This window comes from Roseovarius confluentis (genome assembly GCF_002917925.1).
GTDB classification, from domain to species: Bacteria; Pseudomonadota; Alphaproteobacteria; order Rhodobacterales; family Rhodobacteraceae; genus Roseovarius; species Roseovarius confluentis.
Window position 1 is genome coordinate 1 of sequence record NZ_PPFE01000011.1, and the last position, 55,968, is coordinate 55,968.

Sequence of the window (55,968 nt, forward strand, 5' to 3'; positions counted from 1 at the left end):
GTGACTTGTGACAGTGGATCGCCCAGTCACCCAGATGGTCCGCGACGAACTCATAGGCGCGCATCGCGCCCACGGGGATGTCGATGCTCACCTCTGGCCATTGCGCTTCAGGCGACACCCAGCCGCCATCCGTGCAGGTGACCTTAAAGTCATAGCCGTGCATGTGGATGGGATGGTTTGTCATCGTCAGGTTGCCGACGCGCACACGCACCCGGTCTCCCTTGTTGACTACCAGAGGATCGATGTCGGGGAAGATCCGGCTGTTCCAGGTCCACAAGTTAAAGTCGGTCATGGTCATGATGCGCGGCACGTAGGTGCCGGGATCAATGTCAAAGGCGTTGAGCATGATCAGGAAATCACGATCCACCGGCATGAACGTGGGGTCCTTGGGATGGACCACGAACATGCCCATCATCCCCATCGCCATCTGCACCATTTCATCGCCATGCGGGTGATACATGAAGGTGCCGGATTTGATCAGGTCAAACTCGTAGACGTAGGTCTTGCCCGCCGGGATGCCGGGATGGCTCAGTCCGCTGACCCCGTCCATGCCGGAAGGCAGGATCATCCCGTGCCAATGAATCGTCGTCGCCTCGGGGAGCTTGTTGGTGACGTAGATGCGGACCCGGTCACCTTCGACCGCTTCGATCGTTGGACCCGTGGACTGGCCGTTATAGCCCCACAAATGCGCGATCATTCCATCAGCGAGTTCGCGCTCGACCGGTTCGGCGACGAGGTGGAATTCCTTCACGCCGCCATTCATGCGGTGGGGCAGGGTCCAGCCGTTGAGCGTCACGACGGGATTGTAATCTGGCCCGGAAGAGGGCCGCGGAGTAATCGCCGTCGCGGCAGTGTCCATTTGGGCCGCTTCTGGCAAGCCCATGTTTGTGGTCTTGCCCCAAGCTTGAGAGGAGACGAGCGCCGCTCCTGCGGCGCCGGCCCCAAGTAATTGACGTCTATTGATCATGTCATATTCCTTTCAGTGCCCTGCGCCGCCACCGGCGGCAAGTGATACGCCCTCTCCATCGCCCATTCCGCCTGCGCCACCGCCGTATATGGCGGCAGTCAAGTTCGCTTGGGCCAAGTAGAAGTCACGCTTGGCATTGGCCGCCTCGAGCGAGGAACCAAGTTTTTCGCGCACATCCGTGAGCAATTCGAAGGTGTTGGTAATCATGCCGTTATAGGACAGCAGGCCTTCTTCCTCGATGGTCTTGCGCAGCGGCACAAGAACGTCGCGGTAGTGACGCGCAATCTTGTAAGATGCGTGATAAGCGGTCTCAGCAGAACGTGCTTCGGACCGCACATTGACCGCGCGCTCAGCCAGAACATTTGCCGCTTGAAGATACATCAGCTCGGCTTTGCGCATCCGCGCCTTGCCGGTGTCGTAAATCGGGATGGCGAACTCCAGCTCAATCTGCGGGGTAGTTTCAGTTTCAAGGTTACCGTCCTCTCTTTCCCGCTCTGCTTCGAAACCAGCGATGAGCTCGAGATCGGTCACAAGCCGCGTTTGATCGGTCAGCCCGAATGCAGCCGCCTGCGCTTCAAGCCCGAGTTTAGCGACCCGCAGGTCGAACCGGTTTCGAAGGGCTTTAGCTTCCAGGTTGGTGATTGGCCCAACCGACCTCGGGAGCGCTGGCAAAGCATCGGGCACGTAGTAATTCACTTCGGTGCCCCACAGCCCCATTAACCGCGTCAGATCTTCTTTGGCTTGGGTTGCATTCAGTCGGGCCTGTGCCAGCTGTCCAGCCAGCTCGGCATTGAACGCTTGTTCCCGCGCCTGACCGGCCTTGTTCAGCGCGCCGGTCTCGCCCAGCCGGGCCGCAAGTTCTGACCCGGCGTCGGAAGTGGCCTTGGCACGCTTGAGATACGTTACAGTTTCAAACGCAGCCACGGCGTTGATCCACGCCATTCGCGTCTGGTTGGCAAGCGCAAGCGTGTCATTCACCGCATTCATCTGTGCGGCCCGAAAATTCGCATCTGCCAGCAGAACACGTTGCTTCCGCGTTTGCGCGTCAAGGATGTTCGCTCGAAACAACCCTTCTATCGCCCGGTAAGCGCCCAATTCCGCAGCTCCGATGCCAAGCACTCCGATTGCAACGATCGGATTCTCCGGCGTTGATTCCTGCCAAGCCTCTGCAGCCGAAAGTCCGACATTGGCATAGGAGGCTTGCAGCCCCTTGTTGTTCAAGAGCGCGACCTGCACCGCCGTGTCTGCCGAGATCGTTCGTTGATGGACCATTGCGTGAACTTGTTTTTTCAATTCCGCGTTCTCGGCTTGGGTCTGCGCAAAAGCTGTTCTTTTGCCGATGGCCGCCGCGGTCTGGGTTGACACAATCGAAAACCCGGCTTTCTGGTCCGTGTAGGCATCTGGAACCGCCGTCGCGCATGCTGCCAGTGTCATTGGCAGACCAAGCGCAAGTAAAGGTCTCGTCAAAATCATCAGTTTGCCTCCGATTGCTCTTCGTTGACCTCGCGCCAGTCGCGCGGTCCAGTTGGGCCGCGAAACGTGTACCCGGCCAGGGGGTTTTTGTAAGACAAGGGGGATGAGACTGTACCATTGAACGTAGCCTCTTGGCTGGCAACGCTCGGAAGCGGCGTGGGCTCTGACGTGCATGCCCCAAGCACGAGCGCAGATGCGCCCAGAAGTATAGCAATTTTCATTAGTTTAGACCTGACTTATTGAGAAATTCGAGAACGCTTTGCAGGCGCACTCAGAAGATCCACATACCGGATCGGCGGCTAAGTCAGACTCGTGGTGGGCGTTGCGGGCTGTCCGGTTCGAACGATACGATCAGGCGGTCGACAGCCACGTGACGCGCGCTTGGCTCGTCGCGCGACCGGATCACGTTTCTTTCATCGAGAACAACCGAAAAGCAGAAGCCGTTGCAGCATTGAATCCCGTCATGTTCGTCATCCGCGTTTGCAACGTGTTCGCTTTCTCCGCAATGAGTTGCGGTGGAATGGCCGTGACCACTATCGTTTAATTCAGACATCGTTTCGGCGCTATGATCTGTGCCAACCGGCTCGCCATGTCCGCCCATCTGAGCATGTAGAGCAGACGACGGAACTGTAGCCAAAGCAAGCACACAGATGATACCAAGCATCATCTGACGCAATCTTGAAATGGTGAGAGCGATCCTCATAGTAAGTTAAATGTATCATGGAGAGCATTTTGTCAACGTTTCCATCCTTTGAAAACTGTGACCTGAGCCCCGACTCCCCTCCAACCATTTGGAGAATCCGCAGGTTACGGCAAGATCTATCGCTTCGGAGAGGCCTTCGCGGGTATCCTCATGGTCGCCGGAGCGCTCACCTGGCTTTCGGCACCCGTGGCCTTGTTCATCGGCACCGTAGGTGCGGTATCGGTATTCAAGGCGGTCTACATCGACAAGCGCGAGTTGAAATGCGCCTGCGTCGGCGGTGACAGCAACGTGCCGCTGGGGTTCGTCTCGCTCACCGAAAACGTCATGATGGTGGTGATGGGGATCTGGATGCCGATCCGGGTCTACCTGATCGGCTGACGGCCCCGCGACCTCTACAGGGGCGCGGCGTGTACGACCTATTTGAGTGGTGGAGATGATCCCCACTTACCAACCATCACGCCAAGAGCTGGTTCGAGGTTCGTCAGCCGATTGTCGCGAGAAAGGGAAACGTCCCCAGCAGCCAATAGGCAAACCGTGACAATTGCCCGGTCATGATGGCAACTCCCATGATGATCATGGCAATACCCGCGCCCTTGTAGAGCCAGCGGCCGGCCTTGCCGATCTGCCTTACCCGCGCGGCGATGGCGTCGGTGAAGAGCGCCGCCAGCAGGAAGGGCACCCCTAGACCAGCGGAATAGATCGACAGCAGCCAGATGCCGTCCGCCATGCCGCCGGAGGTCGAACTGAGTGTCAGGATCGCGCCGAGGATCGGTCCGATGCAAGGTGTCCAGCCAAAGGCGAAGGCCAGTCCCAGCACGTATGCCCCGAGCGGGCGACCGCCGGGAATGTCGAGATTGAAACGGGTATCGCGCGAGAACGCATTGAGACGAAAGACACCCAGCATGACCAGTCCGAACAGAATGATGATCGCGCCGCCGAGATAGTTCAGCTCGGTGCGCCATGTCAGCAGCAGGGATCCGAGCGCACTGGCCCCAGCCCCGAGTGCGACGAAGACTGTCGAAAAGCCCAAGACAAAGCAGGCGCTCAACCCGAGCGCCCCGGCGCGCGCCCGCAGGCCGACCGAACGCGTCGTGCGCAAATCCGGCTGGCCCGCAATATAGGAGACATAGCCCGGCACCAGCGGCAGGACGCAGGGCGACAGGAACGAAATGGCCCCCGCCAGAAAGGCCGCGAAAATGCCGATGCCGGAGATATCCGTCATTTTTCACGATCGGTGTTGAAGGGCCGCAGGGCCCACCAGAACGCGGTCAGCGGGATCACGATCCATTGCAGCACAGGTGACAGGCCCGCATCAAGGATCGGAATGATCGGCATCAGGTCCGAATAGGCCCAGGCCGCGCGGATCACAATGTTGAGCCATTCACTGAACAGCGTGTATCCCAGCCCGAATACCACCGTCAGGACAGTCACAGACCGCCGCGTGGAGGCAACCAGGGGCCAGCCCCGGCCCGACAGCATGAGCGCAAGCATCAGCGTGCTCATGGCGATCAGGATATCGCCACCCGTGCAATGGACGGCTGCGAAGACAATCTCCCCCCAAGTGCCCTCTTTCCAGATCGTGTAGAGCGGCATATGTGCGAACTCCCAGATCAGATTGGCCGGGATTATTACCGAAAAATACCGACGCAGAGCTGTCAGGGAGATTCCGTCTGTCGAGGACAGCCTGACGCCAGTCGCGACGACACTCATTGAAACACACCTGTCAGCCGGTCCCACCAGCTGGGCTCCCGGCGTCGATGTTGGTCGTTGTTGATCAACTCGCTGACGTAGAGGATCAGGTTCACGTTCTTGAAGTCCATGCCATGGAATTTTGCGGCGAACCGTCCGCCGATGTCCACGACATGGGTGACCGCTCCGTGCATCATCGTGTCGCTGTCGGCAGTCATCGTGAACTCCATCCCATATTCCCGCGCGAGAAGGCGCGTTACGTCATCAGATTGATGAGGCTGCTTGGTCAAAATGACCCAGTTGCTCGTGTCGAGTCCATGCCGATCCGCGTAATCGCGCAGCAGGTCCGGCGTGTCATTCACCGGATCGGTCGTGATCGAGATGAACTGTACCAAATCTTTCATCGGCCCGTCGTTGATCGAGGCCTGAATGGCCCCGATCTTTTGGGAGTGGAGCGGGCAGATATCCGGGCAATTGGCGTAGATGAAGTGCAGGATGACCACCTTGTCGCCGAAGTCCGACAAGCGCACAGTATTCCCCTCGGAATCCCGCAACTCGAAATCCGGAGCCTGCGCTGCATCGATGGCTTGGAAGTAGGGTTCCATCTCGAACATACGTGCATCCAGGTTTTCACCCGGATGATTGGCGAAGGCCGGAGACGAAATCGTGGTCGCAAGTATCGCCAAGGCTGCGCGACGGGTCAGAAAACTGTTCAAGTGTCGCCTCTTTCAGTTTGAATGGGATTGGCTGTTTTCGCATCCTTACATTGTCCGCCGGACCCGCCCTTCATGCATAAACCGAGACCGCACATCGCAGCGCAGGGGGCCAGCGAGACCAGAACAGGCGCGAGCCCGATCGCGGTGAGCCATCCCCAGTTCAGCGCCATGCCACCCCCCATGACCGTTGCCGCACCGACGAAAAGCAATCGCCTGCGCGTCAACAACGGGGGCCTGTTGCCAGCACTGGAAATGCCTGAAGTGGCTGCGTCGCTGGACGGTATTACGTCGGTCATCCGAAAAATCCTTTCTATGTTAGTGAGATAGTCATTCCGGTAACTGGAAGGTCAAGGGTGAGGGAACGTCTTCTGGGGAACTCATTCGATAAATCCGCGCAGAAAGGACACCATTTCGGGGTCGTCCCATTCGGCTGGTCCGACCAGTCGCCCGAGCTCCCGCCCCTGCGCGTCGATCAGGATCGTCGTCGGCAGGCCAACGGTGCGCAGCGCGGTCATCGAAAGCATGGTCTGGTCGACATACATATTGAGATTGGTGACACCGATCTCGTCGTAGAAACGCCGAACGATTTGTGATCCGGCCCGGTCGATGGAAAGGGCAACCACTTCGAAGTCGTCGCCGCCAAGTTCCGCCTGGAGCGCATCCAGCGTCGGCATCTCTTCGCGGCAGGGGACGCACCAGGTTGCCCAGACGTTCACGAGGATCACCTTGCCGCGAAAGTCCTCCATGTCCCCACGGCTGCCGTCTTCTTTCTCGTAGCGCACATTGGCGACGGGCTGCGGGGTATCGTGCAGGGCGAACCCCTGCGGTCCGGCAAACGCCGTGCCGACGGACAGTGCCCAAGCGATCAGCGCCGGTTTCAGATGTTTCATGGCGTTGTCTCCTTGGCGGATTGGGTGTTCAGATCACGGACGATCGGCAATAGGGTTTCTTCCAGGATTGACCGCGTAATCGGACCGACATGGCGGTAGGCGATGGTGCCATCGGCGATGACGTAGGTTTCGGGCACGCCATAGACGCCCCATTCGATACCGGCGCGTCCGTTGATATCGGCCCCAATGCGCGCGTAGGGATCGCCCAATTCGTCGAGCCAGGCGCGCGCCTGATCGGGCGGGTCCTTGTAGTTGATTCCGTAGAGCGGCACCTCACCGGTTGCGTTCAACTCCATGAACAGCGGATGTTCGGCACGGCAGGGCACACACCACGAGGCAAAGACGTTCACCAGTGACACGTGTCCGATCAGGTCCTGCGTCGAAAGACCTTCTTCTCGGCCAAGCACCGGGGGCAGCGCGAAGTCGGGCACGGGTTTGCCGAGAAGTGCCGACGGCAAGTCGTCGCCACCCTTGAAAAGCCCCCAACTGAACAGGACCATGAGGGCAAAAGCTATCAGCGGCACCAGCACGAACCTGGAGATACTGCGCCGCGACACAGGGTCGGCATTTCCCTCGACCTCTTCCGTCATGGCTGCGCCTGCTCATCGGCAAGGGATCGGCTTTCCTGCGACGCGCGGATCCGGTCGGGCCATGTGCTCTTGATGTAGTCAATGATCCCCGTGATCTCATTGTCTGTCAGCACATCCTCATATCCGGGCATGTCGCTTTCGTACCCGTTCCCGACAATCGCCGCCGGCCCGCGTTTCACGATGTCGAGCAATACGCGGTCGGGGTGATGCCAGGTATGGCCGGAGGCGTCGTGCGGCGGGGCAGGCAACTTGCCGTTCGGCAATCGTGTGCGCCAATCTGGTTGCCCCTCCAGGTTCGCCCCATGGCAACTGGCACAATTTTCTTGATAAAGGCGCTCGCCCATGAGCACGTCGCTCTGCGCCGCTACTGGCAAAACCGTTGTGGCGAGCAAGACCGCAGCGAGCCTAATGGTGTTTTTCACGGCACTTCCGCATTCTTGTTACGAACCACATACAGAGAATGAAAAGTGCCGCCAGCAACGACAGGACAAGCAGGACGCAAAGCGCCCAGGCCAATCCCATCGACAACAGGCTGTCGCCACTGCTGGCATCCTCAATCCGCATTCTGGCACATTTCTATTTCCCGCTGTCCGAGCGGATGTATTTGACCAAGGCGATCGCCGCGAGCACCAGCACACCCACGATCAGCAACCAGACGAGGCCCATCGCAATCATCATGCCGCCGCCCATCATTCCACCGTCCATCATCATGCATTCCATCCTTTGCTTTCCCTTGAAGCCGGTCTGGCACGGGTTCGCACCAGACCGCGCGATAGATCATTCGACCGCATATACGGTCGGGCTCACACCTTCCTCGACGGTGTAAATCTTGAAGGGCTCCTGTTTCGCACCGCCCATACCCGGCGACCCCAATGGCATGCCGGGAAGAGTCACACCGGCAATTTCCGGGCGCTCTTCCAGCAGCCTGTTGACGACATTGATCGGCACGTGGCCGCTGACAACGTATTCGTCCAAAGAGGCTGCATGGCAGCCTTGGAAGTCATCCGGGATGCCCGCATCGCGGCTAATCTGCGCCAGATCGTGGGTCGGCTTCACCTCCACCGTGAAACCGTTCTCGCGCAGATAGTCCGCGTAACTCTCGCAACATCCGCATTGTGGGTTCTTGTAGAGCGTGACCTCCTGCGCCGCGGCAGGCGCGGCATTCAGGCTCATCGCAAGGACGGCGACGGTACCTGCCGTGCCGAGGCTGGCAAATCCAAGTATCTTCTTCATCGGTTCATTCATTTTCATGGTCCTAAGTGTGTGAGTTTCAAGTTTTGGTCGTGCCGGGTTCGACACGGATGACGCCCATCATGCCCGCCGCCTGGTGTTCCAGAATGTGGCAATGGAACATCCAGTCACCGGGATTGTCCGCGGCGAAGGCGATCTCGACCCGTTCTTCGGGTGCCATCAGGACGGTGTCCTGCCATTCGCGATACCGAGTCGGTTGTCCGTTGCGGGCAATCACACGGAACGAATGCCCATGAAAATGGATCGGATGGTGCCAGGCGGTGCGATTATCCATCTCGAACATGTGCGACGTGCCCTGCGGCAGGACCAGCAAGGGGTCCATCATATGACCCGTCGCGGCTTCTCCATTGATGAACCACATGTTGCCCTCGCGCATCTGGTCCATCATCGACCCCATGCCGCCGCCCATCATCATCTGCCCCATCATTCCGCCGTTGAAGACGATCCGGTGCCGCGCGGCCGACGCCATGACCGGTTCGGCCAGCGGGTTGGGCGGCAGCTCCATCGACCAATCCGGCACCGTGTCCCGCAGCCTGTCCGGCGCGTAGGCAAGATCAACCAGACGGTATTCAAGTCCCTCGTAGAAGGCATCGATGACGGTCACGGCATCTCCGGGCTTGCCGGTCAAGTCGATGACCAGATCGACACGCATCGCCGGGCCGATCACCACGACCCCGCCGTCAGGGGCATGGGGCGTCACGGGTTGACCGTCCAGCGCGACCACGACGGGGGCAAGACCCCCGAAATCCAGCCCGAATATCCGCGCGTTCGCCGCGTTGACTAGCCGCAAGCGGATGCGCTCACCGGATTGCACCGAGATGCGTTCGGGGATCTGACCGTTGATGGTCACGGAATTGCCAATACGACCGCCGTGCATCGCGTCATGGCGGTTGCCGAAGTCATCCGCAATCTGTCCGTCCCGGGTCATGCGCCAGTCGTCCAACATCCAGGTCACGTCGCGATCGACGCGGATCGGGTCCGCCTCCTCCACGATCAGCGGCCCGTAAAGCCCGCGTCCGACCTGTTCCGAACTGCGCTGGTGCGGGTGATACCAGAACGTGCCCGCATCCAGCGCATCGAATTCGTACAGGAATTCGCCATCGAAGGGGATCGGGTCCTGCGTGAGGAACGGCACCCCGTCCATCGCATTGGGCGTGCGGATGCCATGCCAGTGGATTGTGGTCCCTTCATCCAACCCATTTCGAGCCAGAACCCGCACGCGGTCGCCCTGCCGGACCCTGATTTCAGGACCGGGGACGGATCCGTCATAGCTCCAGACATTAGTCGGGCCGTATGGTGACGGGCGCAGGGCGGCCTGTCCGGATGCCGCGCGTAAGACAAATGGGTCCCCAGTTGGATCGGCCATCGCCATTCGTGCAGGTGACAGAGCGGATAGGGCTGTGAATGCAGCACCTGTGCGAAGCACGTGCCTTCGTGAAATCGGTCTGTGGAGGATCATCGCAATTGCCTTGATTTGAAAGGGTCGCACACAGCCAGCTTCGGCCAAGGCAACAATCAGGCCTCGCAGCAGGCGAGGCCGGTTTCAGGTTCAGACAGGCAGTTTGGGCGGGAATGGATCGAGTGAAGGATTGATGCCGAGCGGCATTAGAGGTTCGGCACCCCGGACGGCAATACCAAAGGGCATGGCGAGCTGCGCTAACGAAACCTTGGCGATGATGCCGGCCGTTCCACTGGAGCCGCAAGGAACAGGACACCCGCCCTCGCAGGGCACCGCGTCAGAAAATCCTGCGGGGACGCATCCGTAGCAAAGCTGATCTTGGCTCTCGGCGGTGTCTATCTGCGTAATGGCCGCGTCCGACATACTGGCCGACACCCCATCCGGTGCAATCACGGCACCGAAGCTGAAAGCCAGAATCAAAATGAGGCGGAAAGCGCGGATCATGCAATTCTTATGCAAGCTTCCAGTAGGGGGAAGTCAAGAACTATCCTGTAACATCGGCGTGACATTGGTACTCGCCGATTGGCCAACGAATGCCGGCGGATGGTTTCAGAGGAAAATTCGAGGCGAGACTGCATATTTACCCAAGGTCTGTTTCGAAGCCAGCAGCCATCCGCTTACTTTCATGCGGATGGCTGCCCTTGTGTCAACTTGCGTCTTTGAATTTGGTGTATTCGCCGCGCACCTGGATCGTCACGGTCGCGGGCTCGCTGTCTCGATTTCGCCAGAACCAGCCGTGTTCGCCGTCGAATGCCGCAATGATCTCGCCCTCGTCGCCCGTCGAACCGCGGCCCTTTTCATAGGTCACCGAATTGCCGCCGCCGTGGCCGTGCATGTCGAAATTCACCCGACCGCCTTCGACCAGCATCCGGTATTCCACCGTTTGGCACTCTTCCATGACCAGCTTCCACTCGGCACTGTCACCGGGTGCCAGCGTGAAGGTGGTTTCGTCGCGCCAGATCTCGGCTTCCTGCGCGTGGGCTGTGCCGACAAAGAGCCCGAAGATGTCGTTCATCAGGCTTGACTGCTCCTCAGCTTCAAGCTCTAACAGCCTGTCGGCCTCGGCCTCTTCCCCGAGCTGGGTTTTGATCTCTCCCATTTCGGCCAGACCGATCGCGCCGCCGATCCCGGTCGGGTCGATGCCGTATTCGGCGGGCAGGACGACGGTGACGAGGATCACGACCGCCGAGACCGCCGCGATGACGGTGGAGCGGATCAGTTGAGCAGAGCTTGGAAGCTCGTCGAGGCTGGGTTTTTCTGCGTTGAACATCTGTTTGTCTCCTTATGCGGCCTCGAAATAGCCGGTGATTTGCAGTCCCATGAGGATGAATCCCATGGACATCATGACGACGTTGGCGGTGTAGGCCTGGCGGAAGAAGTTCGGGGACTTCCGCCAGTAGCCCATGACGATGAGGATCACGGCGAGCGCCATGATCTGGCCGAGCTCGACACCGACGTTGAAGGCCAGAAGATTGGCCAGCAGTCCGTCCGAAGCGATCTCGTAGTTGAGAATCTTGGTGGCGAGGCCGGTGCCGTGAAAGAAGCCGAAAATCAGCGTCGCGGCCTTGGTGTTGGGCTGGAACCCGAACCAGCGCTGGTAAGCCCCCAGATTGTCGAGCGCCTTGTAGACGACCGAGAGGCCGATGATGGCGTCAATGATGTAGGCGTTGATGCCCCACCCGAACCAGACACCGGCGAGCATCGTGGTCGAGTGCCCGAGGGCGAAGAGGCTCACGTAGATGCCGACGTCCTTCATCCTGTAGAGGAAGAAGACGACGCCGAACAAGAACAGGATGTGATCGTAGCCGGTCACCATGTGTTTGGCACCGAGATACATGAAGGGGATGATGTTTACCCCCAGATTTCCTGGATATAGCCTGCGTCACCTTCGGTCACGGCATGGGCAAGTGCTTGTCCCGCATTCAGAATGAGCGCTGACAGCATAATGGAGGACAGGATCACGGTCCGGCGAATGCCGAGATCGGTCGAGCCCCGATGGACTGTAGTCATGGATTTAACTCCGCATATGTGTTGATGATCGAATGCAACGCGCCGATGGCGCGGCCGATCAGACGCGCGGAGGGCGTTCGATCTGGTTTATCCGTAACGTGTTCGACGTGGCCGAACTCAGCCGCCATGCGGTTCTGTAGATATCAAGCGGCTGCGACGACAGATCGAGACCGGGCACGACCGCTTGACTGTGATCGTGATCGATACTGTCATGGCTATGGCCGTGCATGGCCCAGAGAATATCTTCTTCGAAACCATGTGAATGACCATGTTCCGCGATCATTTCCGAATGCTCTTGGATCACATCGAGGACATTAGGTACATGAGAGGTCGTGGGTAGCACTGACCAGACCAGCAGGGCCATGCAGAGAAGTGTGGCGAAGGCGGCTTGTCCGATTGTCCGTAAGGTTGTCATCATCTCTGCCTGCCTGCCTGCCTGCCCGCTCGTCGCTCGCGTGGTGCGTCGCGGCACCATCTTGTTCTATCCCCCAGGGGAGGATAAGCCTTCCTTATGAGAAATCCCCCGGTTCATGCAACCCATCCCGCTGTCACAGTACCCTAATAAATCAGATTCTGCGGATTCAGGGCATTTTGGAGCACTTTTGTACCCTTAATTGCAATATATCCACAGGCTCCGCGCCTCAGGATTTGACACCAACTGAGCCTTTCCAGATTGCATCGGCGCGCGTCAGAAGCGCTTGGCGATTTGCGTCTGCTCCAAGCTCGGATATGGCCTGACGAGCTGCCTGCAGAGCGCTCTCGGATGCACTTGGGCGGCTCGTTCCATGCGTTTTCTGCCCGGTCGGATGCTCTGATTCCCACCGCCCCGGAAGCCGCTGGCCGAGGTCTCGCGACAACCCACGGGCCCGCTCAATCACCCGACGATGTTGAGGAAAGGCGCGACGCAACTCAAGGACCATCCGTTCATTTCCACGTAGAATGATGGCAGCACCCAAAATGGGACGAGTCACGCTTATACCGATCCCGGCAAGCGCCATTAACCTTTCGCGCTCACTCCCCGAAGTGGGCGCCCAAAGATGCCCGATCTCCATCACTGCCATGAGATGCAAGGTCAAATCCACCCGGCGCAACCGCGCGAGATTGTTCATAGCGACAGCCGTCTTAAGAGCTTTCGCGCCGCCTAAAGCTCGAGCCCGAAGTCTGCCTGACACATCTTTGGCTGGATACTTGGTTGCCAGAGACTCACCGCAGGTTTCGCAGATCATCGACCATGCAAAGCGCCAATGACGAAGAGTGAGACCGGGCGTATGCTCCGCGCACCCCGGGCAATGCTGGAAGTCATGCTGCGACACGATACGCAGCGAATGATGCGTCGCGTCCGGAAGGCACATGGCGGCGATTTCATCCGGGGACCGCTGAACCGCACCGCATAGCCTGGCCCAGTTCACCGCCCGCAGGTCGTTCGCACATTCCGGCACCCTGCCCTGCCCCAAACCCAGATAACCACAAAGCTCTTCAACCGAACAATGATTGGCTTTCGCCAGTCGCCCGATCCAGCTGGACAGAAGCTCATCGCGCGCCGGCGGTGGCCGGAACGGTAACGGTCTGACGGTCATCTGTCAACGGCGGAGTAAAAACCGGCCACGCGGCGGTGTAAAACCAGGCCAGTGGCAGGGTGCCAAGCGCCATGGCGCGCGCGCTCTCCAGATAGCTGGCGCGTGCCATGGCGCATTGGTCCGCAGGGCCAATTCTGTGACGGTTGATCAGGTGCCGGCTTCTTTCCGGGCGCGGCTTTGGGCAAGTCTGTAACTCTCACCGTTCATTTCGAGGATGCTGACGTGATGGGTCAGGCGGTCGAGGAGAGCGCCGGTCAGCCGTTCGGTGCCGAAGATTTCGGTCCATTCGTCGAACGGCAGGTTGCTGGTGATCAGCGTGGCGCCGCGCTCATAGCGCTGCGAGATCAGCTCGAACAAGAGCTCCGCACCGGTCTTGGAGAGCGGCACGAAGCCCAGCTCGTCAATGATGAGCAGCTTGACGCTGGCCAACTGCTTTTGCAGCCGCAGCAGGCGACGTTCGTCGCGGGCCTCCATCAGTTCACTGACCAGCGTGGCGGCGGTGATGAAGCGGACGGGCAACCCCTTCTGGCAGGCCTCCAGCCCGAGGCCGAGAGCAACATGGGTCTTGCCCGTGCCGCTCGGGCCAAGGGCGATGACGTTCTCCCGCCGCTCGATCCAGTCGCAGCGGGCAAGTTCCAGCACCTGCATTTTGTTCAGCTTGGGGATCGCCTTGAAGTCGAAGCTGTCGAGGCTCTTGGTGGCCGGGAACTTCGCCGCCTTGATGCGCCGCTCGATCATCCGCCGCTCCCGGTCGATCAGTTCCAACTCGACCAGGCGGGTCAGGAACTGGACGTGGTCCTGACCTTCGGCGGCGCATTGTCGGGCGAGCTTGTCGTATTCCCGCAGGAAGGTCGGCAGCTTCAGCGTCTTCAGATGATCCGCGAGCAGGATCTTCGGGGCGTCACTCATTCCGCCGCCTCCGACGTCAGGGCCATGTAGCTGGCGACCGAGGTCGTCTCGACATGCGCGCGTGGCAGGTAGGGGTAGACGTCGAGGTCGAGCTTCGGCGGCCGCTTCTCGACGTGACAGAGCACGAGGTGCTTGACCGCATCAAAGCCGACCGCCCCCAATTGCAGGGCCCTCTTCACCGCGGCGTGGAGGTCATCGATGCCGAAGGTCTCGAGCAGGCGCAGAACCTGAACATACTCGCGGCGCCCGGCCTTTTTCATTCGCGCTTCCATCAGGCGGCGCAGGGTCGCGAACTCAGACGGCAGGTCCCATTCAGCCAGGGGCGCCGCCTGGTCCAGAGCGTTGATCTTTTGCTCGATGAGCGGAAGGTAATGCACCGGATCAAAGACCATGTCCTCACGGTCGTGGCAGCGGGGATGGCGTGCGATCACCTCGCCATCGCAGCCGATCACAACCACGTCGACATAGCCCCTGATCCAGACGTCACGGTGGCCGTAGGCGACCGGCACCGAGTAATCATTGGTCTTGTAGCGCACCAGCGCCTGGGAGCTGACCCGTCCGGTCGCCTGATCACAGGCATCGAACGGCGCCGCGGGGAGTTCGGACATCGCCGCCAGATCCCGCGCGAGCCGGTCTCCGATGGTCTCGGATTGCCCCCGCAGGACATCCGACTGGCGTTTTCGGCACTGCTCCTCCAGATCGACGTTGAACGCCTCCCAAGAAGCAAACCGCGGGATCGGCACCATGAAGTTGCGCCGGGAATAGCCGACCAGGCCCTCCGCGTTGCCCTTGTCGTTGCCTTTGCCGGGACGGCCGTATCGATCACGGAACAGGTAATGTGACAGGAACCCGCTGAAGAGCGTCGCCCGCTTGCGCGTTCCGTCCGGCAGGATCTTCGCAACCAAGCAGCGGTCGTTGTCGTACAGGATCGAGATCGGCACCTTGCCGAAGAAGGCAAAGGCGTGGATATGGCCATCGACCCAAGCCTCGGCGGTGGCCGCCGGATAGGCTCGCACGAAGCAGCCATCGCTGTGCGGCAGATCCATAACGAAGAAGTGTGCCTTCTGCTCAACACCGTCGACGACAACCACCGCCTCGCCGAAGTCGGCCTGGGCGTGCCCGGGCGGATGCGCCAGCGGCACGAACATCTCGCGGCCGCGCCGTTCGCGCTGACGCATGTAATCCTTCACGATCGTGTAGCCGCCGGTGAACCCGTGCTCTTCGCGGAGCCGCTCGAACACACGCTTCGCCGTGTGGCGCTGCTTGCGATGGATCTCCCGATCGCTGTCCAGCCAACCGTCTATGATGCCGGTGAAGGCATCCAGATTTGGTCGTTTGACCGGTGCCGTTCGTCGATATCCAGGCGGAACCGAAAACGCCATCATCTTGGCTACGCTGTCGCGCGAGATGTTGAAATGCCGCGCCGCTTCTCGCTGGCTCATGCCCTCAGCACAGGCCAGCCGAACTTTCCGATACAAATCCACGGTGAAAATCCTCCCGCCCTCCCTGTCGCCAGAAAGGGTAAAGGTGGCCGACTTTTACGCCGCCCGCAGCAGGCTCATCCCGCCGCTACCGTGGCCGACTTTCGCACCGCCGTTCTCATTTCAGCCCACTCTTGCGATGCAAGGTATTCAGCATGAGATCTTTGGAAGTATGACTTGCCCTTCGAACTACCCCGCCACCGGCTCTCTTGGAGCTTGACATAACGGCGACGGATTGAGTCCCAACTTCCCTTGCGCTTTGCCTCGTAAGCCGGGTTTTGCGCAGTGTCTATTTCTGGCAGTAGATCAGTCTCGGGTGTGCGTTTGACGGGGTTTCCAATCAACAGGCCGCAGTCGAGGCACTGATTTTTGACAATTGGTCCGCCGCCCTTATTGAAGCCACGGCGGAGTTCAATATGCTCGTGTCGGCACTCGGTTGCGCTCAGAGCGCTCACCTCCTTTGCATAGCGCTCTGCAAGGTCGCTATCCAATGGTACTCGTTGGCCGGTGTCAGGGTCGGTAATCGCCATTGGTCTTCTCTACTTTTGTTCGAGTGCTCCACGACCATCGGGGCTAGTTTCATGGTCGCAGAAAAAACCTTGAATAAGAGGAGCGTTGTTGGGGCGGGCCCTCATTGAACTGCTTTGTCCGCGTCGGGATCCGGCTAGTACCCTGTGCTTCCAAATCCATGGGTGTCTCTTTCGGTACCTGACAGTTCGTGAACTTCGAACAGCTCTGGTGACTCGAAACGTACAAACACGATCTGTGCTATTCGCATACCATGAGTAACTGCGAAATCTTCTCTACCTAGGTTAGCTAGCAAAACGGAAATCTGCCCACGGAAGTCTGGGTCAATCGTCCCGGGAGCGTTCAAAACAACAACGCGCGATGACTTCGCAAGCCCTGATCTACTTCGCACTTCACAAAGGATATTCTCAGGACAGGCCAATGAAATCCCCGTCGGAATAGAAAGGACCTCTCCGGCTCTGATTAAAATACCATACTCACGATCATGCGCCGGCAAGTTTGCCCGGATGTCGTATCCAGCTGCGCCATCCGTTGCCTTAGCAGGCGGAGCAATACCTTTGTCCGCGCCCTCGCAGTAGGTGAAGTCGATCCTCATAGCTCCGCCTTAGCCGAATTCTCGCCATCAAGACAGTCGCCACTGGCATCTGGATTCCAAAGCCGGTGATCGTTGGAAAACTCGGCCTTGTACCCGAGCTTTGCGGAAAATTCTCTGAAAGCATCTAGAGTCAAATATGAAGCGCAAGTTCCAGAATAGGCGTCTTCTAGAGCATCCCAGAAACGACATATCTGTTCGTGTAGATGTTCTTCAAATCCACCCGGCACAGTTTTTACACAAACAATGCAGTCGGATGGAACAACCGGCTGTATGAACGAGCCAACAGCAACTTTCTCGACGTTTGGTCGAGCAACCCTTGGAAGCATAAGTACTTTGCCAGACACTAGTTTGTTCTTTCGCGTCGCGCGGCGTCTGCTGATCGAGATTTCATAGTTAAACAAGTCTGTTGTGTGGATAAGGCTCGGTCCCTGTGTGTGAAACACACCGTCTGCAACCGCGTGGCTACCTCGCATAAACACCAAGCTATACGGATGTTTGGGGGTTATTTTGTCGACATTGGAATTTTGACTTGCCTGATCCGACACCAGAGCCGCACGTTTAGAGATCCGGACCAAATGGACAGAAACCGAAGCTCTACTGAAGCCAGGGCTTTCATACACCCCCAGATCATCAACGTTGTAACCGTTGGACAGATTTTCGCGGGCTTGGCCGTCTTTTTGACTGTAAAGGCAGGAACGCGGAACGATGGCAAGTATCTCGCCATTGGCGCTCAAGTAACTACAACTTCGAAGCAGGAAGGCCATGGCTTTACTGCTCTTGACTAGATTATCGCCGAACTCCGTCGTCTCGAATGATGAGCCTCGGCAAGTGAACGGCGGGTTTAGAAGGACAAGGTCTATCCTGCCTTGTAGATCATGATTGGCTGCTCGCGCTGCACTCGACAGATAGTCTGAGGTAATTGCTTTCAGCCCTGGCAGACTGTCCTGCGCTCTAGCTATTGCTTCCGGATCGAGGTCGAGCCCGTGAAGCTGAGCTTGAGGCCATCTTTTCCTTGCTTCTAAAAGAAGCGCACCGTCACCTACTGCGAAATCCGCAATTATTCTGGGGTCGCGTTGAACACTCAATCTGACCAAGTCACGGGCCAGCGCCGTCGGTGTATAAAAGTCGTCCTTCAAAGGCCCATAAACTCGCTGACTGCATAGACAAGGCATTTGTCTGTTCCACTTGTTCGGCCAGGCTTTCGCAGCACATGATCGTAGATGATCTCGGAACGGGACTCATTTTGCATCGCGAATAGCAAAGCCCCTAGTGCGTGTGGCTTGGTGCCAACCAACCCAAGCTTCATAACATGATCGTCAAACTCGGACGCCAGCTCTTCAAGGCGATAAAAAAGGCTAAACGGGCAGTTTGACTTGGCAAATCGAACTCTCACAAACGACTCAGAACGCTGTAGTGGGTTAGCGTTGCCAAGGTAGGCGCTAAACGGGTACTCTTGGCGAAACCCGGGAACCCCAATGATTGGAAAGGTCTTTCTATCTTCCGGTTGAACATTTTCGAACATATGAGCAAATCGCGTGCCTTCGAAGCCCAGTAGAGGCACAAAGCAGGACTTCTCTTCTTCAAAGTCTCCAAATGTCGGGAACATAGGAAGCTGATCGATACCTTGGATCCTAAGGCTCAAGTCAAAAATATCGCCAAGCTTTGGCTCTAGTGTTTTCAAGTAGCTACTTGGCTCAAGGTAGACGACACGAACCGTTCTACCTTGTTCAACAGCACATCTCATCAAGGCGGCCCAAGTGGCATGGCCCAGACCAGTGATGTCGATGTAGACAACTGGTTCGGATACTGACTGTAGAAAAGCTGAGATCGAGCTCTTATTTCGAAGACTGATCTGGTCGCCGCCGGCTATGTCACTTGAGAAATAGTACTTGTCCTCAGCCGTCACCTTATAAAAGCGCACGCTATCCGCCCTTGCAGCCAACTCATCTGCGAAAGCGCTTCTTGGCTCACCGCTTGTGCCGTAGATGTACGCACTATCCTTTGTTGGGGTGAACTCGGTAATCTCATTGAATTCCTTTGTAAAAAGCGGACGATCAGCCAACATCGTTAAAGAACGCCTCGAATAGTTGCATCTGCTGAGGATGTTCGTCGCTTTGCTCTACACCGTGCTTGGAGATAATCTCTTGAATGAATTTTTTGGGTTCAGCTATCAATCCGGAGATTTGAGCACCTTTCAGGACAATCTTTCGCTTGCGGCGATAGCTGTACTCGAAGAAGGGGGAAAAAATCGGATGAACTGCGTAGTCAGAAGTACGTGTTTCGAACTCCATGCGCTTACTGGACTCAGTCCGAACTAAAGCAAGATGCATGACTGCCGACTCTAGCAGCTCACGAACATCCGATGAAAGAACTTCATTATCCATGAAATGGAACTGAGTATACTCTGGGGCGTGGCCTTGAGGATGGGAGGCAAGCGCCTCAAAAACCTTTCCAAGACCCAAAAGGAGCTTTGTCAACTGAGCACCATTAACTGACAGGCCCTCTAACTCTGATAGGTTCTTCTTGGCGACGCTTACCGCGGCTCGAGTTTGAATCTCTTCAGAAATCGGTACGTCTACCAAGCCGTGCTTTCGATTTAGTTGGATCGACCTGCCAACCAATTCGAGGAGATAACGGATGTTACCGTTGGCTAGAAGAACATAGGTCTGCCAACCGCAGTAATACTTACTAATTTCGGCTTTCTTTGATTTAATGGTGAAGAGCATAGAGAACCGATAATTATCGAAGCGCTCTTTCCATTTCTGTTTATGATTGTGCCTTTCGTTAAGCACCTCTTCAATTGGAAGGTTTTGGCTAGTTGCCCAAAACTGGGCGAAGTACAGCTCTAGGCTGGGAATATCCGAGATCTCTTTTTCAGAAATACCTGACTTAATCCAGTCAGACCGGATGAGCTTTGCCTTGTCATCAATCCCAAGACGATCTGCTTCCTCATATGACGTCATACCAGGCAGCAATTCTTCCAGAGATGCAATCGCACCCAAGCTCTCTTCCTGTTGGGCTCGAATGAGGCAAACGCTTTCCGCAAACTCTCTGAACGTCACAGCGTCTAACCTTTGCCCAATGTCGATCCTCTCATAGTCCGCCGGGCTAACCAATTGCTCTGTTGCGTTGAGAGTAGTTCTCTCTCGCCAACCTAACTCCTTTATCCCAACTTTGAATGTGTAAAACTCACCACAGTGTTTGATAAGCGTGTTGAGGATTATCTGTTGGTAGTTAAGTAGGTTTTCATACTCGTCCACGATGAAAAAAAACGACTTCTGGCTGAACTGGGGCAGCTCAAGCAAAGCCTCACATAAGTCATCAATTGGCTGCCCTTGAACCGACAAGTTTGGCAATTGATCTTGCGACAAGTTGTTGAGGAGCGTTTCAAAGCGCCGTAAGCTCTTCCGAACCATGGCTGCCAACTCAGATTGGGATTGTGCTTCTCCCGCGAACAAAGAAGAGCTGATTTCGCCGCAAATCTCCGCGTCCAACTCAGGCGAACCTTTGTGCTTGTCGCGGTACCACTCCGCAAACTTCAGAACTTCATTGCAAAACACTACATTGACGTAGTGTCCGAATACCTTCGACCACTGGCGATCGGTGAGTTCCGGCCCAGAGAACGCAGTGACGCGATTTGTGTTAATCTTGTGGTAGAAACCGTAGTAAGACCATGTTGATGGTCGGGCGGGAACATTCTTTCTCTGCTCTAGCTGGTACTTACCGTCATACGATAGGCACTTCAGGACTGTGGTCTTACCTGTTCCCCTTCCACCGAGGAGGACGCATGCTCTATTGGTTTCTAACTCGGGAAAATATGATGGCATGGCAAACAGGTCATAGACCGCTGCTTTCAAGCTTTCCGCCCGATACATGCCAAAGGGCTCGGAAACAGATGGTTTATTGTCCCTGTCGCTCATCACCGCCTCGACACCAACGGCTTCCAGCCGTTCTCATTTGAAAAAAAGAGTGGAAGCGTAGCATCCGGTGTTGAGTGCTCGAAAGCAAAGCCAAGGCCGAGGCAATGAAAGCCGCGCCAGTCTGACTCGCTGCCATCGTCGTCAATGTATCCCAACTGCTTCGAGTACTTCTCGATCATCGCAATCCCATCGTCACGCCTTTCGTCAGGCCACATTCCGCTTTCCTTCGAGACCCAGCTATACTCGCGTCCAAGAACATTCCCACTTGCCAACGCGGCTCCTGGAAAGTCACCATTTATTCGCTCCATGCCCTTCTGCGTCATTGTGACGTTGCAATAGTAGACTTTCAAATCAGGATGAGTTGGCCACAGATTTTCAATGCTCTTGCCTTCTATTCCTACGCGCTTCGATCGGCGCTTCAGAGTTTTCGTGAACTGTTCACCAGAACCGACAAAGTCATCAACAAACACTATTGGAAGATTTCTTCCTGCATCAACAGACGCAATGGCTTCGTCGAGGTCAACGAGCTGCTCCTGGGGGATCCCGATTATTTGGCGAGCTTTCCGAGCAAATGTATATCCACTGTCTGAGGGGTTTGGTGTCTCCCCTTGGACGGGCACAATCAGGCAGGTATTAAGAAACGTGTTCCATTTCTTTTTGGTTTCATCAAATGGTCCCCAATCAGAGCAGACTAGGTTGGAAAGGCTCTGGAATGAGGAAAGAAACTGGGCATCGATCAGCTGGTCATTCAAGTAAATGAATTGACTGACCATATGCAGGGCAAACGGCTTGTCTACTTCATCAAAATTCGACAGCCATTGCTCAACGTTTATCTTGCTGAACGGCCAAGCTTGAAGTGCCGTCAACTTATCGCAACACTCCATGCAGAACTTTTCGTTTCCAAAATTGGCCAATTGTTTCCCAGAGGCACAGACAACTATCGTTTTTCGTCCACGTCGCCGTGGTGAAAGACAGCTTCGTCGATTTGGAGTTCACCGACAAGGTGTATCGGCATAAACAAGGTGCCGATCTGGACCTCGGCTTTCAAAGCGTGCAGCCGCCAATGTCCGGTCTTTAGACACGAAACTTCGATAGCTCGCACACGCTTAGGTGGATGACTTCCCGTGGTGCCACTGGCGATTCTCATATCGGCGCAGAAGTTGGCTTTGGTCGAGAGGGCCCGCGTTAAGTCGTTTCAAGCAGGTCTGGGTCCAGCAGGATTTGTATACCTTCCGCTTCCGCACGTTCACGACCGTACTGTTTGAGGTCTAGTACCTGCGGACGAACATCCACAAGTTCAAACTTCGCCGAGCGGAACTTCGGCTTGGTTTTAATCACGCGTTTCAGAACCACGCGGACGCAGAACGAGATCTCGGCACCAGCAAATGAACAGCTGTTGAAGTAAAGGGCTTCAAGCTCGTTTGGCTGACACTCGCCCTCAATATCGAACTCCATATAGCCAGGCGGGTCAGGATCTAGCGAAAGCCCGACGGCCACCTGCACAGCCCAGCTTGCCTTTGCTTCATCGATTGTGAAGGCTTCTGTTGCAGTGCTTCCCGCGAGTTCGACGAGCCGCTTCCACCTTTCGAGAAAATCACGGAGTTTTGGAAGGTCTTCGGGGTTCGGTCCATTTAGACTACCGGCAACTGGGAAGTGGCATGTATTGCCTGCGGTTGTTGTAATCGCCAAGCGGCCCCTTCCATCGGCGAGGTGCGCCAAACCGCGCAGGAGGTTGCACCAATCGCCGAGGGTACGTCTGGTCTCGGTAAACACGTCCACAGTTTCGAAATGTAGTCCGACGTCATCGAAAGTGATTGTGAAGTCGTCATGTTTTAGGAGCGCATAGGGGCCTCCTAGCTCAGGAGGTGCAAGGTGCAGTTTTACGTCGAAGCTCGCGGCGGCTTCTAGGGCATCGGCACCTTTCATTGCTACGCGCCAGGTCCCCATCTCCGGAGGAGTCACATACACATCGTCAAGGTCGTCAAATAACGAGCCGATGTACGGAACTGGGATTCCAAACCGCGCGTCGAAAACCTGCATCGCACTGGATTTAAGCGGCTCCAATCCTAACGCAACACGCGCCAGTTGGTCGTCGCGTTCAACGCGGAACACAACCTGACCTACAAGTTCAGCGTCCTCATAACCGAGTTCTTCCAACTGCCGCTGCTTCTCCTTCACATATGTCCCTTGGTCGTTACCCACCGCTCCCTCTATTGCCGCGCGCAGACCCTCCGGTGTTAGTTCGAAGGGAGATCCTTTCGAGCTATAGTCAAAGGACATTGTTTCTTTGGCTAAATCTGCTTCGCCTTTGGCTTCCGCCTGCCGCAATCGAAGCAGAACACGACGAAGCTGATCGCCGATAATGTGAACGACAAAACCTTTCTTAGGGCGTCCATCGGGATGCAGCCCAAAGACAACAAGCAGGGATGGGCCAGGTAGTTTTGCAAAGGTCTCAAACGTCGACAACTTTACTCGGACGGAAGTTGGTTTCTTCTCTGCCGTTGTTTTCAATTGCACATGACAAGACCACTCGGAACGTTTATCCAGCATTTCGTCAGAGGCCGAGCGTGGCCCGCCGGGTTGAACAAAAAAATCCCAGCCTTTCTTGTCGATATTGCTCGAATTGGCGATCAGCCGTGCCGTAGCCGCTAAGCTCGTAAAGAGCGCTTCACCCACGTCGCCTAACTCGTCCGAAGTTAGAGTGACGGATTCCTGCTGGATGCGTGACTTTGTCAAAACTTCAATATCAGCGTCGAGACATCGCTGAACCTGTTTGCTAGTGAGTTATTCACGACGATACCTTTCCCAATGACCGCTTTGAAGCGATTACATCTTCGCAGCGATTGCGCAGCGAGCGACGGCTTCCCGTCCTCATAGCCGAAACCTCCCCATCTTGACTTTCAGAAAAACATACCCTATTTTCTGACATGGAGTTGAACCATGATCACGGCAAAAATCAAGCAGCGCATCGTTGGAAAGGGCCGAGGTGCCATCTTCGCGCCGTCGGACTTCCTCGATATCGGATCGCGTGCGAGCGTGGATCAGGCGTTGTCGCGTCTGGCGGATCAGGGCGTGATCAGGCGGCTGACGCGTGGCCTCTACGACTATCCCACGCACAGCACCCGCTTCGGGCTCCTCGCACCCTCCGCCGATGACATCGCACGCGCCGTTGCACGGAAGGACAACCAGGTTCTGCAGCCTTCGCCGGCCATGGCGGCGAACCAGTTGGGTCTGTCCACCCAGGTCCCGTCCAATCCGATCTACATGACCGATGGGCCTACCCGGACGAAAAAGGTCGGGCGGCAGGTGATCCGGTTCCGGAACGCCTCTCCGAAGACCTTGGTTGGTGCCGGGTCTAAGGCGGGCACGGTGTTTCAGGCGCTCCGTTATGTTGGCAAGGACCGCGTCGACGATCAGGTGATCGGCAAGATCGCCCGCACGCTGGATGCCAAGGATCGGGCGCTGCTTGCAAAGCAAAGCCGACATGTTCCGGCCTGGATGCATCCTGTTGTTGAGCAGATTGTGGCTCACGCCTGAGTATGGATGCCTTCGCGAACGACACGCCTGCAAACCGCGATGAAGCTTTCCGCCAGGCCGCGGCAGAACTCGGCTTTGCCAAGGCGATTGTCGAAAAGGACTTCTGGGTGTGCTGGTCACTCCAGCACCTTTTTGCCCTGCCCTCTTTTGGCGACCACCTAATCTTCAAGGGAGGCACATCGCTTTCGAAGGCCTATGATGTGATCCATCGGTTTTCCGAGGACGTCGATCTGTCGCTCGACCGCGCGCAATTCGGGTTTGAGGGAGACCGTGACCCTGAAAACCCCGGCCTCTCGGGCGGCAAGCGCAAATCGCTGCTGCAAGATCTTCAAGAGGCCGCTGAGGCGACCGTCGCTGGCCCTTTGATCGGAGAAATCAACACCACTTTCTCCGCGCGTCTGGACCAGCCATTCTCGCTCCAGATCGACGAAGACGACCCTCAGACCATACTCTTCGCTTACCCATCTCTCGGCGGCGATGATCCAGCCTATATCAAACCCGTTGTACGGTTTGAGTTCGGTGCAAGAGGCGCACAGCTTCCGGCCGATCAGCGAACAATCTCAACTTACGTTCAGCAGGCCTTCCCCGATCTGCCCGGCCTCACCTCTGTTGATGTACACACTCTCGGGATCGAAAGGACGTTCTGGGAAAAAGCGACGATCCTTCACATGCTCTTCCATCAGGACGCGGGCAAACCGCTCGCTGACCGCATGTCTCGACACTACTACGACATGGCAAAACTGACCCAGCACGACGCCAAGGCGCACGCTTTGGCCAATCTCGACCTCTTGAGCGAAGTTGGCCAGCACAAATCGGTATTCTTCAAGGCGGCCTGGGCAAGATACGAGGACGCTAAACCGGGCTCGCTTCGCCTTACTCCGGGCGACCAGCTGAAGGCCGCCCTCCGAAGGGACTATGCCGGGATGCGTGAGATGATCATGGGCGACGCGCCAAGCTTCGATGATGTGCTGAGTGCGATCGGGGCGCTGGAAGCAGAGATCAACGCAGCCTGACCTAGAAGCCAATTGAGCGCCATGAGCTATAGGATCTCGTTCTATAACTCATGAATGGCCCAGATTTGAGCGATAGAGCGCGAGGTTTAACGCTGGCATGTCATTCTGCAGCCAGTCCCGCATCTTCCAGCTGTTCATGGTCCGGCAGGTCCTGCAGTGACTCCAGATCGAAAGCCACGAGGAACTGCTCTGTGGTCACATAGGTGTAGGGTGCTCCGCGCCGCGGCGAGCGCGGGCCGGTTCCGATGAGACCGCGGGCGTGCAGCCGCCCGATCAGGTCGCGACTGATCTCCTTGCCGAAGATATCCTTCAAGCCATCCCGGGTGATCGGCTGGTGATAGGCGATGGCGGCCAGCACCGCGACATCGTATTCGCGCAGGCCGAGAGCCTGATCGCCGACATCCGCCGCGGTCCGGATCGCCGCCGCATAGGCCGGGCGCGTCCGCAGCATCCATCCGTCGGCCACCTTCGCGACTTCGAAGGATCGTCCTTCGAGATCAGCCATCAGATCGTCGATCAACAGATCGACCGAGGCCCCCTGCCCTACGACGCGGGCCAGGTCTTCGCGCGGCACAGGTGAGGCAGACGCAAAGAGAACCGCCTCGATCCGGCGCATCCATTCGCGCCAGCGCAGGTCAGCGGGCAGGTCGTCCAGCTCACGATCCAGATCGGTATCGGCGTGGTCCTTCGCCATCGTCAGATCCCATAGAGCCGAAAGGTGTCGCGGCCGGTCAGCTCGCGCACAGCGCCCAACTCGACAAGCCGGTCACAGATTCGGCGAGCAGCTCGATCGGACCTGAGCGACATCAGTGCCGTCGGAGCCACGGCATCCCGGCTCAGGAAAAGCGCGACGGCCTCATCAGACCCCCTCGCCCGGAGCTTCGGCGCGACCTCTTTCAAGCGCGCGGCGCGGCGGGCAAGATTGGCGGCCTCCTGTGTTGCCTGCGCGACAGCCGCCAGGATCGCCCGATGGCAGGCTAGGCGTAACTCGTCACCCGACTTCCGCAGATTGGCCCGCTTCAAACCAAGTGCCAGGAGCGGCAGGACATGGTTCCACCCGAGCGTCTGCGCCAAAGCCGCGTCCGCCAGGATCAACGCCGTCGCGGGATCGCGTGGTCGATCAGCAAGAACCGCCTGCAGCACCGACGCAACGCGCGCGACCGGCGCGCCCCGCCCCGCGCTCAACCAGGTGGCAATCTTCTCCGGTTCAAGATCAGGCATGGCGCGGTGCAGTGCTTTGACCGACACGGGTCGTTGGACTGCGCGCTGCCAAGAGAGATAGATCTCGCCCGCCGGTCCGGGACTGTCGCCAGGCTGCAGGAACGCTACAGAATCGCGCAGCTCCGCGGCCCTTTCCGGCCGGCACGCATTTACCACGGAGACCTCGGCCGCGCGCAAAGCCAGCCGCGCCCTCAGCAAGGTCTGGGGGACGTCGTCCCGGCTCAGCACCAGATGCAGGTGGCCAAGTGTAGCACCGGACAAAAACGCCACATCTTCAGGGATTTCCAGCCACGCCGACGTGACCCAGGACGGCATCCGGGGTAATGTCTCGCTGTCGTCTAGGAGCTCATGGCGGGCATAGGTCATGCCACAAGACTATCCCAACTCGGCGCTTTCGTCCACAATATGATGTGCAAACCGCCCCACCCTGCGACTCGTCGTCATGTCCAATAAGTTTGCCTTATCGGACATAAATGAAGTAGGCTGAGAAACATGAGCAGAACACCTGAAAATACGCCCTCAGGCGATGAGAAATCGAGCGCAGTGAACGATGCTGCAACCGGAGATCACAAGATCGACGAGAGAGAGGCCGCGGACGGGTATACGATCACCCTGCCCGCTCATGTGGCCGGCTCCGGCAATCTCGACCGCCTTGTCGATATCGCCCGCGACTACGCCAAGGCCTCGACGGCGGAGAACACCAACAAGGCCTACGCGGCCGACTGGAAGCACTTCGCGCGCTGGTGCCGGCTGAAAGGCACGGAGCCCCTGCCGCCGTCGCCGGAGATGATCGGACTCTATCTCACCGACCTGGCGGTGCCAAGGAATCGGGTCCCTGCCCTGTCAGTTTCGACGATAGACAGAAAACTCTCCGGCCTTGCGTGGAACTACGCGCAACGTGGCTTCACCCTGGACCGCAAGAACCGGCACATCGCCGCGGTGCTGGCCGGGATCAAGCGCAAGCACGCACGCCCACCAGTGCAGAAAGCGGCGATCCTGCCCGAGGACATCCTCGCCATGGTCGCCACCCTGCCCTTCGATCTGCGCGGATTGCGGGATCGCGCGATTCTGCTTTTGGGTTACGCTGGTGGCCTCCGGCGCTCCGAGATTGTCAGTCTCGATCACGGGAAGGACGACACACCGGACTCCGGTGGTTGGGTCGAGATCCTCGACGATGGTGCGATCCTCACGCTCAACGCTAAAACCGGTTGGCGTGAGGTCGAGATCGGTCGCGGATCGTCCGAACAGACCTGCCCGGTGCATGCGCTCGAACAGTGGATGCATTTTGCCAAGATCGATTTTGGGCCAGTCTTCGTGCGCACGTCACGCGGCGGTAAACGCGCGCTCAACGCCCGGCTCAACGACAAGCATGTGGCTCGGCTGATCAAGCGAACGGTCCTGGACGCTGGCATTCGATCTGAGCTGCCCGAGAAAGACCGCGTGGCGCTCTTTTCCGGACATTCTCTGCGCGCTGGTCTCGCCAGCTCCGCCGAGGTCGACGAGCGTTACGTCCAGAGACAACTTGGGCACGCCTCGGCCGAGATGACCCGTCGTTATCAGCGTCGCCGCGACCGGTTCCGGGTAAACCTGACCAAGGCTGCGGGATTGTGAGGATCAGCCGTCTAGCAGATAGGCCGTCAGGTTCTGGTGGGCATGCAATATGCGGATGATCTCGACCCCCTGCCCCGCCGCCCGGTAGATCACCAGATGCGCTCCGCTGGGATGGATACGTACCGCAGGTGTGAACTCACTGCGCTCCCGGGCCATCTCTGGAAAGTCAGCGAGAAGGTCGAAGAGTGCAAAAAGGCCATCCGCATAGCGATCTGCCTGCTCGATGCCCCAGTTGTCTGCGCCGTAGTGCCAGATCTCGGACAAGTCGGTTTCAGCCGCGGGTCGAATGACCCAACCGCTATTCTCCGGCATATTTGGCGTGCATCCGGGACTTGAACGTGCTGCGATCAAGCGAGGTCGCTGGGCCACTGGAGAGGCCTGCGTCGACAGAAGCCTGGATTTCAGCAATGGCCTCACTCCGCGCACGATCACGCCGGATCAGGTCGCGAACGTAGTCGCTGGAATTGGCATACCGTCCGGTTTTTGCCTGTTCTTCGACCCAGTTTTTCATCGGGTCCGGCAACGAAATATTCATGGTGCCCATGGTGATCTCCTTATTAGTAGTATGTATGACAAAGTTTGCCAAAGTGCAAGAACGGCTCATACAAACGGAACCAAACGGTCGTTTAATTGCGATACCTAAAATTGCAAACGGCCCGATTTCATGCCCCTCATAGGCTATGCGCGCGTATCCACAGAGGATCAGACCCCCCTGCCCCAGTCTGAGGCCCTTCAGTCTGCGGGATGCGCCGAAATCTTCGAAGAACACGGCTCTGGCGGCAATCGCGCGCGTCCGGTGCTTGCGCGCGTGCTCGAACGTGTCCAGAGCGGCGATACGCTGGTCGTCGTTCGGATCGACCGGCTTGCACGGTCTTTGTCACACCTTCTCGAGGTGATTGAGCGGCTGGAGGCCAAGGGCGCCTTCTTCCGCTCCCTGCAGGACCCTATTGACACAGCATCCCCGCAGGGCAAGTTCACGCTGCAGGTTCTCGGCGCCGCGGCCGAGTTCGAACGTGCCCTGATCCGCGAGCGCACCAAGGCCGGGCTGGCCTCTGCGCGCGCCAAAGGTCGCGTTGGTGGCAATCCTGGGCTAAGCGCCAAGGATCCCGTCGCGCTGCGCAAGGTGCGGCTGGCGCGACAGGATGGCTACATGGAGCGCCTGAACGAGACCGCGCAGGATTGGGTGCCCCATGTGCGCCGCTTGCGCCCCGATATGGCTTGGGAAGACGTCCTGCGGATTATCAATGGCCCCCTGCCCCCAGATCGCCATTGGACCCAAAGCCGCCTGCTCCGCGCCGTGAAAGCATATGTGCGCGACGGCTTTCTGCCCGCTGAAGTGCTTGGCCGCGCTGGACGTCGCGAAACCGACGATCGCCTTCCGGCGATTGTTGCTGCGATCAAGGGTGCAGATCCTAACATCACGCTGCAGGCGATCTGCGACCGGCTAGAATCCATGCGTGAGCGCACGCCTCGTGGACGTACAAGCTGGCAACCGTCCTCCGTCAGGATGCTGTTGGAACGGGCGGAAAAGCTAGGAATGTTGGAGTAGATTAGGGAGCAGCGTTGTCCCATAGCCGATGAGATACTACTCACCCCGTTCACGAGTTCAGCAGTCCGCAGAATTCACTGAGCATATCGTCGGCAGGAGCATCGAAGGAATCGCCGGTTGCGCCACGTATCAAGCGCCTCGCAGCAAATCCTGCACCACCGATGGCTTCTTTGCGATCAAGGCCAGCAGGACTTGAGCAGGACCCGTCGGGTGTCGACGCCCATGTTCCCAGTTCAAGAGCGTACCCTTTGCTACTCCTATGCTGCGGGCGAATTCAGCTTGTGAGAGACCAGTTCTTTGGCGAACTTCGGCTACATCGACATCGACAACGGATACCTCATGGACCTTGGCGGCCGTCATGTTTCCATCTGCGAATGCCAAGGCCTCTTCTAGGCCTTTCGACACCGATTCATATGCAGTCATGTTGCGTCTCCGTACCTTGCGACAAGCGCTTTGCTCATTTCGACTGCCGCGGCTTGTTCAGCCTTGGACAGGTTGGCCTTTTCGTTCTTGGCAAAGACCGTGATCAAAAAGATCGGCATATGGTTCCCGCCAAATACATACAACGTCCTGAAGCCGCCGCTCTTGCCGCCCCCAACTCTTGGGATGCGAATCTTGCGAAGCCCACCGCCGAGAGAAACCCCATCATCAGGATTGCCGGCAATGTAGTTGATTGCAGCCTCGCGCTCTTGTTCCGACATGATTGCTTTGGCGCGCCTTTGGAATTCGGGCAGTTCCACCACCGTCTGCAACCGCGTCATTGTAAGTTACCACTTATGCTTCGTTGACGTATAAGTCAATGGCACACAGACCGAGCTTAGCGCAACCCAATTTGTGCCACTCTTGGATATTGCCCAACTGACAGCGTTCCGACCAGATGCTTGAGGCAAGTGTAGATCGCAGCTCGAGAGCGTCGAGTGGCTTGGTCTTTCGGAAAACAGCCCTGTCATGACGTGCCAGAAGAAAGGATGCGGTGTCCTCCCGGCTGAACCCTGCATTCTTCCGATACTTAACTACCGCTGCGTTCAGTACCTGGACACTGCTCCGGGACCCCTGCCCTTGTATCTCATCGGCCCGATCCGCCTTTGGATCGTCTGCCATTAGGTAGAAAACGGCATTCGCATCTGCGAACTCAGCGTTCATGCACCGCGTCGCGACACATATGCGTCTCCTTGGGCAGCTTGCCCCGAAACCGCTTCAGTGCTTTGAGGATTTCATCCACGCGAGGCTTACGCCGAATACGCACAGCACCATCGTCATTGACCAGGTCGATCTCATCACCTTCCTTCAAGCCGAGTTCAATCACAAGTTCGGCGGGTAGCCGGACGGCAAGGGAGTTTCCCCATTTGGCAACTTGCATCTTGTCCTCTCAGGCATGGATAAAACAACGTTCAGTGTACATCCATCTCGCTCCACAAGCAAAGCCGTAGCCCTGCAGGTACGGCGACGGAAATGCGACGATGCGCCATCGCAACGGAACCTGTTGTCGTCCAAAAATTTGAAGAATCATTAGGTTCGCACTGATTCAGCGGTACCATCGACCAATAACGCTGGTCTGTTTCTCGGCGGGTAACGTTCCCTTTTTTCGAAGAAGCACTCCATTAGATCGAGTTTTTAGTTATCAATTTCAATATCTTAACCAAGATCCGACAGTTTGGCTTTAATTGGTGCTGTGGATAACTTTTGCACTACATCTAGATTCTTCTTGCCGGACTCGCTAGATCGTGGCATTCCCATTCTGACGGCAAATTGCGTCAGACACGTTGTGCGTCGTCAAAATGATCAAGAGCCTTAACAGAGGCCAAGAGCGGGCGGCAGGATATGGATGATCGTAACGTTGGATATGCGCAAGGCATAGGCTCTTCTGACATCGGCACGTTTGCCGACAATCTGGCCGAGTCCTTGGATCGGCAAATGAAGATCGCCTTCGAACCCGAAGAACGTAAAGCCTTGCGGCGTTTCAGCTCGACCGAAGTCGCCGGTCTCCTGCGCGTAAGCACGTCTAACCTGCGCAACCGGCACAAGGACGGTAGCTTCCCGGAAGTGCATACTGATAACCGCGGGCACCGGTTCTACACAGCCCAAGAAGTGGACGAATTGCGCAATATCTTGGAGCGCACGGGAAAGAATGCCGAATCTTATCGGCCAGGTCGACGCGATGGCGACCGACTTCAGGTGCTATCTGTCGTCAATTTCAAAGGTGGCTCGTCGAAAACAACAGCGACGATACATCTTGCACAGCGGTACGCCTTGCGCGGCTACCGTGTTTTGGTCTTGGATCTTGATCCGCAAGCAAGTTTGACAACATTTTTCGGCTTTCGGCCCGAACTCGAGTTCGCCGAAGGTGGAACAATCTATGATGCTCTGAGATATGAGGATCAGGTCCCGCTCTCTGACGTGATCCAAAAGACCTACTTTCACAAGCTCGACATGGTTCCGGCCGGCTTGATGCTCTCGGAGTACGAAACCGAGACAGCAAATGCGCTCGCCCGTCGGATGCAGCCCATTTTTGCGGAGCGCCTCGCCTTGGCGCTCGAGGAGGTAGAGGCAAACTACGACATCGTATTGATCGACTGTCCTCCTCAACTCGGCTTTCTGACTCTCACGGCATTAGCGGCCTCTACGGGGCTCCTGGTGACGGTCGTGCCTGGCATGCTCGACATCGCTTCCATGAGCCAATTCCTGAAACTTGCGTCAGAAACGGTAAAGGCCGTTGAAGAAGCGATTGGACGCCGTGTGACATGGGATTTCGTCAAATTCCTGATCACAAGGTATGAGCCGTCAGATGGGCCACAGACCCAAATGGCTGGCTACCTGAGATCAATTCTCGCCGGCCAAGTCATGACTGAACCCATGCTGAAGTCTACCGCAATCTCTGACGCCGGAATGACCCAGCAGACCGTCTATGAAGTTGATCCCGGACAGTTCATCAGAAAAACGATTGATCGCGCTCTGACCAGCGTGAACGGCGTTGCCGATGAACTGGAGCAGACGATCCAAATGGCATGGGGGCGTCGCTGATGGCCAGAAACATTTTCAACCAACCTCCGAAGGACGAAAAAGAGAGCGCGGCTCCCTCCCCTACCCTGCAAAAAACTGCAAAGCTACCCGGCTCTGTTGGCGGTTTGCGGGACTCCTTGCGCGAAATCACGGCCAATTCGATCCGGGACATCGAACCCGATCAGATTGACATGGATGGCCTTCGCGATCGGTTGGTGCTGGAAGATACGAGTATCGACGAGCTGGCCGAGAGCATTAGCAAGCATGGCCAACAAGTGCCGATCATGGTCCGCCCATCGGGCCAACCCGACAGATACCGCATCATCTACGGCCGCCGTAGACTGGCAGCGATCCGCAAAATCGGAGGAACGGTCAAAGCAATCGTTCGCACATTGGACGACGACGCCTCGCTTATCGCACAGGGTCAAGAGAACAACCTTCGACTTGATCCGTCTTTCATCGAAAAATCTTTGTTTATCAGAGAGATGCAGGAAATTGGGTACAAACCCGGCGTTATTCAGGATGCTTTGGGGTTAACCCGGCAAGGCGTGTCCAACCACCGGGTCGTTATCGATCAACTGCCTGATGAGCTTGTTCAGCTTATCGGGCCGGCACATGGCATCGGAAGACGGCAGTGGGGTGATTTAGCGGCCCTATCGGGAAAGGTAGACTTGGTGAATTCGGCCAAAGAGGTGATCGCCACCCTGCCCGACGACACTCCAAGCCCCGAGAGATTTCAGGCGGTCTATTCTGCTTGCTCGTACAAGGCGCGTGCAGACAAGAAACCGACCAGTCGCGGCGTGACGTCCGTCGTCAAGAATGAGAGCGGCGACACTGTCGGAACGCTGACAGTCGATCAGAAAGCGATCGCCATCAAGATCGCCAAAAAGGACAACCCAGAATTCGGCCAGTGGCTCGAGGAGCGTGCGGAAGCTGCGCTTTTGCAACTCTTCGATACATGGCGGAATGAGAGCGGCTCTGGGTCCTAACCCAGGCCACATAGAGGAACCCGAGCAAAGGAGAAAAGCGAAGACCAGAAAGAAAAGAGCCCCCCAAAGTTTCCCCTGGAGAGCCCTCATCATTCGATTTGCACCCATGATGTAGCAACCTCCAGCAAACCGGTCAAGAGTCACCGATTCGGTGAACCAATTTTTATTGCCTTTTCCCAGATAAAATCTTGGGAGGAGACAGGGAAGCTGTGGGCCAAACGGTCATCGTGATCAAATCATGGCATTTACAAAACTATCAATCGAGGCTGCTGGTGCAGATGCATCATGCGGCTCAACTCCCGCATCTGAAATCGATATCTGGACCATCTTCCGGGCCCTGAGAGACGCGCGCAGCGTGTTCGGGCTTCGCCCTGGCCACATCCAGACCCTTCAAGCAATGATCAGCTTTTTGAAACCTGGCCACGGCGAAACGGTTTTTGCATCAAATTACTCCATTTGCCAGCGCGTTGGCGGGATCGACGAACGGACACTCCGCAGGCACATCAACCGCTTCGTCGAGCTCGGATTCATCAGGCGCAATGACAGCTCGAACCGAAAGCGCTACCGCGTTCGCTCATCCGGCGGAGAGTGCATCAGTTATGGATTGTCGCTTGCACCCCTGCTCCAACGTGCGAGCGAGCTTATCACCATCGCGCAGGAAATGGAGAATAACCGGCGGGATCGGATTTTTGTCCGCAAACAGATCCTCACAAAGCTCGCCCATTTGGATGAGCATGATCCCAACAACACATTCATCAACCACGCACGAAAAACTCTTCGCAGGAAGCTAAGCCTCCCCGAATACCGCGCACTGCTCTCCGACACAGACGCAGAATGCCAGAGTTTATCCACCCAGGATGATCCACCAGAAACAACGCAACTGCCCGCCAATGACGGACAAACTGTCCGGCATCAATCTAAGTCTGAAGAAGGAAAAAAAGATTTCGAAAGCAACGTGGGCAAAGAAGCACTGGAACCAGAATTATTAACTTCGGTCTGTGACCAGGCGACCGCATTTGCCACAGAAAAGCTTCGAGATTGGATCGACATTGAGGCTCACGCTCGGAATCTTGCTCCAATGATGGGAATACACCCAGAAACGTTCGAGAAAGCAAAGAAGGCTGTAGGAACGCGGAAAGCATCGTGCGCGATTTTCATCATGCTACAGCTAGGACAACGCATCAGGGATTTTGGAGCCTACTTTCACAGTATCACTTTGGGCCAACGACAAACCCAATTTGATCCGGTTTCTCTGATCAAACGCCTGTCCAAAACCAACGAGAGTGTCGCCTAGTGTCCACCGCGGTGGACATCTGACCAGGAACCACACTCATGACAGCGCCGTCTCTCCAATCACTACAAACCGGTCACCCCGAGATCGACCCAAGCAATGATGTACGTTCGTTCAGCTTGCCTCAGAACAAAGGATGTCCACCGCGGTGGACAAAATGGAGACCACGCGGACATAGTGGTTCAGGCCGCCAATTGTTGCAGGATACAATCAGATTTCTTTCGTTGTAATTCTAGCGCTCCACCGGCAGGTCACCACCTCCAAAGAGGTTTGGAAAGAGCCGCTCTCGATAATCTAACGGAAACGCTAACCGAACGGGTGTCTTCGGAGATGCGGAGGTCAGGAATCCGGCGGCGGTCAGTATGCTGAGCGTGTTGCGAGCAGTACGCTCGGACGTCTTGAGCACAATCTGCGCGTCACCTCGTTCCAGTGCACCATGCCGAAGAACCGCTGAGATCAGTTCCGGCACACACCTGTAATCGACGGTATCTGCAACAAGACGACGATACAGTTGGTCCAATCCCCCGAGATCGAACAGTTTTGCGGAGAAGGTGATCTGGTCAAGCGTCACTTTCAGGAACCATTCACTGAACGTCTTCAGTGCCGCTTCTGACAGGTTCCCTCGTCCGTCGCGGTCTCCGCGGCGTGGGCTGTCGGCCAGATCCATCATCCGTTTGTACTCGCCCCGATCGGTCAGCCCGCGGGCCAGCCCACGCGATACGGACCAAAGCCCTTGGCCACCAATCCCCGCTGTGAGGGCCATGGCATGAGACATCAGTCTGCTGACGCGCCCGTTGCCATCCGGGAAAGGGTGGATGTAGTTCAACCGGTGATGTGCAGACGCGATCGCGATGATCCGTCCGCTCGAAGACCGCTCCGCAATTTGAAACCGTTTGTCAAAGTGATCCATGAACGCCGCGACGCGTGACGATGATGGAGGTAGGTGGCGCCCGACCGCAACTTCTCGATCATCGTCCTGGCGCATACGTCCCGGAACGATGGGCTCCTGTGTACCGTCGGGATGTTCGAGGACCCGAAACTCGTCAGGCATCTCGTCATAGAAGCTCTTATGGACCCAAGTCAGGAGTTCGACAGATGTGGGGCGGGGCAGGGTGCCCTTGCGATGCATCTCATCGATGGCCCGTTGAACGATGACGTGCGCCCGGGCCTCAAGGGCGAGAGGACGGGTTTCTTCCTCAAGTTCGGCTGCGCTGTCAGGATGCAACCCAAGTCCCAGCCCGGTGGCTTACCTCTGGATGTCGACCGAAAGGTCTGCCAGTTCTGTAGGAATATGCTCCTCGAAGAAGCAGGGTTCGATCCTAGCGGGCGTTTCTAGCCTTTTGCCGATCTTCTGCGCCTTCTAAGTAATTGAAATTTCGACATTTTACTTGATTAAGGGCAGGATTCTGCCGATATGCGTTGCCGATCTTGAATTGCTGCATGAAATCAATGGCTTCGGCAGATGTGCCGGGCTTTCAGTTTTCTTGAGTGCCCATAGGGACCGAGGAAAGGGAAAGTGTTCTTCGGGTTTTGTGACTGACGGATGAGGGCCTTTGGGGTCCCTCAGATGGGTCCGGGCCGGGTTCCGGTCTGTCTTTCCCGATCAAGGACATTCCAATGCAAACAGGTGTCTTGCGCGTGATGCGCGCGACCGCTGCCTCTTGGTGGCGGCACAAAGAACTGCGACGAACTGGCCAGCTAGAATTGGCAAGGCGGCTCGAACGCAAGACCGTGTTGCGCGATCTCGTCCATCTCAGGCAGGCGGCGACATTGCCGAATGCGCATGTGATCTGCGGCGAGGGCGGGACATTCATCCATCTCGGTTGGACCACCGTGTCGACCCTCGCGCCGATCGAGCGCTTTCCCTTGGCCGCTCTTGCGGCCGCACGCGGGACGCCCTTCATCGATCTCCGACCCGTCACCGATGTCATCGCCTTCGCGACCCTGCCGCGGGTGACGCGGGACGGATCGCTCGACCCTGAGCATTCGGGTGCCGGCAAGTGCGTCTCGCTGACCACCTACATCGACATGGTCGAAGCCCTCGGTGCCAAGATCGCCAACGATCCGCGGCCCCGTCGCTCAACCTGATCCCCAATCTTCTCACCAACACACGAAAGGACGCCAGCCATGGCCCGATCCAGCACGCCCAAATTCGATGCCTCCGAGGTCATCACAAACGAAATCATCCGTATTATTGAGCGCGGCGTGCTGCCGTGGCGAAAGCCCTGGACCGCAGGTGGCAGCTCGCGTCCTCTGCGCGTTGGAGGGGAGCCGTACCAGGGGGTCAACAACTTCCTGCTGACCATGCGCACCGTGAGGGCAGGCCACAGCTCACCTTTCTGGATGACGCTGCCGCAGGCCAATGCTTTGGATGCAAAGGTTCGCAAGGGCGAGAAGTCCTCCGTGGTGGTCTACTATGGTCAGAGCCGAACCCGGGGGCAGGGGGACGACGATCATGACGATGGTGATGCAGACGATCCTCGCGTCTTCCGTTTCCAGAAATCCTATCGCGTATTCAACGCCTGCCAGATCGAGGGCTTGCCCGACAGTTTCTACCCTGACCCGGAGCCCGTGCCCGAGCATCCGCCGTCCGAGCCCATCCCACATATGCAGGCGTTTTTCGATGCCATCGACATCACAACCGTCTTCACGGGCACGGAAGCCTACTACCTGCCGCCCGTGGACAAGGTCTACATGCCGTCGATCACCCGGTTCCACGACCCGCGCAATTTCTACGGAGTCTGGGCGCATGAGCTGGCCCATGCCACGAAAGCCCCGCATCGGCTCAACCGCGATTTCGGGTTCTCGAAGTTCGGCAACACCGCTTACGCGCGCGAGGAGATCGTCGCGGAATTGACCTCGGTGTTCCTGGGTCAGACGCTCGGCTTTACGGCGCATACGCTAGAGATGAATGCTGCCTACCTCCACAACTGGCTGCGGGTCCTGCGCTCGGACAAGAACGCGATCTTCAAGCACGCCGCCGATGCGCAACGTGCCTGCGACTACCTGATCGCCAGATCGGAGACGGGCAGGGCAGGTCGCAGTGCCGAGGCCGCCTGACCGCACGGAGAACGGAGACACCCATGTCACGTAAGGAACCCAAAACGCTGCGGGTGGCCTGCTTCAACGACGGCCGCCGCAAGATCATCACCTTCAACCGCGGTGCCTATTGGTGGAGCGCTGCCGAGGGCGCTTATCCGCTCTCGGCAGCGCTCGAGAGCATCAAAGAACAAGGCGGCTGGATCGAAACCATCCCCAACCCGAATTACAGACCCAAAGGGCTGTTCGGGTAGGGCACCTTCTGCTTCGGTCCTTCCGCCACGCGGAAAAGAAAAAGCAGGCTTTGGGAAGGGTGTTTCAACTTCTCAAAGGAGATCCCCATGTCCATGACCGTTCAACCCCAGCCAGACCGTCCGGATCCGAGTGTGATCGCCGCGCAGAACGACGCGTTTCGCAAGCTCGCGTGCCTTGGAGTGCCGCCCGCGCAGCCCATCCAGGGCCGGATGCATGTCACCCGCTCGCTTATGGAGGCCGGTGACGGCTTCATGGCCGAGGCGGTGAAGGCAACCGGTGAGTTTGCCGCGTTCGAGCCTGAGAATGACCCGGAAGGCTGGCACGATTTCGGGACGGTCGAGATCCGGGGTGAGACCGTGTTCTGGAAAATCGATCTCTATGAAGCAGGCTTGGATTTCCGCTACGGGGCCGAGACCCCCGACAATCCTGCCACCACCATGCGCGTGCTGACCATCATGCTGGCGCGCGACTGGTAGGGCAGGGGACGCCTCCCCCTGACATCTCAGACGATGAAGGCCCGCGGCCCCCAAAAAGGCAAAGCGGGCCTTCGGTCTTTGTGATCCCCGAAGCCGGGGATTGGTCACGCGCGAGCACGCGGGCCGAATTCCACCCACCGAGAAGGACATCCCATGACCACAAGCTTCAAACCCATTTCCGTCGCCATCGGCGATCTGGTCCCGCATCCCGCCAACGTGCGCAGCAACTCGCCGGAAACCTACGATCCCGAAAACATCGCGCATCTGAAGGCCAGCATCGCTGTTCTGGGTCTGCTCCAGCCGCTCCTGGTCCAGAAGCTTGACGGGAAATACGCCGTGCTCGCCGGTGGCCGACGCCATGCCGCGCTGAAAGAGCTGGTCGCGGAAAAGGCCGCAAAGGGGTTCACCGCGAAGACGAAGATCGATTGCCGCCTCGTGCCAGAGGATTGCGATGTCACCACGGCCCTGTCGCTCGCCGAGAACATCACCCAGGCGCCGATGAACGCAATCGACGAGTTCGAAGCTTTCGCCCGGATGATGGAGATCGATGGCCAGACGCCCGAGACCATCGCTAAAACCTTCGGCACCACCGTTTCCGCCGTGAAAGGCCGGCTGCGCTACGGGCTGATCCACCCCGATATCCGCGCCGCGGCCCGGGCCAAGGTGATCACGCTCGATACGATGAAGGCCTTTGCCGAGCATCCGAGCCAGGAGGTGCAGCGCGAGGTCTACGAGGCGCTTACCAAGGACGGCGGCTATCTGCAGGCCTATACTGTCCGTCAGGCATTGAAGTCCCGCGGCGTGCAGGTCAGCGACGATATCGGGGCCTTCGTGCGTGCGGACTACGAGGCACGCGGCGGCGCCGTCGCGGCCGATCTTCTGGAAGAGCATTCGGTGCTGGAAGACGCCGCACTGGTCGAGACCATCCTGCTCGAGAAGCTCGGGGCCGCCGCCGAGGCGGCTCGCATAAAGCTGGGCTTTGCCTGGGCCGATGCGGTGGTGCGCTATGATTACGCGACCATGGCCGACTATGGCCGCGTCTATCCTCGCCCGATCGAGCCGGATGAGGCGGCCCAGAAGCGCATCGACGAGATCACCGCCGAGCTTGAGAAACTGCAGCTCGAGATGGAGGATGAGGGGCTCGAAGACGGCGCTTACAATGCGCTCTACGACCGGGTGGACGCTCTGGAAGAGGAAGCCCGCGATCTGCAGGAGGCCTACAGCGCCGAGGATCTCGCCCGTGCAGGCGTGATCGCGTCGTGGCAGGGCGGGCAGGTGACCCTCCATGTTGGCCTCGTCCGCCCGGAAGACACCGTCAAAGAGAAAGGCGCGCGCGGCTCCTCGGCTAACCCGACCGGGGAGGAGGCACCGGACGCCGGCGAAATCAGCTACCCGGCTTCGCTGGCCGAGGATCTCAAGACCGAGCGGGCTATGGCCCTTGGTGCCGCGATGGCGCTGCATCCCGAGGCCACGCTCGATCTGACGCTCTTCAAGCTGGTGAGCGACGTCCTGGGCACCGGCATGAGCGTCACGCAGGCGATCAAGATCGATGCCCGCAAGGAATACCGCAGCCATGCCAAGATGGACGAGATCGACGAGACCTCGCTTGAGCAGGTGGCGGCGGCGCATGATGCGCTGGACCTCTCCTGGCTCGATGACACCCGTTCCCCTGCCGATCAGTTCGCGGCGTTTCGCGCGCTGGACGCCGGCGAGAAGGCCAAGCTCGTCGCCTTTGCCACCGCCAGCACCACGCAGTCCTGCTTTGCCCGGGACCGACAGCGCGACAGCCTTATGCATGACTTCGAGATCGAGATCATGCCCGATATCCGCGCCCACTGGACGCCGAACGCGGCGCTCTTCAACCGCTTCAAGAAGGCCTGGCTCCTGAAGATCCTCGGCGAGGACCTGGGTCTGGCCCAGGAGGCGGTGACGCTGGCCTCGTCGAGCAAGAAGGAGATCGTCGCCTTCTGCGACAAGCTCTTCGCCGAACCCTTCGCCACGCTCACCGACGCGCAGCGCGCCGCGGTGGCCACCTGGTGTCCGCCCATGATGCAGACCGCCGGTGTCGCCTGTGATGAGGCGGAACCCACTGCGGAAACCCCGGAGCCTGACAGCGAGGTCGCGCAAGCGGCCTGAGTCCTCACGCGACCCGCGCGAAGCATTTCGCCCGCGCGGGTCGCCCTTCCCACACTCAATCGAAAGACATCCCCATGGCTATTCTCAAGTTCTCTGCCTCAGCCGTTGCGGCGCAGATCGCCCATGCGCGCGCCTGCAAAACCTTCCTGCCCAACTGGAACGGACCCGTGGACAGGCCCGCCCTCATCCTCATCGTCGGAAATGGGGTGCATCTGCGCTCAAACGGCATCGATGGCACGACCACCCGCATTGTCACCACCGAACAGGCCGATCCGTCCTTTGCCTTCGCCGACGGCATGAACCCGTTTCGGGACACCGACTGGATGGCGCAGCGCCGCATGGCGTTTCGCGATCTGACTGGCCAGTTCTACACGGACATTCTCGACGATGTGCAGGTGCTCATCGACCGGGGGCAGGGGGCGATCCGGCTCGCCACCGATGGTCACAGCATCCGCGTCTTCGTGCGCCGGGCCTCGGACTATCTCATCGGCGGGACCTACGAGGTGCCCTCGGGCCTCGGCGGCAACTTCCGGGTCATTCTCAAGGATGCCTGCGACACCTTCGCGATCGTGCAGAACTGCGGCAATTCGGCGTTTTGGGAATACGAAGAAGATGAAGCAGCACCAATGTCCCGAGAGCGCGCAGCGCGGCAGGGTATTGGTGCTTCACCTCATTCCCATAAACGCTGCGAGGATTTCGACGCGATGCAGCCCTATCGCGTGCCGCTCGATGCGCTGATGGAAATCGATGACCGGAGGGTGGCTTGATGGGATGGCTCTTCTATACCGACCGTCGCGTCCAGACCTACGCGGATGAGAAAGCGGAGATCGCCCGGCTCTGCACCTCTCATGGCGACACAAGTAGAACCGAACTGGTCAAGGCCTGCAAAGTCGGCTCCACCTGGTATGCGGCGGCAAGGGTCACCAATCGCGACGGCACCCCTGTCGAGGACGCGACCTATATCACCGATCCTGACGGCTCGATCACTTTCGCCGCCGTCATCCTCACCGCCTACGACGATGGCTGCTGGGGCTACAAGGATATGGAGGAAAGCGCTGGCCCGAACGCGTCGCGCGCGCCGCTTGCGCTGATCGAACATCTCTCCGACCTGAAAGACCCCGACAGCTACGCCCAGGACTGGCGTCAGCGTTGCCGGGACTGGGCTGCGATCCCGGACTACGAGGAGGGCGACAGGATCAAGCTCGCCGCGCCTGTGACCCTGACCGATGGCAGCACCTGCCAGATCGTCACCGCGACCCACTACAAGCGGGGGCGGCAAAAACGTCGCTGCTACCGCATCGAGGAAACCGGCGGGCTCGTACGCCTCTCGAAGGCCACGCTTGCGGGTTCGGAGCTGCTCAGCTCCGCGAAAGGTGCTGCCAGTCCTGTGTTGGCGGAGTATTTCGCGGGGCAGGGTGGCTGAGTTTCCCGCGGAGACAACACCACGGGACCACGCGCACACATACTGCCGACTTGAATTCGTATCTCAAATGAGATACATCACTCCCATCAACTGGAGGACCATCCATGCCTGCCCAAACATCCATGCTTCATGTCCGTGTTGACGATCAGCTGAAAGCACAGGCTTCGGACGCACTTGCGGGCGTCGGTCTGACGCTCTCCGACGCGGTGCGTATTCTTCTGACCCGCGTGGCCGCAGAAGGCGGCTTGCCTGCTGGATTGACAGCTGATCCAGATGCCTATGACGCCTGGTTCCGGGCGAAGGTACAGGAAGCGCTAGACGATCCAAGGCCCACAACGCCCCATGCCAAGGCGATGCAAGACGCTCAGGCATTGATTGACGGGAAGCGCCTTGCCAAATCTTGAATGGAAAGCGACGGCCATCGCCGACTTGCTGGCAATCATTGACTACATCTCTGACGACAACCCCGATGCCGCCCAAGTTCTCAAAGACGAGATTGAACACAAGACGTCCCTCCTTCCAGAACGCCGTCAGATGTACCGCGCGGGCCGTGTGGGCGGGACTAGGGAGATGGTTATTCGGCCGAACTACATCGTGGTTTATGCTGAAAGCCCTGAGATGGTGACCATTTTGCGCGTTCTTCATGCTGCGCAGCAGTGGCCATGATGGGGGTGCAGGCCCCCCGCTAAGAAATTGCCCGCTCTACGCCTTCAAAGTGTAGAGCGGGCTTTTTGTCCTTTGGAACTCAGACCCTGATCCAAAGGAAATCCCCATGTCCAACCCGAACAACCTAGCTCGCCCCGTCTCTAGTCCTGATCTCACCAGCGCATTGACGCAGATCGGCACGGAGATCGACCACCAACCCCTGCGCAGCTCAGCGCTCGCGCGCATCATGCGCGAGACGTTTCATGGCAGCGATGCCGGCGGCGCCTGGGACTGGCGCATGGCCTATGACCTGATGCAGGCGGCGGCTGTTCAGGCGCTGCTGCGTGGGGACGGTGCAGCATGTGACATCGCTGCTGCAGAGCTACTGGCCTCACGGCTCCTGACCGAAACCCGTCGCTCCGAGCAGCAGATCCGACTGCAGCAGTTTTCCACGCCGCTGCCATTTGCCGCCTTGGCGGTGCGGGCCGCGGCGATCCGCAAGGGCGAGAGTGTGCTGGAGCCCTCGGCTGGCACAGGTGCCCTGGCTGCTTTCGCCGCCCGGGCCGGTGCCACGCTTCTGCTCAACGAGATCGATCCCTTTCGCCAGCACCTCCTGCGCGCGGTTTTCGGCGGCGAGGTGACGGGCCATGACGGCGAGCATATCGACGATCTGCTGCAGTCGACGGTTCTACCCGACGTCGTGGTGATGAACCCGCCCTTCGCCTCCTCGGTTGATCGTTCCCGGGACAAACACATCGCCGCCAAACATCTCATCGCGGCTGCAAAGCGTCTCGCGCCCGGTGGGCGGCTGGTGGCGATCATGCCGCCGGGATTCACCTCCGAACGCGATGCCGCTCATTGGTCCCGCGCCTGCGGCCTCCTGACGCCGCGCCTGGCGCTGTCGATGCCGGGACAGGTCTATCGCAAGCTCGGCACCTCTGTGGAAACCCAGCTGATGGTCTTCGACAAGGTGCAGGAGGACGGCAAGATGATCCGCGTCGCGGTTCAGGATCTGGATGAAGCCCTTCCTTTTGTCGATGCCGTCGCCGCGAGCCGTCCCGAGGCACGCCCCGCCCAAAGGGTGGCGTCGATGCCGCACGGGCGGCCGACCGTTCCATCATCTGCCCCGCGCAAGACCGCCGCTGTGCCTGTTGCCGCCTCCAAACCCCGGTCCAATGCCGTCCGTCCGCTCAGCTTCACAAGCTTTGAGAGCCCTCGCGACAACACGCCCATCTCGGACATCTATGCGCGCTACCGTCCGCAGCGGATCGAGATCGCGGGTGCGCAAGAACATCCCACGCCGCTCGTCGAAAGCATCGCCATGGCCTCGGTTGCCCCGCCCATGCCCTCAAACACGGCCATTGCGGAACTGCGTCTGCCCGCAAAGCTGATCGAGGAGGGACATCTCTCCGAGGCGCAGCTCGAGACCATCATCATGGCCCATGATGCCCACAGGCGCGACTTGCCGGGGCGATTTACCATCGATGACGACCAGACGAAGCTGGCGCGCGCCGATGATGACCCTGACGCACGGGCCTATCGCCTCGGCTATTTCCTCGGCGACGGCACCGGTTGCGGCAAGGGCCGCGAATGCGCGGGGCTCATCCTTGTCAACTGGCTTGCCGGGCGCAGAAAGGCGATCTGGGTCTCCAAATCCGCGACGCTCATCGAGGACGCGATCCGCGACTGGACCGATCTTGGCGGCTCGCCCGCCGACATCCAGCCGCTCTCCAAATGGAAACCGGATCAGCCCGTCCCGATGGGCGACGGGATCCTCTTCGTCACCTACGCCACGCTGCGGTCCGCGGGCAAATGTGGCACCACGCGGCTCAGCCAGATCCTCGACTGGATGGGCGAAGACTTCGACGGCGTGCTGGCTTTCGACGAGGCGCACGCGATGCAGAACGCGGTGGGGTCCGAGCAGGGTAGGGGGGTCAAACCCTCCCAGCAGGGCCTTGCGGGCCTCCGGCTGCAGCTAGCCGCGCCGCACGCCCGCGTCTTCTACATCTCGGCCACGGGTGCCACGAGCGTACACAACCTCGCCTATGCCGCGCGGCTGGGGCTCTGGGGGCAGGGCCCCGAATATCCCTTCCCGAGCCGCGAGGGTTTCGTGTCGGCGATGGAAGCCGGCGGCGTTGCCGCAATGGAGGTGGTCGCGCGCGATCTCAAGACGCTCGGGCTCTACGCTGCCCGGGCCCTGAGCTTCGATGGCGTGGAGTATGACGTTCTCGAACACGCGCTCACCCCGGCCCAGATCGAGGTCTACGACGCCTATGCGGGCGCTTTCCGCACGATCCACCACAATCTCGAGGCGGCACTCACCGCGACTGGCGTCAACGACGCCTCGGGCGAGACCAATACCTCGGCCGCACGCGCTTCGGCCAAGTCCCGCTTCGAGAGCACGAAGCAGCGCTTCTTCAACCATCTCCTGATGGGCATGAAGGCCCCGAGCATCATCCGCGCCATCGAGGACGATCTGGCGGCGGGCAATGCTTGCGTCATCCAGGTGGTCTCGACGGGTGAGAGCCTGCTGAAACGCCGGCTTGAAACGATGGACGCGGAAGACGAGCTCGTCGAGGGTGCCTTGACGCCGCGCGATTATGTACTGGGCTACCTCGAACAGGCCTTCCCGATCCACGCGCAAAAGCTCGTGGAGATCGACGGCAACATGGTGGCCGAGCCGCTCCGCGATGAAACTGGCGCGCTGGTTGTCTCGCGCGAGGCGCTCGCCCTGCGCGATGCGGCCATGATGGAGTTGATGACCCTGGCCCCAATCCCTTCGGCGCTCGATCAGGTCCTCTGGGCCTTTGGCGACGAGGCCGTGGCAGAAGTCACGGGCCGATCTATCCGGCCCCTCAAGGCCGAGGATGGTCATCTCTTCATCGAGAAGCGCTCGGCCAGCAGCAATTCCTCCGAGACCCAAGCGTTCATGGACGGCGAGAAGGATATCCTGATCTTCTCCGATGCAGGCGGCACGGGCCGGTCCTATCATGCCGCAAAGACGGCCAAGAACCAGAAGCGGCGGCGGCACTACCTGCTGGAACCCGGCTGGCGTGCCGATGCGGCCATCCAGGGGCTCGGCCGCACGCATCGATCGGCTCAAGTGTCAGCGCCCTTCTTCCGGGTCTGCACCTCCGATGTGCATGGCGAGAAGCGCTTCACCTCGACGATCGCCAAGCGCCTCGACCAGCTGGGGGCCCTGACCAAGGGCCAGCGCGAGACCGGCTCGCAAGGCATGTTTCGTGAGGAGGACAATCTCGAAAGCCCGATCGCGCGGGCGGCATTGCGTGGCTACTATGCCGATCTTGCCGCCGGGCGCGCCGAGGCGATGAGCTACGAGAGCTTCACCGACTGGACAGCCCTGCGACTGATCGACAAGGACGGCGTGCTGCTCGAGGAGCTTCCCCCGATCCAGCGGTTTCTCAACCGGGTGCTGGCCCTGCCCATCCATATGCAGAATTCGCTCTTCGCGGAGTTCATGCACCGGATCGCTGATCAGACGGAACGGGCGCGCGTGGCGGGCACGCTCGATCTCGGCGTCGAAACCTTGCGTGGCGAAAAGATCGAGCAGGTCTCCACGGAGGACCTCTGGACCTGCCCGAAATCCGGCGCCGTGACGCGGATCATCGGGCTCGAGGTGACGGATCCGGTCCGTGTGCTGTCAACGGATGACGCCCTGTCGCGCAATCCCGACAAGCTCCCCATGGTCAATCGCGCCTCCGGCCGCGCGGCGCTCATCTCGGCGCGGCCCATGCAGATGTACGACGAGGACATCGTCACGCTGATGCGCAAGGTGGTGCGGCCAAACGGGTCGAGCTATCTTGAAGAGGCTCGGTTCGCGTCCTCGGCCTGGGAAGAGATCGGCAAGCCTGAGTTTGCAGGGCTTTGGGATGCCGCGGCCGCGTCCCTGCCGAAAACCACCACGACCAAGCTCTACCTGCTGACCGGTCTCTTGCTGCCGATCTGGAAGGACATCCCGACCACCAATGAGCGCATCTATCGGGTCACGCCTGAAGGGGCGACGGCGATGATCGGGCGCACGTTGAGCGAAGAAGGTGCGGCGGCGCTCCGCGCCCGCTTCCTCGTCTCCAATCCGCAAACGCCGCAAGAGATGTTGACTGCCGCCCTCGGCACCTCCGCGCCGGTCGATCTTGGCCGGGGTCTCACTCTGATCCGGCGCCGCGTTGCAGGCGAGATGCGTCTCGAGCTCTCTGGTGCGGATCGGGGCATGATCGAAGGCCTCAAGGCCCTCGGCTGCTTCACCGAGATCATCGCCTTCCAACTGCGGGTATTCCTGCCGCATGGGGACGGGATCGACACGGGAAGCATTCTGGCCCGGATCGTGGGGCAGCAGCCAGACGCCGTTTCAATGGCAGCAGAATAGCGAGGAGGATTGCATGACACTCGAAGACATCAAGGCCGCCGTCGATGCCGGGCAGACCGTGCATTGGGCCAATACCGGCTACGTTGTCCACAAGGACCGGCTCGGTCAGTACCTCATCACCTATGTGTGGAACGGCAGCTGCATCGGTCTGACCGACCGGGGCGGGCATCGGTTAAACGGAAAAGAGGCGGAGTTTTTCATCGCGCGATCGGAGGACGGCGCGGAAAATCCAGGCAGCCAATCAAGACCAGACGGGCAGGGGAGGGGCGTAGCACCCGGAGGCGCGGGGGCATTCCCACTCGGACGGCAGCTCTGACCCGTGGGTGGGGCTGAAAGGAAAGCAGGCTTTCTGGTTTGTGATCCCATGAGGGGTCGAGAAAGCAATCCCGGATGCATTGGCAAGACCGTCAGGCACCGGCCAACCAAAAAGGAACCATCCCATGTTCGCAGGAACCCTCACCCGCAATGTCGAGACCGCCGCCGCTCAGTACACCGGCATGATCCACTCGACGCGCTTTGACATCGCCATCCAGTTGGAGGCTCGGGTCAAGATGTCCGAACGCAGCCCGGATTTTGACGTGACGGCAGTCAACAAATCAGGCCGCAAGGTGCGCATCGGCACAGCCTGGAACGAGACCGGCAATACCAGCGGCAACCCCTACATCTCGATGCAGATCGATGTCGGCTTGGGCCCGTTCCGTGTCAACGCGGTGCAGACAAAAGAGGCGCGCGCGGCCCAAAGCGGCGCGTTCGAGATCATCCCGCTGGTCTCGAACGGCCTGATGAAATCCGGCTCGATCTCGGGCGAGCTCACCGCCATGGACGCGGATAACGCCTTAACCGGCTACATCGCCAACATGATGTTCGATCTGGAGTTCATGCTGATCGAAAACAGCTACAAATCCGAGGAGACCCACCCCGATTACCGGATCGAGATCAGCTCGCCCCGTGGCACACCGATCCGCGTCGGCTCGGCCTGGATGGCGAAAAGCAGCCGCACGGGCAATGACTACCTGTCGCTGCTGATCAACACGCCCGATGGCGACCTGCGCGTCAACGCCGTGCAGAACGAAGAGCAGCGCGGCGGCCAGACCTTCTCTATCATCCCTTTCATCGACAGCGGTGAGCCGCAGCAGGACGCGGGCGCGGGGCTCTCGCTGGTCGCCTAATCGGCGCGCGAGACTAGACGATGTGAACAGAAAGGGGAGCCGTGGGACCACGGTTCCCCTTTTTCCATGTCCGTTTGGCTGAAGGATGCCACCCGCTTGCCATCAAGTGCAAATGGGATACAATAATATATTATCGCAGTATCGAGGATGGGCGCATGGCAGCTAGAACAAGGACGGTTCCTTGGTTTGACAACTTTGATTTTGAGACAGAGGTTGCAGACCTCCTCTCCCATATTGAGCGCTGCACCGGGTTTGCACTGCCAGAACGCAAGCGTGATGTCATCATGACCCATGCAAGGGCAAAGCTCGACAGGACAAGGCGGGCATATCTGGAGGCCAAGGCGGCGGGAAAGCCAGTGTCCACATCGCGCCGCGCGTTTCTGACCGACCTGCAGGATACGATCTTCATGGCGATCCCAGAGGAGAATCTCGTCCGGATGCCGCTGAGCGAGCAAGTTCTGAACGATCCCGAATTTTACACGGACGCCATGCATCGTGCCGCCGCGATCAGCGAAGATGAGCTGTTCATGGCGCTGTCCTCTTCGCTGAAGGACATGACGCTCCAAGACGCCTGGGTCTTCGTCTCGAAGCTTTGGCACGGCACGATTGACGACAATGCCCGCAAATATGCGGAAGCCCTGAAGCGCCCCGAGCGTGAAATCATGCCGCTGCGGCCTGGCAACACGGTGTGAGAGCGACGCCATTTTCTTGGCCTGTGCCGTGACTAGGTTCGCCGCCATGACTTCCGTTGCAGACGGCGACATCCAGTGCAGCGCGCGAAAGTCGTTGGAGGTGCTGTGGTGACGTCTACTGTCGCCAACATGATGAACCGGGATCACTCGCGGGCCTTCTTGCGGCGCGCCGCGGCGCTTGTCGCCGTTATCGCCCTGCTCTGGGCGGTCCAGATCATCAATTGGATCACTGGATACGGCTTGAACCCGGCCTTCGGCCTGATCCCCCGACACGTCAGCGGATTGGATGGTGTCATCGCCATGCCCCTCCTGCATGGAAGTTTCGCGCACCTGATGGCCAATACGCCGCCGCTCCTGGGGATGGGTGTGCTGCTGGTGGCCACGACCACGCGGGCCTTGCTGCTTGTGAACGCCTTGGTGATTGGCATCGGCGGCGGTCTTGTCTGGCTCTTCGGAAGCTCGGCCATCCATATCGGTGCGTCAGGGCTCGTCTTCGGCTGGTTTGGCTTCCTCGTCGCGCGCGGCCTCGTGGATCGCTCACCGATCACGCTGGGCGCGGCAATTTTAGTCGGTGTCCTCTATGGCTCCATTCTCTGGGGCGTTCTTCCGGGCCAACCCGGCGTGTCGTGGGAAGCGCACCTCTTCGGTGCCATCGCCGGCGCGGTCGCTGCGTTCGTGGTTCGAACCCATGTCCATGCGCCGCGCCTCGGCGACGTCGATCTGGACTGAAGCACTACGCCTGACGGTTTCGGCCCAGAGTGGACCTTCAGCCGACTGCCCGTCGCTGCACTGCAACCGCCCCAAACCGGCCATTAATCGAGGGCGCGGCATTCCTGTAACGTAGACGATTGGCTCAGGACCTGCACTCCTTCAAGCGCCATCCCACCGTTTCAACATCCAATACCACTGTTCTGGGTCATCCATGATCCGCCTAGACAGGCTATCATTGAAAGCACGCGTCATTTCGATGCTGTCGGTATGGGGGATTGGGGCTTCGAACTCTACGCGGAATGTGTTTCCATCACCAATGCGGATGCCAAATGCAGGTATCATGGGCAGATTGTATTTCAATGCAAGCTGGGCCGCCGATAGAGATGTGAGCGCGTTATGCCCGAGAAACGGTATGCTTACACCTTCTGAATATTTTTCATCCAGCAAGATTGACATGATTCCGCCAGACCGTAGATGCCGCACAAGAGCTCTGGTTCCGACGCGGCCGGTCGCCAAAATCGGCTTTCCCCCTGCCTCGATGCCGGCACGAATGCGGCGCTCGTAATGGCTGTTCTTGTGCGGCCGATACACAGCTCCGCTTTCGAGGCCATGCATTTTGATAACGGCGCGAACAGCTTCCCACTGTCCGAAATGGCCGGAAACAACGATCACTCCCTTACCAGCCCTTTGAGCCTCTTTCAGGGCATCCAGGCCAGGACCGGAAGCCCTGAACTTGTGGTGTTGGGTCTGAAATTCAGCATCGTGATAGATCTCGAACAGAGTTCTACCCATATGCCAGCCCATATCCTGGCCGAGCCTGGCGCGGGTACTGCGCTTCATGTCGGGAAACACCCGTTTGGCTTCGCGGTCAAATCGGCTCCTTGCTGGGGGGAACCAACGCATGACCGCTCTGAATGTCGTTCCCAATCCACCAGAACGAGAGTCAAATGAGCGCCACCGCACAGCGGTCAGCGCCGACCAAAGTGGGAAGTATTTTGCGTGCTGCAGAACTGATTTCAAGGATACGGAGAGCATTGTTCTCTATGACTGGTTCCAGCGGTAATACCAACCGAAAACGATAGAGCGCATTACGGCGGTCCGTTCAAGTTGCGGCTTGTTTGAACGGGTTCTTACCCTTTCGATGGCACCACATCGCAACCTAAACATCGCTTTAGCTGGATTTTTACGTGGCTCTTATGACAAAACCTTGGCTAGGAAAGAGAGTCGCAGTCTTAGCCTAGAAGAGCTAGATCAGCGTGAGTTAAGGGCCGCACCAATACTTCAACTCCAAGATTGGAAAGCGCATCCGGTTGCCCTGAGAAAATGCCAGAGACCGGCACGACCTGATGAATGTCGCGAGCGACAGCAACCGGTATCAGATTCTGCGATCCTACGCTCCGATTTGTGGGATCGAAGGCGATCCATCCGGCACCGGGCAGATATATCTCTACCCATGCATGTGTCGATCCGGAACCTGCCGAGCCGATGAGTCCTTCATCCGGATTGGATAGGTAGCCGGAGACGATGCGAGATCCGAGCCCGAGCATGCGCGTGGCTTCTGCAAGCAGGACCGCGAAATCCCGGCATGAACCCGTTCGCCTGTCAAGGGTCTCGACCGGCGACTGAGTCCCTTCCGTCTCACGAGCCGCATATAAGATCTGCGCGAATACTCCATTGCAGATGTCCTTCAGCAAAGAAAGCGTGTCTGTTGGACGCGCCATCACAAAACCCTCCACCCACCGGCTAAGTCGACCGTCCTGGTCAGTGTATTGCGAGGCCGTCAGCGAACCCAAATCGGTCCATTCATCAGATGAATAAAGGAACGGATACTGTATAGCGGACGCAGAAATAGCAAATACCGGCCATGCCGGCGCTGTCAGTTTCAAAACCACGCGGCTCTCGATCACGAGGTGATCTGTGGGCGCATCAAAGAGGGCGGTCGCTACGGCGTTACCGCGCACGTCATGTGCCCACGTGACGGCTGCCTCCGGGGTAATTGACAGCTTGTGCGATAAGAGCCTCAATTCCTGCTTTTCACGGGGACGCAGCATTAACCTGTGCGCGCCGAGAGAGACCTTTTGAAGGTATCGGTAGGTCGTGGTGTGAACAACGTCGAGGCAGGTCATACCTATTTCCAGTCTAGTTAGAAGAGATGCTGCGCGCACCAATGCGCATCAGCTGCTTCAGATGTGTCCGGGCTGAAAGGCAAGCAGTTTCGCCAAGTGTTCAACTCTTTGCAACGCCAGCAAATAGGTTCTGCGGAACTCTCGCTCCGGAAAAACTCACGGCGTCATTGGTATTGAAGGTCCTGCAAAACGTCGCACAAGACCTTTCTCGTCAGGCGGTCCTAAGTTGAACTTTCGACGTTGGCTTTTTTCGCCATCGACTCTGTCCAACTCCAAGGATGTTGCACGGGACCGACGGTCAGGCCGGTCGTGAAGGCATGCCTTCGTTTTCTGCGCACCGAATTGACTCATCGTCCCGTGCTCTTTGACCATTCGTCTTTGAAGTCGGCACATTAATGTCGGTGTCGGGCTTTTCATTCCGCGAGTAGAGATTTCGCACCTGCGCCTCTGAGAAACCGTCCGCCGCCATCACGAGGCGTATCATCGGATCAGCCAGCATATCCTCTAGGAAAAAATCGGACAACGTCCTGCCGGTCAGCTTGTCCATGGCGCGTGCGTTGTCAAGGTCAGCAAGGGAAACGGTCAGAGTCCTATCAAGACCAGGATGGGATAACCGGGAGTGAAGCTTCACCAAAACGGAGGCTTTCCAAGCTTCCGGATCTCTTTGATTGGGGGGCGAAACAAGCTCCGTTTCGACCTCGTACTCACCTGCGGGAAGCGTCTCGTCGAAGTCTGGAAGTGTAAAAGGTTGGGAAAAAACCGCGATGGTCTTGCTCGTCAGATCTTCCATTGGCGTGTTCCTCTTCCTCGTTGAAACAGTGGGTTCGCGCCCCCTTCAACAGTGGGGCACGAGACCTTTGCCTGTCTCAGGATGGCTTGGATTTCGCCGGCGCGTCCTTGCCGGTGGCCTTTGACTCGGTCTTCTTTTCAGGGTTCTTCACGGTTTCCGAAGACTTCGGCTTCAGTGCAGCCGCAGCCCTTGCTGTCAGGTCCTTGAAAGACATATCATCAATCCTTTGATTGGCCGGCGCCAATTCCTCGTCCATACCGGACCGGGATGCTTGACAACGGTCTTACCTATATGGGCACTGCCAAGCTGATTTACGATGTAGAGCCGCAAAGAAAACCAATTTCTGTCAGCCGCCAACATAGCGGTGCGACTGAGCGTTCCGCTGCATCAGGCCGATGCCGTCCTGCGCAACGGCAGGGAATGCCACGAAAGCGATCACACCGGGCCCGACCGTAATCCTCGCGATCAGACTTGCAAGGGGGCGTGTTGATGGTTCTTTGCGATGCCTCATTGGTACTTTCTTTGTAGGTTGAACTCCGTTGATCGCGGCGTATCCACATCGGTCTTTCTGCTCTCCCAAAGTTAAAGCTGCCAAATCGGCTGAAATGACCGACGTGGAGCTTAACAGAAAGCAGGATGATGAAATGGATACGTTTAGTCAGAAAGATGCCTAGTTAGGAATGGTCGTTCTACTCCATTCCCTCAACGATCGAGTCACCACACGCATCAGCCACTTCAGAGCGATACTTTTCACTCACGTTGTTGACCCAGCCAGCCTCAATTACGAAGTCGTCACGCTGATAGCTTGATTGTTCCTTCAACAATGCGATCTGTTCTGGCTCTTGCTCGGCCTTGACCACGCAAAGCGGAGTAAATGCCTGAACAATGGCGAACTCCGCGCTGGAGGTCTGCATTTGGGACGCTTTGCCGCCGGTTACCCATCCGCCCCAAGAGAAACCAATCACTATTGCGACGATGGCGCCGCCGATGGCACCCCAAATTGCAGGTTTGGTACTTTCAGGAATGTTCATTGCTGATCCTTTTGCTATGGTCGCCGTCTCTGAAGACACTGCTTGCAACGACGGGAATTTACGGCGCGATGCATTTCGCCCGCACCGCGATGGGTATCATCAGGACAAAGCAAGCACACATCTGTTAATCGCGTTTCTGATGTACACGCGCGCGAGGCATTAATCTGGGATTTCCAGGTTCGCTAATGGCACAGATGACGCAGTAGCCTGCTTTTAGACCTCCTCCCGGGCATCCAGCGAGGGAACTGCAATCACGCACTTGAAGCGAACGGCAGGCAGGTCCGTATTTGAGACATAGAACGGTAGCGCAGCGAACGGCCGGATTGGGTTTTATCCCATTTACACGATTTAAGTGTCCGGTTTTGCGAAATCGTGCTGCGCCGCCGCGGGCAATTCCGTGACACGGTAGAGTAATCAAGGTGATTTTCGCTGCGCCAGCATCAGGCGGCTCCGTCCCGCTGAGCAGCCTTTGGTGCTCGGCGCAGCTAATCGCAGGAACGCGGACGAAGCGGACCTCGGCTGTAGGTGTACCAATGTCCGCTTTGCCGAACTCTCCAGGAACAAGGCGTTTTTGAGGGGCTATTGGGCCTCGAGTATTTTGAGGTCGAGATCCATCGTTGCAGTCATCCCCGAGACTTCAAACCGGCGCGTAACCACGCCTCCGAGAGAGGCTTTCACGACGCTGTCACACATCTGTGTGCCGAAACCTTCTTTCTGCGTGGCATGTGGGTCGAGACAGCATTGCTCCCGCCAGTCAATTCGAAACCTTTCGCCTTTTCGGCGTGCCGCGACCAGAAGACCGCCACCACCCTGGGAAAGAGCGCCATATTTCGCTGCATTGGTGCAGAGCTCATAGAAGACGAGCGCAATCGGCGTAACCGCATCTGGAGCGATATGCATATCTTCGACATCGAGCTCGTAGAGATGATCGCCGGCGAACGGTTCGACGACTGAGATGATGAGATTACGCAATGAGGTGCTGCCAGCGGGTTTTCCACTCGGATCAGTGACGGCCAGCCTGTGAGCATCTGAGAGCGCGCTCAAGCGCTCCCGCATCAAGCTTGCAAGTTCACTGGCTGTCTCCACCTGTCGAGCATTGACTGAAATGAGGCTTCCGGCAACCGCAAAGCAGTTGCCGACCCGATGGCGCATCTCCGTAAGGAGAAGGTTCTGCCGTTCGGCCGCGTCAACCATATGAGTAATATCGCGGGCGATCTTCGAGGCACCAATGATCTCACCGTTCGAGTTTTTTACCGGCGAAATGGTCAAAGAGATGGGTACGAGTTTCCCGTCCTTGCGCCGACGGAGCGTTTCGAAGTGTTTGATGCGCTCACCGCGGCGAAGCCGCGAGATGATGTCAACTTCCTCGTGCTGCCGGTCCTCGGGTATGAGCATTAGGATCGGTTGCCCGACGGCCTCTGACGCGGCGTAGCCAAACAGGCGCTCGGCGCCAGGATTCCACGTTTGTATGATACCATCGAGGTTCTTGGTGATGATCGCATCGTCGGAACTCTCGACAATTGCAGCAAGATAGTCGTTCAGATTGCTCGAGAGGTCGGCCTGTGAAGGTCCATCGGTATCAGAAGCGTGCACGTTCACGTGGAATGTCCTCCAAAAAATTCGACGTATACTAAGCCACATCGAGCCGCGGCGCTATGGAATTCGTAGGCTGGATCACCCGACATCAGCCAGTCGCCGCAGAGAAACCGAACGGTCGCTTCGGGCCGATACCGTTGAAAGACTCTTTGCTGCGTCTGCAAATTTCGGGAATGTGGGAAACTATTTGCCAACGAGCTGATTGCCTCTCTTGATGATGCTGGAATTTGAGTAATTCGGAAATTTGTTCTGCCAAATTTGGCGCCGACGCGCTGTATGAGAGTTTTTCAACACAATCGGCCGGTAGCGAACTCATACCAGACATAAGGCGAGCGTCAGCTGTGCGGGACAAAGCTGTCCAATGCGACGATATGATCAAAGGCAAGTAAGGCTCTGGGCTAATGTAAGCGCGCCCGTACCAGGTAGCCATCCACATGATCTTCCCCGAGTGCTCGAAGCGCCTCTAGCCTGTGGAGGCCTTCGAGCAAAACGTACCGCCCTTTACCGGCTCGCAGACGGATGGGCG

General features: G+C 58.3%; 60 protein-coding genes and 3 pseudogenes (1 of these 63 only partly in view). 22 read left to right on the forward strand and 41 right to left on the reverse strand.

Features of this window, described 5'->3' with window-relative positions:
- The 3 genes from C2I35_RS18135 to C2I35_RS21965 all read right to left on the reverse strand — a co-directional run.
- The coding region (locus tag C2I35_RS18135; protein ID WP_103764619.1) for a multicopper oxidase family protein at positions 1-967 on the reverse strand (967 nt) is incomplete at its 3' end.
- Between the two features lie 12 nt (positions 968-979).
- Positions 980-2,440 carry a TolC family protein gene (locus C2I35_RS18140; protein WP_057796934.1) on the reverse strand — a complete coding sequence of 487 codons (1,461 nt, stop codon included), beginning with the start codon at positions 2,438-2,440 and terminating at the stop codon, positions 980-982.
- Between the two features lie 304 nt (positions 2,441-2,744).
- The gene (locus C2I35_RS21965; RefSeq protein WP_146050075.1) at positions 2,745-3,107 is read right to left on the reverse strand and encodes a hypothetical protein; all 363 of its coding nucleotides are present in this window, start codon (positions 3,105-3,107) and stop codon (positions 2,745-2,747) included.
- Between the two features lie 141 nt (positions 3,108-3,248).
- Here C2I35_RS21965 and C2I35_RS18150 point away from each other — a divergent pair.
- Positions 3,249-3,521: pseudogene (locus tag C2I35_RS18150) on the forward strand (glutaredoxin); the annotation flags it as partial.
- 103 nt (positions 3,522-3,624) lie between these two features.
- Here the strand turns inward: C2I35_RS18150 and C2I35_RS18155 are convergent.
- The 23 genes and pseudogenes from C2I35_RS18155 to C2I35_RS18260 form a co-directional block, all read right to left on the reverse strand.
- Positions 3,625-4,365 (reverse strand): cytochrome c biogenesis CcdA family protein, encoded by a 741-nt coding sequence (locus C2I35_RS18155; protein WP_103764475.1) that lies wholly within the window; start codon positions 4,363-4,365, stop codon positions 3,625-3,627.
- Positions 4,362-4,853: a hypothetical protein gene (locus C2I35_RS18160; RefSeq protein ID WP_103764476.1), complete on the reverse strand. Its 492-nt coding sequence runs from the start codon at positions 4,851-4,853 to the stop codon at positions 4,362-4,364. The genes C2I35_RS18155 and C2I35_RS18160 overlap by 4 nt, the downstream gene beginning before the upstream one ends.
- Positions 4,850-5,548: an SCO family protein gene (locus tag C2I35_RS18165; protein WP_103764477.1), complete on the reverse strand. Its 699-nt coding sequence runs from the start codon at positions 5,546-5,548 to the stop codon at positions 4,850-4,852. The genes C2I35_RS18160 and C2I35_RS18165 overlap by 4 nt, the downstream gene beginning before the upstream one ends.
- On the reverse strand, positions 5,545-5,844 hold the full coding sequence (locus tag C2I35_RS18170; protein WP_103764478.1) for a hypothetical protein: 300 nt from the start codon (positions 5,842-5,844) through the stop codon (positions 5,545-5,547). Before C2I35_RS18170 ends, C2I35_RS18165 begins: the two co-directional genes overlap by 4 nt.
- A gap of 81 nt (positions 5,845-5,925) precedes the next feature.
- Positions 5,926-6,438, reverse strand: a complete 513-nt coding sequence (locus C2I35_RS18175) for a TlpA family protein disulfide reductase (RefSeq protein ID WP_057796928.1) — start codon at positions 6,436-6,438, stop codon at positions 5,926-5,928.
- Positions 6,435-7,028 (reverse strand): DsbE family thiol:disulfide interchange protein, encoded by a 594-nt coding sequence (locus C2I35_RS18180; protein WP_103764479.1) that lies wholly within the window; start codon positions 7,026-7,028, stop codon positions 6,435-6,437. The genes C2I35_RS18175 and C2I35_RS18180 overlap by 4 nt, the downstream gene beginning before the upstream one ends.
- On the reverse strand, positions 7,025-7,450 hold the full coding sequence (locus C2I35_RS18185) for a c-type cytochrome (RefSeq protein ID WP_103764480.1): 426 nt from the start codon (positions 7,448-7,450) through the stop codon (positions 7,025-7,027). The genes C2I35_RS18180 and C2I35_RS18185 overlap by 4 nt, the downstream gene beginning before the upstream one ends.
- Positions 7,451-7,604: 154 nt before the next feature.
- Positions 7,605-7,739, reverse strand: coding sequence for a hypothetical protein (locus tag C2I35_RS22685; RefSeq protein ID WP_009503829.1), 135 nt, complete (start codon positions 7,737-7,739; stop codon positions 7,605-7,607).
- Positions 7,740-7,805: 66 nt separating this feature from the next.
- Positions 7,806-8,261 carry a DUF411 domain-containing protein gene (locus C2I35_RS18190; RefSeq protein ID WP_103764620.1) on the reverse strand — a complete coding sequence of 152 codons (456 nt, stop codon included), beginning with the start codon at positions 8,259-8,261 and terminating at the stop codon, positions 7,806-7,808.
- Between the two features lie 37 nt (positions 8,262-8,298).
- Positions 8,299-9,738, reverse strand: a complete 1,440-nt coding sequence (locus tag C2I35_RS18195) for a multicopper oxidase domain-containing protein (protein WP_103764481.1) — start codon at positions 9,736-9,738, stop codon at positions 8,299-8,301.
- A 90-nt stretch (positions 9,739-9,828) separates the two neighbouring features.
- Positions 9,829-10,182, reverse strand: coding sequence for a hypothetical protein (locus C2I35_RS18200; RefSeq protein ID WP_103764482.1), 354 nt, complete (start codon positions 10,180-10,182; stop codon positions 9,829-9,831).
- 202 nt (positions 10,183-10,384) lie between these two features.
- Complete coding sequence (locus tag C2I35_RS18205) at positions 10,385-11,008, reverse strand: transmembrane anchor protein (protein ID WP_103764483.1); 624 nt, start codon at positions 11,006-11,008, stop codon at positions 10,385-10,387.
- Positions 11,009-11,020: 12 nt separating this feature from the next.
- Positions 11,021-11,748, reverse strand: a pseudogene (locus C2I35_RS18210) (HupE/UreJ family protein).
- A 58-nt stretch (positions 11,749-11,806) separates the two neighbouring features.
- Positions 11,807-12,166, reverse strand: a complete 360-nt coding sequence (locus C2I35_RS18215) for a hypothetical protein (RefSeq protein WP_245890541.1) — start codon at positions 12,164-12,166, stop codon at positions 11,807-11,809.
- Positions 12,167-12,389: 223 nt separating this feature from the next.
- Positions 12,390-13,325, reverse strand: a complete 936-nt coding sequence (locus C2I35_RS18220; protein WP_103764484.1) for a TniQ family protein — start codon at positions 13,323-13,325, stop codon at positions 12,390-12,392.
- Positions 13,326-13,472: 147 nt separating this feature from the next.
- Positions 13,473-14,234 carry an IS21-like element helper ATPase IstB gene (gene istB, locus C2I35_RS18225; protein ID WP_103764485.1) on the reverse strand — a complete coding sequence of 254 codons (762 nt, stop codon included), beginning with the start codon at positions 14,232-14,234 and terminating at the stop codon, positions 13,473-13,475.
- Complete coding sequence (istA, locus tag C2I35_RS18230; protein WP_146050076.1) at positions 14,231-15,718, reverse strand: IS21 family transposase; 1,488 nt, start codon at positions 15,716-15,718, stop codon at positions 14,231-14,233. Before istA ends, istB begins: the two co-directional genes overlap by 4 nt.
- A 661-nt stretch (positions 15,719-16,379) precedes the next feature.
- Complete coding sequence (gene dut / locus C2I35_RS18235) at positions 16,380-16,838, reverse strand: dUTP diphosphatase (RefSeq protein WP_103764487.1); 459 nt, start codon at positions 16,836-16,838, stop codon at positions 16,380-16,382.
- Entirely contained in the window at positions 16,835-17,974 is a 1,140-nt protein-coding gene (locus C2I35_RS18240; RefSeq protein WP_170067257.1) for an N-6 DNA methylase, read from the reverse strand. Before C2I35_RS18240 ends, dut begins: the two co-directional genes overlap by 4 nt.
- Positions 17,971-18,903, reverse strand: a complete 933-nt coding sequence (locus tag C2I35_RS18245) for a hypothetical protein (RefSeq protein WP_103764489.1) — start codon at positions 18,901-18,903, stop codon at positions 17,971-17,973. Before C2I35_RS18245 ends, C2I35_RS18240 begins: the two co-directional genes overlap by 4 nt.
- Positions 18,893-20,758: an ORC-CDC6 family AAA ATPase gene (locus C2I35_RS18250; RefSeq protein ID WP_103764490.1), complete on the reverse strand. Its 1,866-nt coding sequence runs from the start codon at positions 20,756-20,758 to the stop codon at positions 18,893-18,895. The genes C2I35_RS18245 and C2I35_RS18250 overlap by 11 nt, the downstream gene beginning before the upstream one ends.
- Positions 20,758-21,624, reverse strand: a complete 867-nt coding sequence (locus C2I35_RS18255) for a phosphoribosyltransferase-like protein (protein WP_146050077.1) — start codon at positions 21,622-21,624, stop codon at positions 20,758-20,760. Before C2I35_RS18255 ends, C2I35_RS18250 begins: the two co-directional genes overlap by 1 nt.
- 319 nt (positions 21,625-21,943) lie before the next feature.
- A complete protein-coding gene (locus tag C2I35_RS18260) occupies positions 21,944-23,434 on the reverse strand; it encodes a hypothetical protein (RefSeq protein WP_146050078.1) in 1,491 nt (496 codons plus the stop codon).
- A gap of 264 nt (positions 23,435-23,698) precedes the next feature.
- Here C2I35_RS18260 and C2I35_RS18265 point away from each other — a divergent pair, with 264 nt between their 5' ends.
- Entirely contained in the window at positions 23,699-24,295 is a 597-nt protein-coding gene (locus tag C2I35_RS18265) for a DUF6088 family protein (RefSeq protein ID WP_103764493.1), read from the forward strand.
- 2 nt (positions 24,296-24,297) lie between these two features.
- Positions 24,298-25,308 (forward strand): nucleotidyl transferase AbiEii/AbiGii toxin family protein, encoded by a 1,011-nt coding sequence (locus C2I35_RS18270; RefSeq protein WP_103764494.1) that lies wholly within the window; start codon positions 24,298-24,300, stop codon positions 25,306-25,308.
- Between the two features lie 100 nt (positions 25,309-25,408).
- Here C2I35_RS18270 and scpB read toward each other — a convergent pair whose 3' ends face one another.
- The gene (gene scpB / locus C2I35_RS18275) at positions 25,409-26,002 is read right to left on the reverse strand and encodes an SMC-Scp complex subunit ScpB (protein ID WP_103764495.1); all 594 of its coding nucleotides are present in this window, start codon (positions 26,000-26,002) and stop codon (positions 25,409-25,411) included.
- 2 nt (positions 26,003-26,004) lie between these two features.
- Positions 26,005-26,895 carry a DUF1403 family protein gene (locus C2I35_RS18280; RefSeq protein ID WP_103764496.1) on the reverse strand — a complete coding sequence of 297 codons (891 nt, stop codon included), beginning with the start codon at positions 26,893-26,895 and terminating at the stop codon, positions 26,005-26,007.
- A 126-nt stretch (positions 26,896-27,021) separates the two neighbouring features.
- Here C2I35_RS18280 and C2I35_RS18285 point away from each other — a divergent pair, with 126 nt between their 5' ends.
- On the forward strand, positions 27,022-28,140 hold the full coding sequence (locus C2I35_RS18285) for a tyrosine-type recombinase/integrase (RefSeq protein WP_103764497.1): 1,119 nt from the start codon (positions 27,022-27,024) through the stop codon (positions 28,138-28,140).
- 3 nt (positions 28,141-28,143) lie between these two features.
- On the opposite strand, the gene C2I35_RS18290 is transcribed toward C2I35_RS18285, so the two are convergent.
- Positions 28,144-28,452 carry a type II toxin-antitoxin system RelE/ParE family toxin gene (locus C2I35_RS18290; protein WP_103764498.1) on the reverse strand — a complete coding sequence of 103 codons (309 nt, stop codon included), beginning with the start codon at positions 28,450-28,452 and terminating at the stop codon, positions 28,144-28,146.
- Complete coding sequence (locus C2I35_RS18295) at positions 28,439-28,684, reverse strand: type II toxin-antitoxin system ParD family antitoxin (RefSeq protein WP_103764499.1); 246 nt, start codon at positions 28,682-28,684, stop codon at positions 28,439-28,441. Before C2I35_RS18295 ends, C2I35_RS18290 begins: the two co-directional genes overlap by 14 nt.
- Before the next feature lie 120 nt (positions 28,685-28,804).
- Here C2I35_RS18295 and C2I35_RS18300 point away from each other — a divergent pair, with 120 nt between their 5' ends.
- On the forward strand, positions 28,805-29,689 hold the full coding sequence (locus C2I35_RS18300) for a recombinase family protein (protein ID WP_103764500.1): 885 nt from the start codon (positions 28,805-28,807) through the stop codon (positions 29,687-29,689).
- Positions 29,690-29,818: 129 nt separating this feature from the next.
- Here the strand turns inward: C2I35_RS18300 and C2I35_RS18305 are convergent, their stop codons facing one another.
- From C2I35_RS18305 to C2I35_RS18320, 3 genes are all read right to left on the reverse strand, one after another.
- Positions 29,819-30,112, reverse strand: a complete 294-nt coding sequence (locus C2I35_RS18305) for a helix-turn-helix domain-containing protein (RefSeq protein ID WP_103764501.1) — start codon at positions 30,110-30,112, stop codon at positions 29,819-29,821.
- Positions 30,109-30,450 carry a type II toxin-antitoxin system RelE/ParE family toxin gene (locus C2I35_RS18310; protein WP_067623056.1) on the reverse strand — a complete coding sequence of 114 codons (342 nt, stop codon included), beginning with the start codon at positions 30,448-30,450 and terminating at the stop codon, positions 30,109-30,111. Before C2I35_RS18310 ends, C2I35_RS18305 begins: the two co-directional genes overlap by 4 nt.
- Before the next feature lie 371 nt (positions 30,451-30,821).
- Positions 30,822-31,049: an AbrB/MazE/SpoVT family DNA-binding domain-containing protein gene (locus C2I35_RS18320; RefSeq protein WP_103764503.1), complete on the reverse strand. Its 228-nt coding sequence runs from the start codon at positions 31,047-31,049 to the stop codon at positions 30,822-30,824.
- A 461-nt stretch (positions 31,050-31,510) separates the two neighbouring features.
- On the opposite strand from C2I35_RS18320, the gene repA reads away from it, so the two are divergent.
- The 3 genes from repA (at position 31,511) to repC (ending at position 34,972) form a co-directional block, all read left to right on the forward strand.
- Positions 31,511-32,710, forward strand: coding sequence for a plasmid partitioning protein RepA (gene repA / locus C2I35_RS18325; RefSeq protein ID WP_103764504.1), 1,200 nt, complete (start codon positions 31,511-31,513; stop codon positions 32,708-32,710).
- Positions 32,710-33,678 carry a plasmid partitioning protein RepB gene (gene repB / locus C2I35_RS18330; RefSeq protein ID WP_245890542.1) on the forward strand — a complete coding sequence of 323 codons (969 nt, stop codon included), beginning with the start codon at positions 32,710-32,712 and terminating at the stop codon, positions 33,676-33,678. Before repA ends, repB begins: the two co-directional genes overlap by 1 nt.
- Positions 33,679-33,916: 238 nt before the next feature.
- Positions 33,917-34,972, forward strand: a complete 1,056-nt coding sequence (gene repC / locus C2I35_RS18335) for a plasmid replication protein RepC (protein ID WP_103764506.1) — start codon at positions 33,917-33,919, stop codon at positions 34,970-34,972.
- 229 nt (positions 34,973-35,201) lie between these two features.
- On the opposite strand, the pseudogene C2I35_RS18340 reads toward repC, so the two are convergent.
- A pseudogene (locus C2I35_RS18340) lies at positions 35,202-36,317 on the reverse strand (Fic family protein).
- Positions 36,318-36,586: 269 nt separating this feature from the next.
- Between C2I35_RS18340 and C2I35_RS18345 the strand changes: the two are divergent.
- From C2I35_RS18345 to C2I35_RS18410, 14 genes are all read left to right on the forward strand, one after another.
- A complete protein-coding gene (locus C2I35_RS18345) occupies positions 36,587-37,057 on the forward strand; it encodes a hypothetical protein (RefSeq protein ID WP_245890543.1) in 471 nt (156 codons plus the stop codon).
- A 39-nt stretch (positions 37,058-37,096) separates the two neighbouring features.
- Positions 37,097-38,029, forward strand: coding sequence for an ArdC family protein (locus C2I35_RS18350; protein ID WP_103764508.1), 933 nt, complete (start codon positions 37,097-37,099; stop codon positions 38,027-38,029).
- Between the two features lie 23 nt (positions 38,030-38,052).
- Positions 38,053-38,262 carry a DUF6330 family protein gene (locus tag C2I35_RS18355; protein WP_103764509.1) on the forward strand — a complete coding sequence of 70 codons (210 nt, stop codon included), beginning with the start codon at positions 38,053-38,055 and terminating at the stop codon, positions 38,260-38,262.
- Positions 38,263-38,349: 87 nt separating this feature from the next.
- Positions 38,350-38,739: a DUF3768 domain-containing protein gene (locus C2I35_RS18360; RefSeq protein WP_103764510.1), complete on the forward strand. Its 390-nt coding sequence runs from the start codon at positions 38,350-38,352 to the stop codon at positions 38,737-38,739.
- 153 nt (positions 38,740-38,892) lie between these two features.
- Complete coding sequence (locus C2I35_RS18365) at positions 38,893-40,875, forward strand: ParB/RepB/Spo0J family partition protein (RefSeq protein WP_103764511.1); 1,983 nt, start codon at positions 38,893-38,895, stop codon at positions 40,873-40,875.
- A gap of 74 nt (positions 40,876-40,949) precedes the next feature.
- The gene (locus tag C2I35_RS18370; RefSeq protein ID WP_103764512.1) at positions 40,950-41,642 is read left to right on the forward strand and encodes a regulator; all 693 of its coding nucleotides are present in this window, start codon (positions 40,950-40,952) and stop codon (positions 41,640-41,642) included.
- Positions 41,642-42,298 carry a DUF6927 domain-containing protein gene (locus C2I35_RS18375; RefSeq protein WP_103764513.1) on the forward strand — a complete coding sequence of 219 codons (657 nt, stop codon included), beginning with the start codon at positions 41,642-41,644 and terminating at the stop codon, positions 42,296-42,298. Before C2I35_RS18370 ends, C2I35_RS18375 begins: the two co-directional genes overlap by 1 nt.
- A 104-nt stretch (positions 42,299-42,402) precedes the next feature.
- Entirely contained in the window at positions 42,403-42,702 is a 300-nt protein-coding gene (locus C2I35_RS18380) for a type II toxin-antitoxin system RelB/DinJ family antitoxin (RefSeq protein WP_044353023.1), read from the forward strand.
- On the forward strand, positions 42,689-42,964 hold the full coding sequence (locus C2I35_RS18385; RefSeq protein WP_103764514.1) for a type II toxin-antitoxin system RelE/ParE family toxin: 276 nt from the start codon (positions 42,689-42,691) through the stop codon (positions 42,962-42,964). The genes C2I35_RS18380 and C2I35_RS18385 overlap by 14 nt, the downstream gene beginning before the upstream one ends.
- A gap of 106 nt (positions 42,965-43,070) precedes the next feature.
- The gene (locus tag C2I35_RS18390; protein ID WP_103764515.1) at positions 43,071-47,327 is read left to right on the forward strand and encodes a strawberry notch family protein; all 4,257 of its coding nucleotides are present in this window, start codon (positions 43,071-43,073) and stop codon (positions 47,325-47,327) included.
- A gap of 13 nt (positions 47,328-47,340) precedes the next feature.
- Complete coding sequence (locus C2I35_RS18395) at positions 47,341-47,643, forward strand: hypothetical protein (protein ID WP_103764516.1); 303 nt, start codon at positions 47,341-47,343, stop codon at positions 47,641-47,643.
- A gap of 124 nt (positions 47,644-47,767) precedes the next feature.
- Positions 47,768-48,496, forward strand: a complete 729-nt coding sequence (locus tag C2I35_RS18400) for a DUF736 family protein (protein ID WP_103764517.1) — start codon at positions 47,768-47,770, stop codon at positions 48,494-48,496.
- A 155-nt stretch (positions 48,497-48,651) separates the two neighbouring features.
- Positions 48,652-49,188: a hypothetical protein gene (locus C2I35_RS18405; RefSeq protein ID WP_245890544.1), complete on the forward strand. Its 537-nt coding sequence runs from the start codon at positions 48,652-48,654 to the stop codon at positions 49,186-49,188.
- Positions 49,189-49,317: 129 nt separating this feature from the next.
- On the forward strand, positions 49,318-49,917 hold the full coding sequence (locus tag C2I35_RS18410; protein ID WP_103764622.1) for a rhomboid family intramembrane serine protease: 600 nt from the start codon (positions 49,318-49,320) through the stop codon (positions 49,915-49,917).
- 141 nt (positions 49,918-50,058) lie between these two features.
- On the opposite strand, the gene C2I35_RS18415 is transcribed toward C2I35_RS18410, so the two are convergent.
- The 7 genes from C2I35_RS18415 to C2I35_RS18445 form a co-directional block, all read right to left on the reverse strand.
- Positions 50,059-50,934 carry a lysophospholipid acyltransferase family protein gene (locus C2I35_RS18415; protein ID WP_103764519.1) on the reverse strand — a complete coding sequence of 292 codons (876 nt, stop codon included), beginning with the start codon at positions 50,932-50,934 and terminating at the stop codon, positions 50,059-50,061.
- 197 nt (positions 50,935-51,131) lie between these two features.
- Complete coding sequence (locus tag C2I35_RS18420; protein ID WP_103764520.1) at positions 51,132-52,025, reverse strand: transglutaminase family protein; 894 nt, start codon at positions 52,023-52,025, stop codon at positions 51,132-51,134.
- A gap of 298 nt (positions 52,026-52,323) precedes the next feature.
- On the reverse strand, positions 52,324-52,815 hold the full coding sequence (locus C2I35_RS18425) for a hypothetical protein (protein ID WP_103764521.1): 492 nt from the start codon (positions 52,813-52,815) through the stop codon (positions 52,324-52,326).
- 76 nt (positions 52,816-52,891) lie between these two features.
- Positions 52,892-53,071, reverse strand: coding sequence for a hypothetical protein (locus C2I35_RS18430; protein WP_103764522.1), 180 nt, complete (start codon positions 53,069-53,071; stop codon positions 52,892-52,894).
- 433 nt (positions 53,072-53,504) lie between these two features.
- Complete coding sequence (locus C2I35_RS18435) at positions 53,505-53,846, reverse strand: hypothetical protein (RefSeq protein ID WP_103764523.1); 342 nt, start codon at positions 53,844-53,846, stop codon at positions 53,505-53,507.
- 579 nt (positions 53,847-54,425) lie between these two features.
- Positions 54,426-55,445, reverse strand: coding sequence for a PAS domain S-box protein (locus C2I35_RS18440; protein WP_170067258.1), 1,020 nt, complete (start codon positions 55,443-55,445; stop codon positions 54,426-54,428).
- Between the two features lie 395 nt (positions 55,446-55,840).
- On the reverse strand, positions 55,841-55,968 hold the 3' portion of the coding sequence (locus tag C2I35_RS18445) for a ParB N-terminal domain-containing protein (RefSeq protein ID WP_103764525.1). 121 nt of this gene lie beyond the right edge of the window; 128 of the gene's 249 nt are visible here — the last part of the coding sequence; its start codon lies beyond the right edge, outside the window; it ends in the stop codon at positions 55,841-55,843.

What these genes read in the sequence shown, in the direction of transcription:
- C2I35_RS18140 (WP_057796934.1), bottom strand. Translation starts at nt 2,440, where the DNA reads ATGATTTTGACGAGACCTTTACTTGCGCTTGGTCTGCCAATGACACTG.
- C2I35_RS21965 (WP_146050075.1), bottom strand. Translation starts at nt 3,107, where the DNA reads ATGATGCTTGGTATCATCTGTGTGCTTGCTTTGGCTACAGTTCCGTCG.
- C2I35_RS18155 (WP_103764475.1), bottom strand. Translation starts at nt 4,365, where the DNA reads ATGACGGATATCTCCGGCATCGGCATTTTCGCGGCCTTTCTGGCGGGG.
- C2I35_RS18160 (WP_103764476.1), bottom strand. Translation starts at nt 4,853, where the DNA reads ATGAGTGTCGTCGCGACTGGCGTCAGGCTGTCCTCGACAGACGGAATC.
- C2I35_RS18170 (WP_103764478.1), bottom strand. Translation starts at nt 5,844, where the DNA reads ATGACCGACGTAATACCGTCCAGCGACGCAGCCACTTCAGGCATTTCC.
- C2I35_RS18175 (WP_057796928.1), bottom strand. Translation starts at nt 6,438, where the DNA reads ATGAAACATCTGAAACCGGCGCTGATCGCTTGGGCACTGTCCGTCGGC.
- C2I35_RS18180 (WP_103764479.1), bottom strand. Translation starts at nt 7,028, where the DNA reads ATGACGGAAGAGGTCGAGGGAAATGCCGACCCTGTGTCGCGGCGCAGT.
- C2I35_RS22685 (WP_009503829.1), bottom strand. Translation starts at nt 7,739, where the DNA reads ATGATGATGGACGGTGGAATGATGGGCGGCGGCATGATGATTGCGATG.
- C2I35_RS18190 (WP_103764620.1), bottom strand. Translation starts at nt 8,261, where the DNA reads ATGAAGAAGATACTTGGATTTGCCAGCCTCGGCACGGCAGGTACCGTC.
- C2I35_RS18195 (WP_103764481.1), bottom strand. Translation starts at nt 9,738, where the DNA reads ATGATCCTCCACAGACCGATTTCACGAAGGCACGTGCTTCGCACAGGT.
- C2I35_RS18200 (WP_103764482.1), bottom strand. Translation starts at nt 10,182, where the DNA reads ATGATCCGCGCTTTCCGCCTCATTTTGATTCTGGCTTTCAGCTTCGGT.
- C2I35_RS18205 (WP_103764483.1), bottom strand. Translation starts at nt 11,008, where the DNA reads ATGTTCAACGCAGAAAAACCCAGCCTCGACGAGCTTCCAAGCTCTGCT.
- C2I35_RS18215 (WP_245890541.1), bottom strand. Translation starts at nt 12,166, where the DNA reads ATGATGACAACCTTACGGACAATCGGACAAGCCGCCTTCGCCACACTT.
- C2I35_RS18220 (WP_103764484.1), bottom strand. Translation starts at nt 13,325, where the DNA reads ATGACCGTCAGACCGTTACCGTTCCGGCCACCGCCGGCGCGCGATGAG.
- istB (WP_103764485.1), bottom strand. Translation starts at nt 14,234, where the DNA reads ATGAGTGACGCCCCGAAGATCCTGCTCGCGGATCATCTGAAGACGCTG.
- dut (WP_103764487.1), bottom strand. Translation starts at nt 16,838, where the DNA reads ATGAGGATCGACTTCACCTACTGCGAGGGCGCGGACAAAGGTATTGCT.
- C2I35_RS18245 (WP_103764489.1), bottom strand. Translation starts at nt 18,903, where the DNA reads ATGTTGGCTGATCGTCCGCTTTTTACAAAGGAATTCAATGAGATTACC.
- C2I35_RS18250 (WP_103764490.1), bottom strand. Translation starts at nt 20,758, where the DNA reads ATGAGCGACAGGGACAATAAACCATCTGTTTCCGAGCCCTTTGGCATG.
- C2I35_RS18265 (WP_103764493.1), top strand. Translation starts at nt 23,699, where the DNA reads ATGATCACGGCAAAAATCAAGCAGCGCATCGTTGGAAAGGGCCGAGGT.
- C2I35_RS18270 (WP_103764494.1), top strand. Translation starts at nt 24,298, where the DNA reads ATGGATGCCTTCGCGAACGACACGCCTGCAAACCGCGATGAAGCTTTC.
- scpB (WP_103764495.1), bottom strand. Translation starts at nt 26,002, where the DNA reads ATGGCGAAGGACCACGCCGATACCGATCTGGATCGTGAGCTGGACGAC.
- C2I35_RS18280 (WP_103764496.1), bottom strand. Translation starts at nt 26,895, where the DNA reads ATGACCTATGCCCGCCATGAGCTCCTAGACGACAGCGAGACATTACCC.
- C2I35_RS18285 (WP_103764497.1), top strand. Translation starts at nt 27,022, where the DNA reads ATGAGCAGAACACCTGAAAATACGCCCTCAGGCGATGAGAAATCGAGC.
- C2I35_RS18290 (WP_103764498.1), bottom strand. Translation starts at nt 28,452, where the DNA reads ATGCCGGAGAATAGCGGTTGGGTCATTCGACCCGCGGCTGAAACCGAC.
- C2I35_RS18295 (WP_103764499.1), bottom strand. Translation starts at nt 28,684, where the DNA reads ATGGGCACCATGAATATTTCGTTGCCGGACCCGATGAAAAACTGGGTC.
- C2I35_RS18300 (WP_103764500.1), top strand. Translation starts at nt 28,805, where the DNA reads ATGCCCCTCATAGGCTATGCGCGCGTATCCACAGAGGATCAGACCCCC.
- C2I35_RS18305 (WP_103764501.1), bottom strand. Translation starts at nt 30,112, where the DNA reads ATGACTGCATATGAATCGGTGTCGAAAGGCCTAGAAGAGGCCTTGGCA.
- C2I35_RS18310 (WP_067623056.1), bottom strand. Translation starts at nt 30,450, where the DNA reads ATGACGCGGTTGCAGACGGTGGTGGAACTGCCCGAATTCCAAAGGCGC.
- C2I35_RS18320 (WP_103764503.1), bottom strand. Translation starts at nt 31,049, where the DNA reads ATGCAAGTTGCCAAATGGGGAAACTCCCTTGCCGTCCGGCTACCCGCC.
- repA (WP_103764504.1), top strand. Translation starts at nt 31,511, where the DNA reads ATGGATGATCGTAACGTTGGATATGCGCAAGGCATAGGCTCTTCTGAC.
- repB (WP_245890542.1), top strand. Translation starts at nt 32,710, where the DNA reads ATGGCCAGAAACATTTTCAACCAACCTCCGAAGGACGAAAAAGAGAGC.
- repC (WP_103764506.1), top strand. Translation starts at nt 33,917, where the DNA reads ATGGCATTTACAAAACTATCAATCGAGGCTGCTGGTGCAGATGCATCA.
- C2I35_RS18345 (WP_245890543.1), top strand. Translation starts at nt 36,587, where the DNA reads ATGCAAACAGGTGTCTTGCGCGTGATGCGCGCGACCGCTGCCTCTTGG.
- C2I35_RS18350 (WP_103764508.1), top strand. Translation starts at nt 37,097, where the DNA reads ATGGCCCGATCCAGCACGCCCAAATTCGATGCCTCCGAGGTCATCACA.
- C2I35_RS18355 (WP_103764509.1), top strand. Translation starts at nt 38,053, where the DNA reads ATGTCACGTAAGGAACCCAAAACGCTGCGGGTGGCCTGCTTCAACGAC.
- C2I35_RS18360 (WP_103764510.1), top strand. Translation starts at nt 38,350, where the DNA reads ATGTCCATGACCGTTCAACCCCAGCCAGACCGTCCGGATCCGAGTGTG.
- C2I35_RS18365 (WP_103764511.1), top strand. Translation starts at nt 38,893, where the DNA reads ATGACCACAAGCTTCAAACCCATTTCCGTCGCCATCGGCGATCTGGTC.
- C2I35_RS18370 (WP_103764512.1), top strand. Translation starts at nt 40,950, where the DNA reads ATGGCTATTCTCAAGTTCTCTGCCTCAGCCGTTGCGGCGCAGATCGCC.
- C2I35_RS18375 (WP_103764513.1), top strand. Translation starts at nt 41,642, where the DNA reads ATGGGATGGCTCTTCTATACCGACCGTCGCGTCCAGACCTACGCGGAT.
- C2I35_RS18380 (WP_044353023.1), top strand. Translation starts at nt 42,403, where the DNA reads ATGCCTGCCCAAACATCCATGCTTCATGTCCGTGTTGACGATCAGCTG.
- C2I35_RS18390 (WP_103764515.1), top strand. Translation starts at nt 43,071, where the DNA reads ATGTCCAACCCGAACAACCTAGCTCGCCCCGTCTCTAGTCCTGATCTC.
- C2I35_RS18395 (WP_103764516.1), top strand. Translation starts at nt 47,341, where the DNA reads ATGACACTCGAAGACATCAAGGCCGCCGTCGATGCCGGGCAGACCGTG.
- C2I35_RS18400 (WP_103764517.1), top strand. Translation starts at nt 47,768, where the DNA reads ATGTTCGCAGGAACCCTCACCCGCAATGTCGAGACCGCCGCCGCTCAG.
- C2I35_RS18405 (WP_245890544.1), top strand. Translation starts at nt 48,652, where the DNA reads ATGGCAGCTAGAACAAGGACGGTTCCTTGGTTTGACAACTTTGATTTT.
- C2I35_RS18410 (WP_103764622.1), top strand. Translation starts at nt 49,318, where the DNA reads ATGATGAACCGGGATCACTCGCGGGCCTTCTTGCGGCGCGCCGCGGCG.
- C2I35_RS18415 (WP_103764519.1), bottom strand. Translation starts at nt 50,934, where the DNA reads ATGCTCTCCGTATCCTTGAAATCAGTTCTGCAGCACGCAAAATACTTC.
- C2I35_RS18420 (WP_103764520.1), bottom strand. Translation starts at nt 52,025, where the DNA reads ATGACCTGCCTCGACGTTGTTCACACCACGACCTACCGATACCTTCAA.
- C2I35_RS18425 (WP_103764521.1), bottom strand. Translation starts at nt 52,815, where the DNA reads ATGGAAGATCTGACGAGCAAGACCATCGCGGTTTTTTCCCAACCTTTT.
- C2I35_RS18430 (WP_103764522.1), bottom strand. Translation starts at nt 53,071, where the DNA reads ATGGACGAGGAATTGGCGCCGGCCAATCAAAGGATTGATGATATGTCT.
- C2I35_RS18435 (WP_103764523.1), bottom strand. Translation starts at nt 53,846, where the DNA reads ATGAACATTCCTGAAAGTACCAAACCTGCAATTTGGGGTGCCATCGGC.